The sequence below is a fragment of the Mycolicibacterium aromaticivorans JS19b1 = JCM 16368 genome, assembly GCF_000559085.1.
Taxonomy (GTDB): Bacteria; Actinomycetota; Actinomycetes; order Mycobacteriales; family Mycobacteriaceae; genus Mycobacterium; species Mycobacterium aromaticivorans.
The window spans coordinates 344498-400930 of record NZ_JALN02000002.1 but is presented as its reverse complement, the minus strand read 5'-3'; the positions used below and the strand labels follow the sequence as shown (position 1 = coordinate 400930).

Genomic DNA, 56433 nt, shown 5'->3' with positions numbered 1-56433 from the left:
CGGAACGCCCCACTCGATCTGCTCATTAACCCGGTCGTACGCCTCGGCGATGTACTGCTCCACCCAATCCTGATCGGCCAAATAGTTGCTGCCCACTACGAACTCGCGCATCCACTCGACCATCTCCTCACCCTGCACCCGGTGATCAGGGGCGTATTGGCTATGCACATAAGTCATCGGTCCTGCCCGCGAAACCACCGCCTTCTCCACCAGAATCACCGACGACCCCAACTCCGCCGCCCGCAATGCCGCCCGCACTCCACCAATCCCCCCACCAACCACTAAGACATCGCACTCCTGAACCGACAGATCCAGGTCACCGCCCGGCACCCCAATCACGCGTTCACCATCATCCTGGTTAATCCCGTTTCGGTTGTTTCGGTGGTCATGTGATCGGACCCTTTCTGGACAGGCAGTGCTTTCAAGGACGACGACGGCGAGAGAGCGTGGCTACAGGACTACCGACAGGTTGTCGATAGGCAGCGTCGAATGGTCGAGCAAGACCTCACGCCGAGCGAGCCGCAGCGACCCGTCGCTCCGGCGCAGCACGTCGACGCGTTCAGCCGACAGCAACTCCCACCGTCCGCTAGCTCCGCGGCTGCGGAAGAACAACAGGTTCGACCGCACGGTCAACTCATCAGCCCCAGGTCCGGCAGTGGTGCGGATATTGGACACGAAGTGGCGGGTCCGGGATCGAGGTGACTCCGCCCATGAGAACTCCGTCTCGCTGCGCAGGACCCGCATCTCCAAGCCCGTGTAATCGTCGTTCCAGTGCGCGATCGCGCTCACCCAACCCGCGGAGTCCTCCCGGGTTGTGCGCACCGGAACCACATACCGGATGTCGGGGTCAAGCAGGCCCAACCAGTCCCGGAACTGTCCTCCATCGAGCAACTCCGCTTCCCGAAACATGAAGTCCTCGACGGACTCACGGGTATCCCGGTCCACCGCGACCGCGTTCATCAAATCGAACTCCTCCGGCAAACCGTCAATACTGACCAGCCTGTTCTGCTGAACAGATAAGTCCTCCGCTGTAGAGAATGTTAGCCAGATCTCACCTCGCCGTCAAGGCGGTCTACCGTGGAACGCGAACAACGCGGCACGCTCGGCTCCAGGCCTAAAGGTGTCCGTCGTCACGCCGCGGTCGATAGGCCGGGTCTCCTAGTCCTCAAACTTGATATAGAGGCCGATACGTCAATTGGTCGCCCATGTAGGCCGTGAAGCGTCCCGGGTTTGCCTCCAGGATTTCCAGGGCGTTTCACCGTTCGCGACGAACCATCTTCTTGCGGTACCCAACCCGCGCAAAGAGTCTGACACCAACCGGCGCTGATCAACGACCGCAGCGGTACCGACTGGCACCGATCAAATCGAGTAGGAGGGCCGGGTTTCCCGCCCGGCCTTTCAGGCCACTGGATGTGCGGGCCTCGCTTACGGCGGGTCATTGGGTCGTTGGAATCTGGTCCAGGCTTGGTGAAAGAGGACGAGGCCCAGGTCTTCCCAGTATTGAGTGGATTGAGTGGGAAGAGCCCGATACAGGATACGAAAGCGGGAGGTCCGCCAGTAGCCGTGGCTACTCATGCCCCATTGCCAGGCCAGGTCAGCGCGGATCCCGAGGGCACCCAGGTGAGCGACCCGGGAGCGGGCGAGTTTCCATTCCTTCCATCGGATCTGGCGCATCCGTCGGCGAAACCATTCATCCAGATCGGGAAACGTACGCGGGTTCGCCGCCAAGCGGAAATACCCCGTCCAGCCCCGGATGTATAGGTTCAACCGCATGATGCGGTACTGCACGGACAACACCCTAGCGCCGCGAGGTCAATGCCCGCACAGGGGCTTTGACCCGTTGCCTCGCCGCGGGCGCGACCCGGATCTTGACCCCGGAGGCGGTGAAGAAGAACCCAAATCCCAGCACCACAGCTGTCGTTGTCGGATTGATCGAGGACTTGCTCTGGTTCGCTGCTCTAGCGGCATGGTGCTCTGTTCGAGCACCTACTCGGCTGCGGCTCTGATTTCACGAAGACCCGAATATCGTTGGCATACCGGACAAACCGATGCTCATGGCTCCGGAACTCCTGATCGAAATCTTGGAGCATAATGTTCGAAGCTCCGACGACAACGGGGACCCCGGGGGTGCCCTCACTTACCGGCTGCCGGACACCGTCAACCATGATCCCCGCCCCCACATAGCAGCGGATCAGCTTCGACAACCGTTTGTCTTTCACCTTCCGCGCAAGGCGGGCCATGAGCACGTCATGGTTGACCCGATCAAACGCGTCTCGTCTCACTGCCCGCCTCGAGGACCTTCCGCCGTCGGTGTGGGTTACGCGGTCGCGTCATCCCCTGCGGGACCGGTTGTTGCGGGGGTTGGGCGCGATGCGTCGACATGAGGTCATCGAGTTGCTGCTGGAAATGTGCGACGGCAGTAAATCGCTGATCCCGGCTGCCTGGACCGATGCCGAGCCGGTTTCTGGCGAGGGGATAGCGGTGCTGCGACGTTGGGGTCGGTGGCAGATCTGCTGCATGTGTGCGAGCTGATCGCCGACCTGCGGGGACAGGCTGCAGGGATGTCACGGTGCAAGGGGACTCCCGTGCAGCCTGTCCAGCTCAGTTTGATACCAGCTCCGCTCCCCGCCAACGACAGCCGATCAGCCGCCGGAGCCGATGGTCGAGCAATTGCCGGCCGACGCAGTCATGACCGCGATCATGTTGCTGGCCAATGTGATCGTCAAAGCGGCCACGACGAGCGGGATCGAGGTGGCCGCCGATGGGTGAGCCTAAGGTCACCACTGCGCATCGGGGGCGTGCCGCGGTGGTCTATATCCGGCAGTCCACCGTGGCCCAGATCAGCCGCAACCGGGAATCCACCGGTCGTCAGTATGACCTGGCGGCGCGCGCGGCCGAACTGGGCTGGCCGCGCAGCGCGGGGCGGGTGATCGATGACGACCTTCGGTGGCTGGCGTCAACGCCGCCGGTCGTTCCGGGTTCGCCGAGCTCGCCGCTGAGGTCGGGCTGCTCCAGCGCGCTACTGGAATCGGGGGAGACTGTGGGTTCCGATGGAATGGTCGTTCTCAGAACTCCTCGTATGACGTTGTATCCTTCGACATCCCTTCGTCGCAATGTCGTCGGTCAGCATGCGGTCCGGGGCGAAGCGACCCCGCGATCCTTCGCCGTCCGCTAACGTCCGTGGTCAGTACAGCTAACAGGGCAGGCCCCGCGTTTTGCCTCGCGCCAACTGCGAAATAGAGATCATCCAGCTCGCGCACACTTCGACGCGATCGTCGTCGCAGCTACCTCATTCAGCCTCAAGAGATCGTCGCAGCTGGCCACGGTTCGGCTACGCGGCCATCGCGATTCGGGGCGGAAGGACCGGACGCGGATCACCACCGAACTGTGCGCCTCCGTGCGGGTGCGACCGCAGGCTAGCTGATAGGCCATGAGTAGTCGCTGGGCGGATCCTCAGGGGAGGTCCGATTCGGAGGAGGCTGCTCATGTCGGTGTTGGAGGTTGCGCTTGATCCGTCCACGGTGATCGTCGCCGTGGACCCTGGTAAGGCGTTCAATCGGGTGTGGATCAGCAATGGGTCGGGGCTGCTCATGGATCCGATGACGTTGCCGGTTTCGCGGGAAGGCATCACCAGCTGCAGGTGGCGCTGAACAAACATGGTCCATGTTTGCCGGTGATCGCGATCGAGGCGACGGGCAGTCTGCATCGACCCTGGGTCACCGAGCTGGAACGTCGCCATCCTGGTTCGGTACGACTCTTCGCTCCGTCGGAGACGAAATCAGCTCGTATCAACTGGGTTCGGGCCGGTTCAAGACCGACGACCGCGACTGCGCGGCCTTGACCTACATGGCACGCCAGGGCGGTGGTCGACGCTACGGCCAGCAGGCCGCGGTGGAAGCGCTGCGTGCCGCGGTTCGGCATCGTCGTGGATTGGTGGCCGACCGCAAGGTCGCACAGCAGCGACTGCACGACCAGCTCAACGCCCTATGCCCTGGGCTGTCAGCGCCCTCGGGTCATGGCCGATCGCTGGCGCTGGAGACGCCGACCGGTCTTGTGGTGCTGGCCTGTGCTGCCGCGTTTGCCGGACGGCCACCCCAATTGCGGTCACTGATGTGCCGGGCGCCCGGGCGTTTGACGACCAACACCGCCCACTATTGGCTGCAGCGGTGGCACGGCTGTCTACCTCCTCCTGCCGATGCCGATCAACGTGCTCATCGCTTGCATCGCGACCTCGACCGGTATCGCCGTCTCCGGGGGGACATCGATGCCATCGACCTCGAAGTCGCGGCATTGCTCACCGACACCGACGGCCAAGTCTTGACCACGCTTCCCGGTGTCGCCTCGATCCGCGCGGCGGCCTTCGCCGCGCACAGTCTCCCGATCGAGCGGTTCCCCGACGCTGAACATCTCTACTCGGCAACGGGATTGGCGCCAGCGCTCTACCAGTCAGCCACGTTGCACCGACGTGGCCGAATCTCTCGACAAGGACTGGCCGAGCACCGCGATGCGTTGATGGGAATCGCTTGGGGCCTGTCTCAACGCTCACCGGCGTTCATCGAACGCAACGCTGAATTGCGGGCGCGCGGCATGGCCCCGATTCAGGCCCGCGTCGCGCTCGCGCGTCACGCGTGCCGCCTGGCCTACCGACTGCTCCGAACCCAACAACCCTTCGATGAACAGCGCCATCGTCAAGGAAGGCTCAGCGGCGAACGGTGACGGCTTTCATAGCTATGCCGCACGACGGCGCAACCTAGCTTGCCGCCCGCTCGCCCTGGGCCGCCATCACGGCGCACACGAAAGCCTGCCGCTCACGGCGACTAATCAGCCTGCCGGAACACGACGGCCCACCGACCAACACAAACGCACTGTTCATCGCGTGAAAAGCCGAGTATCCCGCCCGGCCGATCAACTTCGCCCAACGTCAACCTTGACTCCCAGCGCGAAAGCTAGAGCGGTGCGACTCGAATGAACGGGCACGACGCGATCAAAGCGAGCTTTCCGCGCGCCGCGATCAGCGCGGTGGGCCTCGCCCATCCTAAGTCTCCCGGACAACAGGCACTCGTAACCAAGAAATCTCGCTGCTGTGTCGTCGTACCAACCTACTTATTGCATACCGTCCACGTCGAACGGAGTCGCGACCGCCCTCGCCAAATGTTCGGACCGTCGTCGACAACCGCGTAGGGATGCGTATACATGCGATGTTGAATCCCGTTGTGACATCGCGCGTTTGCCAAATTGATCAGGTATGGTAGAACGACGAAGGCGACTGCAATAGCGTTGAACGCCTTCGCGTCTCAGTAATAGCCGTACCCACGACCGAGGCCGCATGACTTATCGACGAAAACCGCGTCGTCGCTTAGAGGGCACCGAACGACGATAAAAAGTAAGGAGTCGGGCCCATGGGCCTATCCAATGCCGAATTAGACGATTTCGCCAGGAGCATGGCGCGAGCAGAAGGTCGCGACAGCCAGGAGGTCACCGAGGAGAACCTGGTTGTCAGCTCCACCGAGGCGCACTGGGTCCAGACTGGAAGCCCATCCCAAATCGGGTTGCTTCTGCGAATCCCTGCTCGAGCCTTCGAGTTCTTCCTGCAGAAGATTCCCGCTGGCGAAGCCAGTGATCTCCATAGACATGTGCATGAATCAGTTCACTTCGTGCTACACGGCTCGGGCCGGTCGGAAATCGGCGATCAAGGGGTCCAATGGAACACAGGCGACTTCGTATACACGCCGCCCTGGGTCTGGCATCGACACTACGCCGACGACGGGCTCGACGTCGAGATGATCGTCATCGAGAACTCGAGGCTATTGGCTGCGTTAGACGCCACACAGCGCGAGACTTTGGGCAACATCACCTTCGCCCAGGCTTTCGGGTCGCGCGGTACTCGCTCCGCGGACCGCTGAAGCCACTGGACCGCGCGAGCAGGCGATCATCAAGTCACCGGGTTGGTCCCCCGCGTTCCTGCCGGCGGCGGACGTTCCCAGCGCCCGAGCCGGCCGCCGGTACGACATGAGACCCGCGCGAGGGTTCCAGCGTCACTATTGACCGTTCGACGTGGACCATGACACCCGATCGCCATGTCCAATGATCCTGTGGGGGCGTCGAATTAGCGGTTACGGAAGCCGTTGCGCAGGTCGTCCGACCGGCACAGCATTGGTGTACCCGGCGCGACGCAGCGCTTCGGCTTCCGCCCGTCAGGGGTATGGATGAACATGCTTAGCAGCTCACGCACCGCGTCGGGGTGGATGATGGTAAGTCGGTCGGCCGAAACGGCCAGCCAGCCGATATCGTCCGTGGTCATCGGGTGTATTCCTGTGCTCCAATGACTTTGACGGGTCTCTCGACGAATCACGCGATGACCACCAATCACTCGGCTATGACGCGTAATATGCCGGGCCTCACGATCGGGGCTGACACCCTGGCGCACACAGCCCTCACTTGGTATTGCTAGCCACTGCGAGAGCCGACCTGAACGGATACGGATGTCATCCGCTGGGGCGTGCCCGCATCACGTCCGACCGGTTCCGACTCGGGTCGACGTCCACGGCACATGCGAATTGACCCCCCGCTCCTTTACGGTTTAGCCCGGCCTAGGCAAGCGCTTGATGGAGCGTCTATCAGCACCCCGACGATCGTGGTTCGCGAGCACGGAGGCGCCGCGCGGTTCGCTCTAGGTGCCGGCGCATAATCGCTTCGGCCGTCTCAACGTCACGACTGCTCACCGCGCTCACGAATCTGCGGTGCTCCTTCGTGCCGATGACGCCAACCGCTGGATCATAGTCTTGAGCTTGCTGTAGCGACCTGACCACTTGACCTTGAAAGGAACGTGCAAGCATCTCGATGGCGTCGTTGTGAGTTGCTTTGGCCACACGCACGTGGAATTCACCCGACAGGGCGACGGGGTAATGCCCATCGGCCACCGCAGCATCTGCGCGTTCGCAGATCTCCAATAGATCCGAGATGTCGTCTTCGTCGGCGCGTTCACAAACGAGCGGCACGTAACCCATTTCGAAGATCCGTCGAGCCTCGGTGACCTCGTCGGCACGAAGAACCGACAGCGTGAGCAAATCGACAATACCCTCTCCGATATGCGAGCTGGTGGGAGCCGTGACGAAGGCGCCACCGCGCGAACCGACTCTGATCGTGATGAGGCCGTTGCCCTCCAGTACGCGCATTGCTTCACGCAACCCGACACGACTGACGCCGAAACGCTCCCCGAGCTCGCGTTCCGACGGCAGCCGGTCGCCCGGCTTTAGCCTGCCGCCGCGGATCAAACCGCGGATCTGCTCCACGATCACCCCCGACACGCGACTCGTGTTCACTCGCGTGAACATGTCCCCAATCGCCAGCTCGGGGTCTGTTCTACCGGTCGCCACTCAATAATAGTAATACCGTTATATCGTACAATGTTGTATGCATCTAGCTCGCTCAGCTGCGGGCCCCGCAACGGTCATGAGAGCACCACCTGCAGCCGCTTCTGGAGTTCGGCAAAGCTGAGGCCGAATGTCTGTAAAACCCGCAACTTGCCGCCACCGGTCCTATCGATGTCAAACACGGCGTGATCGGTGTAAACTCGGCTGACACAGCGCAGTCCGGTCAGTGGGTAGGTGCATTGTGGGACGAGTTTGGCGGTCCCGTCCTTGGTAAATAGCGTCATCATCACGAATACGCACTTGGCTCCGATAGCGAGATCCATGGCACCGCCGACGGCAGGGATAGCGTCAGGGGCCCCGGTATGCCAGTTGGCGAGATCCCCCCGCTGGCTGACTTGAAATGCTCCGAGTACGCAGATGTCGAGGTGACCTCCCCGCATCATGGCGAAGGAGTCGGCGTGATGGAAGTAAGACGCCCCTGGGGTTTCGGTAACCGGGATCTTGCCCGCGTTGGTGAGATCGGGGTCGATCATGTCTCCACTGGCCGCCGAACCCATGCCGAGCATCCCGTTCTCGGTATGAAGCACAACCTCTGCGGCGGGGTCTAGATGGTCGGCTACCGTCGTGGGCTGACCGATTCCGAGGTTGACATACGACCCGGCTGGGATGTCGCGCGCGACCATCTCGGCGATCTCACAACGGTTCAGCGGTCCGCGGTCGAGGTGCTCGACGCGCAGATGCGTCGATGTGTGGGGTGTGGTCCCGGTCACGAAGTGCACTCCGTGGTCGTGTGGACGGTTGCGGACAGGTCGAGGATGCGGTCGACGAAGATGCCTGGTGTTACGACTGCCTCGGGGTCGATCCGTCCAGTGTCGACGACGTGGGCAGCCTCGACGATGGTCAGAGATGCCGCGGTCGCCATCACCGGGCCGAAGTTTCGTGCGGTTTTGCGGTACAACAGGTTTCCGGCCCGGTCGGCGACGTGTGCTTTTATGAGTGCGACGTCGCCGCGGATCGGGTACTCCAATACGTAATCGCGGCCTTCGATGGTGCGGATTTCCTTGCCGTCGGCGAGCGGAGTGCCGACCCCGGTCGGACAGAAGAATGCGCCGATTCCGGCCCCCGCTGCCCTGATCCGTTCGGCCAGGTTGCCCTGCGGCACCACTTCGAGGTCGACCTTGCCTGCCCGGTAGAGCTCGTCGAACACATACGAGTCGGCCTGTCGTGGAAAGGAGCAGATGACCTTGGCGACCCGGCCCGCCGCCAGCACCGCGGCCAGTCCGGTATCGCCGTTGCCGGCGTTGTTGCTGACGATGGTGAGCTCGGCTGCGCCCTGTTCGATCAACGCGTCGATAAGGGTGGTAGGCATGCCCGCCATGCCGAAACCGCCGACGAGAATCGTTGCACCGTCGCCGATTCCAACGACGGCGTCCTCGGTACGGTCGCAGATAACGGTGCGACTCATTGCTCACCTTGGTGCTCGTTGAACTCAGGCAGGACCTCAGCGGCGATACGGAACGCGGAGTTGGCATCGGGGACCCCGCAGTAGATGGCGGTCTGCATCAGCAGCTCCTTAATCTCATCGTTGATCAAACCGTTGCGGCGGGCCGCCCGCAGATGCATGGCAAGTTCCTCGTGGTGGCCGCGGGCGACCAACGCCGTCAGCGTGATCATCGAGCGGCTGCGGAGGTCGAGACCGGGGCGAGTCCAGATGCTGCCCCAGGCGTACTGGGTGATCATCTGCTGGAAGTCGGCGGTCAGATCGGTGGTACCGGCCACAGCTCCGTCGACGTACGCGTCGCCGAGCACTTCGCGCCGTACTGCCATTCCAGCGCGGTGCACGTCCTCGACGGTCCTACTCGGGGGCTGCGGTACACCGACGAGCTCTGCGATGAGGCCCGCCACCCGGTCTGGAGCCTCGACGGGGGCCAAGTGCCCGACGCCGTCGAGCACCACGAGGTCCCCGTCCTGTACGCCGGAGGCGATGCACCGCAACGATTCCGGCGGCGTGGCGCCGTCGGCGCTGCCTGCAACGGCCAGGACCGGAATGGCGATCTCGGACAGCCGGTCGGTGACGTCGAACACTGCCAACGCTTCGCAGACCAGTGCATAGGACTCGGGATCTGTGTGGCTCAGGGCGTCCAGCAGTGCCGCGCCGACGCCCGGTTGACGGGCGATGAAACCGGGCCCGAACCAGCGTTGTGCCGTGCCGGCCAGCATCGTGTCGATGCCTCCGGCGCGGACGGTGGCGGCACGTTCGAGCCAGTCGTCCGGTGTGCCGATCGCCGCGCCAGTGCACAGCAGGGTCGCCGAACCGACCCTTTGCGGCGCGTTCAGCAGCAGCTGCAGGCCCACGCAACCACCCACCGAATTACCGGCGTAGTGGAATGTGTCGGCACCCAGACTGTCGGCGAGCAACAGCACTGCGGCAGACAAGTCGGCGATGGTGAACGGTTGGGCCTGAACGCCGCGGCCGTGGCCGGGCAGGTCCCACCCGACGACGCGCAGGTGGTCATTCAACCGTTGGGCCACCCCTGTCCACAGGGTGGCCGTCGACGTGCCTAGAGAGGGGCCGAGCAGGAGCAGGGACCCGCCGTCGGGCCCGCCGAGGTCGATGACTTGCAGACGCGGCACGCTCATGGTGTGTCCTCGAAAAGGCGGCGGGCCCGGTCCAGCGTGGCGTCGATCAGCCTGTCAGTGGCTCCGGTGTAGTCACGAAGTGCTGCGCGACCGGTCAACTCGGTCATCACGCGCTGCTCGGAGGCGAGCCCTTGGGCGGCAGCCAGGTTGGCGGCGGCGCGATCGGCGTGCACCAGCAGACCCGTGACGAGTTCCGAGGTGTGGACGGCAGCCACCACGGTGCGGCGGCCCAATGTTTGCAGGGTGGCCCACTCGGCGTGCCAGGCGCCGTCGGAGCGCTCGTCGACGCTTGCGCCCGCCGCAGCATGAAGTATGCCCGCCAACGGCCCCGCGGTGAATGTGGCGCGGCGAATCAGCACGGAGCGGATCGGATTGTTCTTGTGCGGCATGCTCGACGAGCCGCCGCCGCGTCCCTCCGCGAGCTCGCCGATCTCCGACCGACTGCCCGTCGCGACGTCGGTGGCGATGTGGCCCCAGGCGTCGCAGCAGCTCGCCAGCGCATCACCGATCCTGGTCACCGCCGAGCGGGTGCTATGCCACGGCGGAGCGGGGGCCAGTCGCAGTGCCGCGGCGAGGCCATCGCTGAGGGCCACGGCGCCGTCCACCGAACCGGCCAACTCGGTGGCAGCAGCGAGGCTCCCCACCGCACCGCCAACCTGAATCGGTAGCGATGCGAGCAGCCCCCTCAGGGGCTCGACGGCGTCGAGCACACCGGTCAACCAGTGGGCGAACTTGGCGCCGAGCGTACTCGGGAGGGCGGCCTGGGTCAGTGTTCTCGCCAGAGCGGTTGTGCTGCGGTGAGTTTCGGCGAGACCGCACAGCGCCCTTACCTGAATGGCGAACTCGTCGCCGATCGCGCCTAGGACGTCCCTGGCGCACAGCATCAAAGCAGTGTCGATGACGTCCTGACTGGTCAACCCACGATGCAGCCAGCGCGCGGTCGGCTCAGCGGAGCGTTCCCGCAACACCGAGACCAGGCCGGAAACAGGATTGCCATCGGCGTCGGCGCACCGGGCGATCGCCTCGAGGTCGTTCTCTGCGAGGAGGTCCACCAGCTGCGCTCTGGCCTCCCGGGGTGCGATGCCTGCGTCGATGAGACCGTCCAGCCACGCGCCTTCCACCGCAAGCATGGCCTCCAGGAACGCCGCGTCGCTCATCAGGTCGCCAGCGAGATTGTCGCCGGGCCACAGCAGGTTCGTCATCGCTGGTGGCCTGGGTAACGCAAGAAGACCGTCTCGGGCTTGTCCTTCGAGTCCTGCAATTGGATGTCGAAGCGAAGGCCAGTTTGGTCGCGAGTGGCGACGAGCGTGTCACGACGCTCGGGAGGCAGTCCGCTCAGCAAAGTATCGCGTGCCAGTTGCTCGCCGGGTACGTAGGCGCGCGTGAACAACCGGTTCAGCAGCCCCCTGGCGAACACAGTGATCAGAATGAACGGCGCTGCATGGGGTTCGGTGGCACCGGGAATGACGGTGGAGAAGCTGTATCGGCCACTGTCATCGGTGCTGGCGCGGCCCCACCCGGAAAAGGTCCAGCCGTCCCTGCGCAAGGACCCGGCGGCGTTCGAGATCGTCCCGTCGGCGTCAGCCTGCCAGATCTCAACCAGGGCGTCAGGCACTCCTCGGCCGTTAGCGTCGGCGACGAGGCCGTGCAATTGAACAGCGTTCGGCGAACCGGGCGGCACCAGCTCGTTGCACTTTGCGAACGGCAACGCGTAACCGAAGAACGGTCCGACAGTCTGGCCCGGAGTGGCGGGCAGCAGCGTAGCAGTCACTGGCAGGCTCCCCTGTCAGGGCTCTCGATCGGGGTGCGCGCTGCCCCAGTCAGGACGATGTCCCACCGATACCCCGTAGCCCATTCGTGGGTGCTGACGTCGTGGTCGTAGCTGGCCACCAGTCGGTCGCGCGCCCTTTGGTCCGTGATCGCCTGGTAGATCGGGTCGAGGGCCAGCAGGGGATCCCCCGGGAAGTACATCTGAGTAACCATTCGTTGCGTGAATTCTGTGCCGAACAGAGAGAAGTGGATGTGAGCAGGCCGCCATGCGTTGCTGTGGTTCTTCCACGGGTAAGGACCCGGCTTGATCGTGGTGAAGCGGTAGTTGCCGTCATCATCAGTGAGGCAGCGGCCGGTGCCGGTGAAGTTGGGGTCGATCGGGGAACGATGCTGATCTCGCTTGTGGATGTAGCGCCCGCCCGCGTTGGCCTGCCAGATCTCGACGAGTTGGCGCCGCACCGGGCGCCCTTCGCCGTCGACAATCCGGCCGGTCACCACCAGTCGTTCGCCGATGGGTTCACCGTCGTGCTGGACAGTGAGGTCGGCTTCGAGTGAATCCACATCGGAGGCGCTGAAGCAGGGCGCGAAAAGTTCAGCCCCTTCCGGGTCAGCGTGGTGGAGGTCCTTAGTCGGATGACGCAACAGGCTGCTGCGGTAGGGCGGATAGTTCAGCCGCGGCTGCGTCTCCTTGACCCCTGAGCGCTGATACGCGCACTCGATCGCACCGATCTCGGCGCTGATCGTCTGCTGGCTCGCGGCGTCATCGGGATTGCCGTCGGTCGCCGCTGCCATGACGGCAAAGGTAATCCCCCATCGCGGTCACGTGGAAGCGTAAACTTCCATCCAGTGGAAATAGGTGAGAAATTGGCGGGTCATCCCTCCCAGCCCGGAACCTGCGTCACATCGCGTTTGCTGGACATTCTGGGCGCATTCGACGAGCGGCACCGCAGCCTGACGCTGTCCGAACTTGCAAAGAGCGCCGGGCTGCCGGTGTCCACGGCGCACCGGCTGGTCGCAAAGTTGGTGGCCGGCTCGGCGCTGCAACGGTGCGCTGACGGTCGCTACGTGGTCGGCAGGCTGATCTGGAACGCGGGACTGCTAGCGCCCGTGGAGGGTGGACTACGCCAAGTTGCGGAACCGTTTCTACATGACGTGTACGCCGCGACTCTGGTCACGGTGCATCTTGCGGTGCGCGATGGCGACGAGGTTCTCTACCTGGAGCGAATGATGGGCCGCGCGTCTGTCCCGATCGTCAGCACCGTCGGCAGCAGGCTGCCGATGCACTGCACCGGTGTTGGAAAGGTACTGCTGGCGCACGCCCCGCCTGAAGTACGCGAACGGGTTTTTGCCGGGCTGACGCGGGTCACGGCGCACACGGTCGTCCAGCCGTCGGTTTTGGCCGCGCAGTTGGCCCGTGTTCGCCGCGACGCGGTGGCCACTACCATGGAGGAAATGTCGCTGGGCGCCTCTTCGCTGGCGGTACCGGTGGTCAGGCAATCCGATGACGCGGTGGTCGCCGCGATCGGCGCCGTCATACCGGACTTGAAACGCAGTGGCCCGCGACTACTCGGCGCCTTGCAGGTCGCAGCACGCGGCATCGGCCGACTGCTGTAAGCCGCAGAGCCGCTGGCGCTGTCGACCTTGCTTTGTAGGGCAGTCTTGATCGAACGGTCGAGGCGAGGCGGCAACGGCTGGGTGAGGGACGAACGCCACGCAGTCGCGCAACAAAGGCGCGTCTACCTCCTCGAAAGTGGAGGCGGTTCGTGAGCATGTCGCGGGGGCAATTTCTGCCGTAAATTGCCTCGTTGCCGAAGCATTCGACGACGCGCCGTAGTTCAGCTGCGAGCAGGTCGATCACCTCGTCCCAGCGGACCTCGACAAAATCCTCCGCGCCCCGCGATGAACTCGGTCCCGGGCCGTCCTGTACCCAACCGCGCCCGCACCGAGGGGTGGGATACGCGGCTGCGGTGGCGCAACGCACCGGGCAGATTATGGAGCTGCGAGTCGGACTGGTGTCACCGCTGAACGGGATGACACCCGGATGGCGCCTTTTTTCACCTTTGCGGTGAATGCACCCCAGTCGCCGACGTCAAGTTCTGTGTCATTTCCGGGTGTCTCGCTATGTTCAGCCGTTACGGAGCGAGTGAGCCGAGGGTTGGTGTCAGAGCCGAGACGGCGCCTCAGGTGACGGACGTGACTGCCGCTGCCTCGGGTTCGTTTGCCGACGTGGATGGCGCAGCGCCGGCCCCGTTCGCTTCAGCAGGCGGCAGCCCGGCGGCTTCCCGGGATCGGTGGTAGCGCTCCGCAAGTCCTGCCCAGCGTTCACCGTAGCGGTGCGCGGAGTCAATGATGGTCTTCGGTATGTGAACGAAGGGCGGCCGGGCCGCCCCAGCACGCCCATAGCCCGCAGTGTCGATCGCGATCTTCCACCAGGCCGACTGCATGGCTTGGAACTCCTCCATAGTCAAGCCCAGCGTCCGAAATGGGGCTTGCATCTGATCGGCGATGGTGGCAGCCTCTGTCCAGTCGCCACGCTGGCACGCATCGCGCAGCGAGAGCGCCGGCCAAGGGCCCATGCATACGTCGATGCTCCACGCACCGGCAGCGCCGAACATCATCGCCGGGTACATCAACTGATCCAGAACGAGGACCGACATTTTGTCCTCGACCGCTTTGATGGCGCCGATGACGTTGAAGATGTCCATCGAGGTCTGTTTGAGCGCGATAATATTGCGAACCTGGGCCAGCTCCCTGAATGCACCGGGCGGCAGTGTGATGCGGAACGCGTGAGGGTTCTGGTAGATCATGATTGCGAGCTCGGGGACAGCCTCGGCGAGGTCTTTGTAGTACTGGACCGCGTTCTCTGTGGTTTGCGGCAAGTACATCGGTGGTCCGCTCATGATGCCGTCCGCCCCGAGGTCGGCGATGACGCGGGCGCGTCGGATCGAGTCGCGCGTGTTGAGCGTGCTGGCACCAACGAACACTGGCACTCGGGCGTTCACCGTCTCCACGACCGTGGTGATGAGTGTGCGGTATTCGTCGTCGGACAGGGTGTGCGACTCGCCGGCGCTGCCGGTGGTGACGATGCCGTCCACCCCGTCACGCACCAATCGGTCGACGAGAGATGTCAGCGCATCGGTATCGATCGTGTCCACCGCGTGGACGTCGGCCGCGTCCGGTGTCGAACAGGCCGGCACGAACGCCCACAACCCCTTCATGTCGCTGGGAACAAGTTCATTGGCTCGTCGTGTCATGCTCAGTGTCCAATCTGTTCTTGAGGATCTTCGGGATGAATTCGGCGGAGTGTTGGTCGTGCCGGTCGACGCGGGGTAGAGCGCGCGTCGGTCGCCGGTGCGGATGCGCAGCCGGTTGGGGGCTCCCGGTAACTCTGCGCGAAGCCAACGCTCGGAGGTGTGATCACGGCTAGTAGTCGATGTCTAGGCCGCTCTCAAGTTCTGCGAGCCGATCTTGGGCTTTTCCGATCGACATCATCTTCATCATGTTCCCGACAGCTTTCATCTGCCCAGTCATGGCCGCGGTCTGGCCGTTGAGCGCACCCCGGGAAAGTTCGACGTTCGTCTCATAGCTGAGCTCAGCCTCCACGTCGGGCGTCCGCGGCGGGTCTCCGATGCCGACGATGAGCGATCCATCAGCGAATTGCATGTAGTAATCCTGGCTCGCCGGGCTCCCTGACACGGATACCCGGAGCACTACGTCGTGTCCCTTCGCTGCGGTGCGGAACTTCTCGTCAGCATTGGCCGCATCGGTCACCGCAGTGGCCCATTCGTCGGTCATGAACTGGATCGCCATGTCCCCTCCATATCAATCGTTGTTTGCCGGTGTCAGATCCGTCGTGGTGTTCATGCTGTCGCGGCCTCAAGTGCCCCTGGTGGGGTTTGGGCGACCATTTGATGGCCCCAGACACTGGGCCGGTCGTACTGAGCGACTGTCCAGGTTTCGTCGTCGACGGTGGCCCCATCCCAGCCGTACTCGATGTCGAACCCGCTGGGCGTGCGCACGTAAAACGAGACCATCCGGTCATTGACGTGGCGCCCGAGAGTCATGCTGAGCGGGATGTTGCGCGACATGCACAGGTCGTAGGCGATGCCCACATCGTCGAAATCTTCCACCTCGACCATCAGGTGGTGCAGTCCCCGCACGCCGGGCATCGGGGTCAGCGCGATGCTGTGATGGCGAGGGTTGCAATGGTAAAACCACAGATCGATGAACGTGTAAATCTCATCGCTCTTCTTAAACCCCAACACACCCCGCAAGAACCGGTCGGCCTGCGCAAGGTCCGGCGTAGCCAGCACCACATGACCCAGCCCCTGCGGCCCGGTAACGAACCCCGACAACGGCCGGCCCGGCCGAAACGAACCCGGCACCACCTTCTGCCCGTAGAACAACTCATGACGCAACCCCGACGGGTCAGCAAGAGCCAGCAACCCCAACACCCCCCGTGCCGCGCAAGCCTCCTCAGTTCCCACCTCGAACCCAATACCCTGCTTCTGCAGCACCTCCCCGGCAGCGGCAAGCGCATCCTCGCTGCCTACATCCCACCCCGCATACAGCATCCGATTACGCTCGCCGTGATGCACCGCAAGCCGGTGATCCGCGTCGTCGATCCGCAACAGCACCGACCCACCAGCCGCCTCGACCGCCTCCATCCCGAGAACCTCAGGACCAAACTCGAGCCACTCCTTCGCATCAGGAGACGCCACACCCACATAACCCAACGCCCTCACCAACATCTGCGTCCTTCCAATTCAGCTGATCGACACGGGCGCTGCAGACGAATAGCGTTGTTGCAGCGCTGCCCAGTTCTTGCCGGCTTCGCGCGCTCCAGTCAGATAGGACTCCGGCACGTCGGTGTAGGGCGGTCGAGTGGGCCCGGTGCGCATAAACCCCGCCGCCTGGAATTGTGCGTTGTCGATCTGGATGCTGTATTTGAGGAATTCAGCGAAGTTTCCACCCGGGTAAAGGGTCTCGAGAGCCGCCTCGAGTTCGTCGGTGAGTGCTTGGCATTCGTCCCAGCGCTGGGCTCTGATTAAGTCGCGTAAGTGCGTCACCGGCGCAGGGCCGCAGGCTACATTGCCCGACCAGCAGGCGGTGACCTGATCGGGAAACAGCCGGGCAAAGTAGTACCAGTCGGTCTCAAGAGGCAGAAGCCGCACACGACCGCTCACGGCGCGGAGGTCGGAGAGGAAGGCAGAGCCACTGAGTAGACCGAGGTGCTTGGCAGCGACGACTTGGGGTATCTGGCTGAGCGCTTGGTAGGCAGCCGTCCCGATTTTTCCCTTGAAGGCACCCGGGTTGTCATAGACCACCAGTGCCAGGTGCGGCACTGCCTCGGCCACGTCGCGATAGAAGCGCACGATGCCAGTGTCATCGAGGGGAAGCCACATCGGGCGCCCGACGAACAAACCGTCGGCGCCGAGTTCGCCGAGCCGGCGACCCCGGGCGATCGTATCTCGGGTGTTGAGCGTGGTGGCTCCGGCGAAAACTGGGATGCGCCCCGCGACAGTGTCGACCACGGTGGCGACAAAGCTTTGTAGCTCGTCCCACGTCAGAGATGCACATTCGCCAAAGGTGCCTGTCGTCATGAGCACATCGACCCCGCCGCGGACCATTGAGTCGGCAAGCGCCGCGGCCTCGTCGAGGTCTACAGAAAATACGGTGTCGGGGCGGTCGGCCGTCGCGGTGGAGGGTGTGGGAATGATCCCGACGACCCCGGTGATGTCGTCGGCGGTCAGCTTCGTGTCAGGCACGTGCACAGCCTTTCTAAGGGTTTGTCAGCGGTGTCGGAGGTTGGCGGGGACCGGCGGAAACGGGTACGCGCCCAAAGACAGTTCGGGCTCTTCGAAATACAGATCCAGGGCTTTTAGTGTGGGGATATCGTTGACCGAAAAAAGCACTGCATCGTGCGCCGACCGGTTGACGAAGTGATGGGTGCTCCAGTTGGGCACCACGAAGCTGTCGTGCGGCCCCCAGTCGAGTTCCACCTCGTCGACGACGGCCGTCCCTTCGCCGCGCACGACGAAATACACGGCACTCGACGTGTGGCGATGGGCGTCGGTCCGCTGGCCTGGCCGCAGCAACTGGACCCAGCAATCCAACGTTGGCATCGTCGATCCGCCGGTGACGGGATTCGCGTACCGCAGAACCACGCCGTCGTAGGGGCTGCCCGCAACGCCCGCCATCCGCTCGAGCTGCCGCTCGACGTCACGCCAAGGGTAGCGGAACGGAAAATTCGCCGTCTTGACCTGCTCCCACGCCGGGCGCAGCAGGCCGGCTCGGTCGGCGAGATGCTCCCCGGGGTGCTCGCGCTGAGGCTGCCGCTTCTCGCCATAGGGCTCGTAGAACGGCACATTCAGCCCGAGCACCAACCCAATATCCAGCACGTCGAGCCACACCGCGTTCTCCGCGGTGGCGTTCTCGTGGTCATGCCACGTCCAGCGAGGGGTCAGCACCAAGTCATAGTTGTCCATTTGACATGGCTCACCGTCGACGACCGTAATCAGGCCGGGGCCGCCTTGAATAGCAAACCGCAGCGCCGCCATGGTGTGGCGGTGCGCATAGGCGATCTCGCCGGGCTTGAGCATCTGCATACCCATGTTCATGGTATGCGTGGTCCCCCGGGTAGCCGGGTTGATGAAGGATAGATTACGTCGCGCCGTGAAGCTTTCGGGCATCACGTCACACGATTTCTGAAGCTTCGCGTGAACGTCCTGCCATCGCCACAGAAAGGGCACTCCCGCGGGCTTGGGTCCGCCGACGACGCTTTCGAGCATCTCGTCGTAGATCCATTGCCCACGGAGGTTCGCCGCCTCCAGCTCGACGTCGAATTCGCGAAGCCTTGAAGTCTCGGCGGTCGACATGAAGCCACCTTCTCTGCTATCCAGAACGATACTCTGTAAATTAGAGAGTATCGGGACTTACCCAATTGCGTCAATAGCACACCCCGGTTGGGAGGCGACTCTCACACTCTCAATGCTGTGCGCAACGATTCCTGTGCGGCGCAAACCACTTCGGGCCGCTCACGTTGACCGCGTTGCGGCATTATCGGGCGGGTTCGTCAGCCGCTCGAGTCTGCCCCGCACGCTCCCGAGATCATTTCCAGCCTGCAGTGCACGCCTGCATTCGATCAGCGCTCGAGGCCAGTTCACGACTGCCGCGCCGCTCAGCCCTTGGGCGCCGTCGGAGTAGAGTGCTGTGAATCGATTGTCCGACAACCGATCTCCGATGATGAGTGGCGCTCCCAAATGGTTAGTTTGGCCGCAGAGTTGAATCTTCCAGTCGTGCTGGTCACTCCAGACGTAACCAACGGGCTCGTAGCAGCGCAGATCATCGGGGTGCAAGATATTGTGCGCCACGCAAGAGGCCTGGTCGACCGCATTTGTCCAGTGTTCGACGCGCGTCGCCGTGCCCCGGCCGCGATGAAACCAACGCGACACGTCACCAACTGCGTAGACGTTTTCTGACGTAACGGCACGACAGTACTCGTCACAGACAAGGCCGTCATCGACGACCAGTCCCGACGACATCAGCCAGCCGTCATTTGGAACGGCACCGATGCCTACCACCACTGTGTCGGCTTCTACGATGCTGCCGTCGGTAAGGCTGAGCTCCAAGTTGCCGCGCTCCCCTGCGATACGCTCCACACCGACGCCGAACCGCGTGCGCACCCCGTGGCGTCGATGTAGATCGACAAACCACCCCCCGATCTCCTCATCGAGCACCCGGCTCATCGGTACCTGCACAGGATCGATGATCGCGACCTGCTGCCCGAGCGTTCGTGCGGTTGACGCGACCTCGGCCCCGATGAATCCGCCCCCGACTACCACCAGGCGGCCACCGCTGACGAGGTCGGCGCGTAGCCGCAGACAGTCCTCCAGGGTGCGGAGTACATGAATGCCCGGTCGCTGCCCCCAGGGAGACGGTCGCGCACTCGCGCCGGTGGCCACCACCAGGTGGTCGTAGTGCAAGGGCTCATCCTCGGCGAACTCCACCTGCGACGCTGCGACGTCAACTGCGGTCGCGCGGTGGCCGAGGTGGAGTTCGATGCGGTCCGCGGCGGCAGCGTCCCCGGTGAGTAATGTCACGCCCGCGATGTCCGTTGTACCCGCGAGCAACGCCTTGGAAAGGGGCGGCTTGTCGTAGGGCAGCGCTGTTTCCTCACCCACGAGAACGACTTCGCCATCGTAGCCTTGCGAGCGCAGAGCCTGCGCCGTGCGGACTCCGGCGACCGAACTGCCGACGATGACGACGCGGGACGTCATTCGTCGACGACCTCCAGTGCGGCTACGGGACAGCTGCGCGCCGCCTCCTCGACGCGGGTCCTCTCCGCGGAAGGGACCTCCGTCTTGCGTACCACCACGAGTCCTCGGTCGTCGATGTCGAAGTAGTCCTCGGCGGCCAGGACACAATTCGCGTATCCCTGGCACACGTCGCGGTTGGCCTTGATGACTCCGTCCATCTGTTTTCCTTCTCTGTGTTCGTAGGGTTCAGTCGCTGCTCGGGGTGGGGGTGCCGAGGCTGAAGCCGCCGTCCGGATGGATCGTTTCGCCGGTGAGCCCGCGGGAGCGTTCGGAAGCGAGGAAGACGTAACTCCAGGCGTGGTCGTGACCTGATAGGGCCACGCCGAGCGGTGTGCGGGCGGCCAACTCGCGGGCCCGATTGGGTGCAGCATCCAGACGGCGGGCGCCTAAGCCGAGGCTGTCGAGTCCGCGTAGGTCGGTGTTCAACGTGCCCCCTGGGGCGACGCCGTTCACACGGATCCTCGGCGCGAGTTCGTGAGCCAGTGCGGTGACTAGGCCGCGCACCGCGAATTTCGACGCCACATACAGCAGGCCGCCGCGTCCTGGATAGAACGACGATGTGGACTCGGTGAGGATGATCGAGGCACCGCCCTGATCCATCAGCGCCGGCAATGCAGCCTTGACGGAATGGATATGACTCAGGACGTTGAGACGGAACATCTCGTCGAACGCTTGGTCGATCCGCTCGGCTGGGATGTCCTGAATACCGCGGTAGAAATCGAAGATCCCCACGCAGTTCACCAAGGTGTCGAGTCCACCGAACGCGTCGACGGCAACCTCAACGGCTTCGTCACTGGCGGCTCGGGTGGTCCCGTCGCCCTCGATCACCGGGACGTCGGGAAGCTGCTGGCGAAGCGCCGCGCACTTGGCGCTGTCGTACTCGAGAACGGCCACCTGGGCGGCCTCGTTCAAGAACGCGTCGACGGTGGCCCGACCGATACCCGAACCGGCTCCGACGATCAAGGCGCGCTTGCCAACCAGCCAGCCCGTCATACATCGTCACCCAGAATCAGCGGAGCGCCTGCGTGTCCCACCATAGCCGCGAAGGTGGACGGATTCTGCCAGGTCAACGCCTCTATCTCCAAGGCATCCAGCGACACCCAGCCACCCGATTTGGGTGCCTGAATCAACAACCGCACCCCGTTGCGAGTAGTCACTCGACACACGACGACCTCGGCGAATTCATTGGCGATGTTCAGTGCATCTCCGGTGGCCCCAGCCAGCAGCGCCGACAGTTCGCCGCACGCCGGGGGTGGTGGTGACTGCGCGCCTCCAGCGTGTCGGTTCGAGGTCATAGGAATACCGCCAGATTCTGCATTCGCAGCACTGATTCATCGACGCAGATCGTGCGGCGAGCAAGTTTGAGGTCCTTGCCGTCGCGACGTAGAAGATCCTCCCGACCGCAAGAGATGAGCGTGGACTCGTTGACGTCGCCGCGGCTGCGGAACAGCAGTTCAGCGCTGTCGACCACGAGGTGATCGGTATCGTCGGCAAGGAATGTACGAACATTGGTGATGAAGTGGCGCAATCGTGACGGCGGATCTTCAGTCCAGGCATGCTCGGTGGCGAATCGAGCAACCCGCCGGCCGAGGGAGTACTTGTTCTCGTCGAAATGCGCCATTCCTGGTGAGCTATCGAATCCGGTTCCCACGGCGGTGGTGATCCGCACCGGCATGTGATAGTGGATGTCCTCGGTGAGCAAACCCAGCCATGTGTCGTAGTCTTGGGCATCGAGAAGATGCGCCTCGTTGACAAGGAAGCGATGCGCCTCTAGATGACGAGGATCGTCGAACGCCAAGGCCTCCCCGACGCGTTGAGCGCACGCCGCGTGTGCCCCGAGTACCGATCGCGCCGTGAATTGACCGGTGCGCTGATCATGGCCGCTCACAGCACCACCGACGTCGGAGCGGACTCTGAGTCGACTCCCGCGACGGCCCGGCCGTTGGTCTGCACCACTGGCTCAATCCCGCGCGGATTGTCGTTAATAACCGTCGCCGAGTCCACACGCAGCGGCGGCATCTCAAGATAGTCGGCCCAGAGGGTCAACAATTGACGTTGATTGTTCTCGTTGTAACCGAGCTGAGCGTATCCGGGACCGTGAAACTGAGCGCTGGTCAGGGCGTCGACGACGCGGGCGTCGTCTGCGAGTAGCCCCATCCGGCTGTTCAGCCGCAGTCGGCGGGCCATCGAACCCCCGGCGGTGTTGGTCAGCGACACCCAGTTCTCGACATCGTCTTGTTCGAACATTCCCGTCGAGCCGAAGCACATCAGATACGCCTTATACGACTGGGCCTTGAACGCTGCCGGGGCATCAGAATCCACCGCAAACCAGGACAGCACCTCAGTCTCGTTTTCGCTGATGGGCTGCCACACCCGAATCGAAATGAACGGTAAGACGTGCTCCCCGTCCTCGACCTTCGGCCAGTTGTGCACGAAACTGATGTTCGGAAAACATGTCGCGGCCGAAATCATGAACCCGTCGGCGCCCACGAGCTGTTGCTGTTGCTCAGTCCAGGTCGCTTTGGCACGACTGATCATCTCCGCCGGATAGCCGACATAGCTCATCCGCTCCTCGAAATCCCCCTCGGGCAGCTTGTAGGTAGTGCCCCCACCTCTGCCCGCCCAGTACGTAGCGCCGTCTTTGCGCTTGTTGGCTTTCGGCTCTCGGAACAGGCCAATCTCCACCACCGACGTGTGCGTCTGGGGGGTGTGGTACATGTCCCCGGCGAAATTTTCCGCTGCGATCTTCCAGTTAGCTTTCACTCGCCAACGTTGTGGACCCCGCACCTCAAGACCGTTGGGACTCTGCTTGGTGTAAAAATCGAGATAGAACCTGAAATCGCCCAGATATTCGTCGAGTGGTTCCGCGTCAGGATCCATCGATAGGAAGATCAACCCGTTGTAGCTGGCCGCATTCGGCGCCGGCAACAGGGTCTGCCCCTCCTTGTTGAATCCGGCGTCCCCTCCGTAGGCCTCTTGATGAAACGGCAGTCCGATAATGCGGCCGTCGTTGCGGTAGGACCACCCATGGTATGGGCATCTGAAGTTCGATGCGTTGCCCATCTCCGCCCGACAAACCTGCATGCCGCGATGGAGGCACATATTGAACATCACCCGAACCTCGCCCGCAGAATCGCGAGCGACGATAAACGAATCCTGCAACACCTGTCTGACCACGTAGTCCCCCGGCTGCGGAATCTCGGACTCGTGCGCCACGAATAACCAGGCCCGACTGAACAAGCGCTCCTTCTCAAGCGCGAAAATCTGCCTGTCGTTGTACACGTGCGCCGGAACCATGCCAGTGCGTACGGCCGCCAACACGTCACCGTGATCAATCATTTTCAACTCCATGGCTCAGCGTTTTGAACTCGATCCCCCGACCGGGATCTTCACTGGTATGTAGAACCCGACTCTGCTCAGCAGAGATTATGCCGGTTCCTGTGCTGTCGAGTCAACCCACCGCGCTGACTCGCCGGGGCTGCCGCGCCGCCACTTCGTTGCCTCCAATGAAATGTCCACAGCGTAGCGATCCCGGCGCGAGATAAGTATCGCCTGACCACGGGTTTTACGACGAGCGAGGGCAATGCGCTTTAACGACGACCGCGACCCGATACCGCCGCACCACAGCGGGCGGGCACGCGACGGATCCGAGCGGTTGCCGCCGGTGCTGACCGATCGAATCGTCGTTGGCGATGCTGCGCCGCACCAGGCGAACTGGGCCATCGGCGACGACGCCGCCGCACCCAAAATGCCGGTCGGCGGTTCCCGTCGGCTCGCCACCTTGGCAGACAACCCGAGCAGGAGAGCCGATCCGACACGCCTGCTCATCCGGTTGCCCCCGAAGGGTCCTGAACTCTGACGTTTGCGCAGGGAGGCGATGTTTCGGTCTGTGGCGCCCGGGTCGTGGTGATCGTTCGAGCTGCACTCGCCGATCATCGCGGTAAGCTCTCTGTCATGCAGAAACCGCCACTCGCGGGTATCGAGCGCGAAGGCAACGGAAAGCCCCCGCAATATCCGATCGAGTCTGTCGACAAGGCTCTTCGCCTACTCCTTCTTTTAGGAGAACGCTCGGAGATCCGTCTCACGGACGCCAGCGAGTACCTGCACGTCGCCTCGTCGACCGCGCATCGCCTGCTATCGATGCTTCAGTACCGCGGGTTCGTCCGCCAGGATCCGATCAGCAGGGCATACCAGCCCGGGCCGTCCTTGACGAGCGTGGCGTTCGCCGTCCACTCCAGGATGGACATACCGCGCGCCGCCGCGCCGATTCTGCGTCGTCTCGCCGACTCGCTGCAAGAAACGGTGCACGTAGGAATGTTGGACGGCAGACTGGTTCGGTTCATCGCCGCAATCGAGAGCCCCTCGGCCGTTCGGGTGATATCGCGTCTGGGTGGCACGCGGCCTGCGCACTGCACGTCGACAGGAAAAGTTTTACTCGCGGGCCTATCCGCCGACGAGCTCGACGAGTTGTACCCCGACCCACATCTGGAGCCACTCACCGAGCATTCCGTTCGTACCCTCGACGAATTGCGCGCTCAATTGGCCGAGGTCAGGAAGAACGGGTTCGCAACCAGTAGGGAGGAAAGTGAGGTAGGTGTCGCATCTGTAGCCGTGGCCGTACCCGACGGGGGTTCCCGGATGAGGCTGGCACTCAATGCGTCAGCGCCGAGTTATCGATTCCGGCCCTCCGATGTCCGCAAAGCTTGCAGCGCCCTCACGGACGCCGCCGCCGAGCTAGCAGACAATATCGGCTGATGAGATCTGAACCAACGGAAGACGACATCGAGATGCCCAGCAGCGCCCCGGACCTGCCTGGCTTCATTGCGACGATCGATGCATTCCTACGCTTGGAACAGCGCAGGAATTCCGAAGCGATGTTTGCCGCAATCCTCACCGACGACTTTCAGATCGGTTTTCGTGGTGGTCACCAGTGGAAAGACCGCGATGGTCTGCAGCAGTACCTCAACCAACGGGATGGGATCTTCGACGAACGCCTCGAACTGCGCCACGTACTTTCCTACGTCCCGGTGAATGAGGACGTCGTCGAGCTGACAACCCGTCTCGAGTTCTTTTTTCGCCGCTGGAGAGCACCTTCATTGGTTAGCGAAGAATTCACCGGTTCGGCTTTTCACACTTGGATGATCCGCGTCGTTGACGACGAGATGCGTGTGCAACGGGTGGTCATCGATGGATTTGCCAATCTCAACGCTAACGCACGGGCGGTGTTTGCCATCCCAGACGAAGGGTTCGACGAGTAAGCGTCTGTTCCCGACAAACGCGGTAGTCGACCACGGACGCCCCGGTCCTACGCCATCACTTTGGTTTTCGGTGTGGTGCGCTAATCTAATCGAGCGCTGGCTCTAGATGGCAACTTGCGGTTTCCTTCTGCATGTTTGTGGTCCTGACTGGCTACCACCGGGGTGACGGCCTCATATTGTCCTGGCGCTTGACGCCTCTTGAGAGACTGGCGCACCTCGATGGGGGCAGGGTCTTCGTTGGGGGTGCCCGATGGCGCCTGGCGCATGACGCCTATAGAGAGACGTGGCGCTCCCGGCGGAGACCTCTTGGGCGTGTTGGGATGTCGTTGTCCGAACCCGCCGCAGGATCGACCTCCGCGTAAATGGTCCCGAGCAGCAAGCTCTTCGACAGACTGAGGTCCTGCGGTGAGCTGGGGTTGCGAGATGGCTAATGAGATGGCGGACCACAGAGTCCTGCGATTAGGTCGCCGGGTAACCCCGCACTGGCTCGTGAGGGGCCGCAACCGCAAAGAGCAAGGAGGACGATGACGACCCTGTTCTGTGGCATCGACTGGGGCGAAGCTCGCCACGATGTCGCGATCATCGACGAAACAGGCAAGGTGCTGGCACGCGACAAAATCACCGCCGACGCTGCCGGTTTCACCCAGTTGTTGACGACGGTCCAAACCTAGGCCAAAAGCGACGGGGTGGGTTCTAGTCAACGTCGCAACACCAACCGACTCTCGGAGGTTAGCGGCGTCGCGAATAGGTCAGCCGGACAACGGTCTTGCAGCACTATTCGAGGCCGGTTGTTGAGCTCCTCCTCGACTGCCTTGAGGTGCTGCGGCGAATGGGTGGCCAGGGTGACTCCCTTCGGGAAATAGTCCCGAAGCAGCCCGTTGGTGTTCTCATTGGTGCCGCGTTGCTACGGTGATCGGGAGTCACAGAAGTAGATGGGCGCGCGGAGCTTGTCGGCGGTGGCGAGGTGACGCGCCATCTCGGTGCCCTGGTCCCAGGTGATCGACCGCTTCAGCGCGGGTGGCAGATCTTGCATGCGAGCACCAGGGCGGCATGCAGCGAGTCGGAGTCAGCGCGGGGCAGATGGACCAGTCGCAGCGTTCGGGTCTGACGCTCAACCAACGTGCCGATCGCCGAGAGGCGGTTGTCACCGATGATGAGGTCACCCTCCGTAAGACTGAAGCCGACCCGGGAGGGCCGGGTGTGGCTGAGGTCGCCTTGCGTTTCGGACGCTCACTGGGAATGTTCGCCCGGCCCTCCTTGGGCGCCCTGACTGCTAATTGAGATGTGCGCTTGGTCGCTGGTTACGGATGGGTCAGTGGGGTGTCCTCGGGGTCGATACATCGACAGACTGAAACTCGACCGACGGGAATATCAGGTGGACGAAGCACAAACAGCGTGGGCGGGAATCGACGTAGGAAAGACCCACCACTGGGTCTGTGTGCTCGACGCCGAAGGCAAGAAGTTGTTGTCGATGAAAGTCGCCAACGACCAAACCGCTATCACCGCGACGATCGCGACGGTCGGTGCGCTTGCCGATCACATCGCGTGGGCTATCGACATCATCGGCGCACCGTCAGCGATGCTTTTGGCTATATTGATTCAGTCCGGGCAATCAGTGCGTTATGCCTCTGGAAGGGTCGTGGCGGCGATGAGTGCCGCCTATAGCGGTGAGGGCAAGACGGACGCGAAGGACGCGTACGTGATTGCCGAGACCGCCCGGATAAGGCGGGACCTGACCGTCATCGACCCCGGCACGGACTTGGTCCGCAACCTTGGCCTGTTGATCGGGCATCGTGCCGACCTGATCGCTGACCGGGTCCGGATGATCAACCGACTTCGTGATGTTATGACGAGCGTATTCCCCTCTCTGGAAAGAGAATTCGACTACTCATCCTGCAAGGGCGCCCTCGTCCTGCTCACCGGCTACGCCAGCCCAGAGCGGCTTCACCGTATCGGTGAAACGCGGTTGGCCGGGTGGCTGCAACGGCGACGGGTGCGCAACTACGCCACGGTCGCAGCACGAGCCATCGGCGCGGCACGGGCGCAGTCCATCACGCTTCCCAGCCAGGAGATCGCTGCTGGAATCATTGCCGAGCTCGCCACCAACACCCTGGCCCTCGACCAGCGCCTCACTGAGCTGGATGCCCAAATCGCTGCAACGCTCAACGAGCACCCCCAGGCCGAGATCATCCAATCCATGCCAGGATTCGGTCCCATCCTGGGTGCCGCATTGCTCGTCGCTGCCGGTGACCTGGCGGCGTTTCCCAGTGCAGGCCACCTCGCCGCCGCGGCCGGGCTCGTCCCCGTTCCCAACGACTCCGGCCGGCGAACGGGCAACCTGCACAAGCCTCGCCGCTACAGCCGTCCGTTGCGGCACGTGTTCTACCTGTCAGCCCAAACCAGCATGATGCGCGCCGGACCCAACCGCGACTACTACCTCAAGAAACGCGCCCACGGACGAACCCACACCCAAGCCGTCATCGCCCTGGCTCGCCGCCGTATCGACGTCCTGTGGGCTCTACTCCGCGACGAACGCACCTACACCGCGATGCCGCCGACACTCGCTCAGGCGGCTTGACAACACCATTGAGATTCCCAGTGCCCTGGCTCTGATCGATCGACTGGCGGGAACGGGCGGTCGTGGATGGAGAGCATCGGCTGTTGAAAGCGGCCTCGTCGGCGCTGCTGTCGCTGGTGCGCGCGGCCGTGATCTCAACCAGTGCGCAGCGGTGAGCGGCGGTGCGGCGCCAACCGTGATGGTCGTAGGAAACGCGAATTCGCTTGGTAGACAACCGCATAGATGCTCTCATGGCATAACCACATCGACCGGTCCTCGGGGAAGCGCAGACGCAGGTGCCGACTAATCTGCTGTGGGCTCCACCGCCGACCGAGCAGCTCGGCGACCACGCGGCCCAGCTGAACGTTGACATCGACACGGCGTCGATGGTGACGGCCTCGACGCGCAGCCGCGTGCCGATGAGCATCGAAGGGCCTGTACCCGCGACCGGCCGGCGCGTTGCGCCGCAGTTCCCGGGAGATGGTCGACGGCGCTCGGCCGAGTCGGCCGGCGATCGCACGCATGCTCAGCCCGCAACGACGGAGATCGGCGATCTCGATGCGCTCGTCCTGAGACAAGAATCGCGGGCTGATCTCGCGTACCTCGAGCCGATCCAACGGCGGGACGAACTTGACTTCGACACCGTTGCGGAAGACCTTGTAGCCGCGGGTCCAGTTCGTCGCCGCAGACCGGGACACACCGACTTCACGGGCCGCAGCCCGCACGCTCCACCCCCTGGCGCGCAATTCCATGAACCGCTGACGCTTGGCCGACAGCGGACGACGCCCCGGCCCCTTCTTCACCCGACGCGACGATGCCAACACAACCTCCAGAATGTAGAGAAGTGTTGCGACCGCCCCTAGAAACCACCCCGTCGCGACTGGCCGGGTTTTCAACCGTCGTCAACACCAGTTTCTTGGCATGTTGACTGAGGCCGGAGACACCGAAGACAACCAGATTCCTGTCGCCATCGAAACCGACCGCGGCCTGCTGATAGCCGCCCTGCGCAGCACCGGCAGGGCGATCTATCCGCTCAATCCGTTGGCCGCGTCGCGATACCGGGCACGCCACCAGGTGTCGGGCGCGAAGGTTGACGCCACCGATGCGGTGCTGTTGGCCAATATTCTGCGTACCGACATGGCCGCCCACCGGGCCCTGCCCGCCGATACCGAACTGGCCCAAGCCATCCGGGTGTTGGCCCGCGCTCAACAGGACGCGGTATGGGCACGTCAGAGGCTGGGCAACCAGATCCGGTCTCTGCTCACAGACTTCTATCCGGCCGCTCTGGACGGCTTCGCCGGCCTGGCCAGAGGTGGTCTGGCCCGCCCCGAAGCACGCACCATCCTCGCCGCCGCACCCACACCGGCCAAGGCTGCCCGGCTCAGCCGCGGCAGGCTGCGGACGCTGCTGATCAAAGCCGGGCGCCAGCGCGGCATCGACGACGAAACCGACCGTCTGCTCGTGGTGTTTCGTGGCGAGTATCTGCGCCAGCTGCCAGCAGTGGAAAACGCAACGGGCATTCAGTTGGCGGCGCTGCTAGTTCAATTCGACGCCGCCTGCCGCGCGGCCGAGGAACTGGAAACTGCGGCCCGCGAGAATTTTGAACAACACCCGGACGCCACAGTGATCAGCAGCTTCCCTGGCATGGGGACGCTGCTCGGCGCCCGGGTGCTCGCCGAAATCGGGGACGACCGAACACGGTTCACCGATGCCCGCGGCCTCAAAGCCTTCGCCGGATCCGCACCGGTCACCCGACCCAGCGGCAAAAAGACCGCAATCACCTACCAACGCATTAAGAACAACCGCCTGCCCGCCGTCGGATCGATCTGGGCGCTCTCGGCGCTGAAAGCCTCGCCCGGAGCAAAACGGCACTACCAAGCCCGCCAAGAACGCGGAGACTGGAACCGTCAAGCCCAGCGACACCTGTTCAACAAATTCCTCGGACAACTCCACCACTGCCTGCACACCGGAGCCAGCTACGACGAAACACACGCATTCCCAACCCCTCTCGGGCTAGCAGCTTGACTTCTTAGCGCCATGAGATGTCTCTCTGTGTCAAGACTCTGGTGTCGGGGTCGGTTGTGGGATGGCGCTGGTAGGACCGAGACGGGACTTGTCTGAAGCGTCAGTGTGCAGGATTTGAGCTCGCCGCGTTGGATGTTGGAGTTTGATTCCATCGGTGGGTAGCCGCTTGGCCAGTGGGGCGCCCAGGCTGGCTGCGCCTTCAATGGCCCAGCCAGGGTCTTGTCGGAGCCAGTCGGTCGACGGCGAGGTAGGCGAACTGAATCTGCGTTACAGGTATGAGCCGCAACAGCATTCACCGGGTGTTGATGTGACGCCCATCCCGGGGGACAGCCACCGTTCGCGCCGAACCATCGTGTTGCGGTACCCAACCTGCGTATATCAGTCCGACACCACCCGTCGTTGATCAACGACCGCCGCGGCACCGAAAGCCGGCCCCGGTAACCAAAACCGGGGCGGCTTTCACCTGCCTATTGACAAACGATGCCTACATATCAGCTGTAGGAAGCCGCCGTCTGGCCACCGGACCCGCCGCGATCACTCGGGTCGACCGTAGACCGCGACCACGACGGTGCGGTCGGCGTCGTGGTTCGTCGACCACACCCCGATCGCGGTGAACGAGCAATCGGCGGCGGCCGTCAAGTCGGCTGAATCGAAATACCACTGCTTGAGTAATTCGAGGCCACTGAATGCGAGAGTTGAATCTATCCAAACGGTTTCGGCCACACTTCCTCTAAAGCCCGCGGATTGGGCCCTTTGCCGAGGAGTGGAACCGTCCGTGCCCACGTCGCCGTCGAGGGACCGGTTGTTGGCCACGTCGACGGCATGCCACCGAGCGGCACGCTGCAGCAGTGGGTCCAGGCTGGGTGGTCCGCCGGTGCAGCCGAATCGCTGATGAAGCATCGCCGCATGCGTGATAACCCCGTCGGCGAGCCGCTTGTTGTCCGTATAGGCGTCAGGGCCAAGGGTCGCGATGAGAGAGCCGACGGTCACGATGAGCAGCAAGAAGGCCAATGGCAAACAGAGGGTACCGAGCGGCCAACCCTGTTGTGGCAAATCGCCAACGCGATGTGCGGCAGTCGTTCGTTGCGTGCGGGACGTCACGTTGCCGGGCACGGTGGTCTCATCGATTGCGCTGGCTCAGGGCGATGCGAGCGAGAAATGGATACTCTTGAGCACGGTGAATTCCTCCATTCCTTCGATGCCGCGTGTTCGTCCGAGTCCGGAGTTCTTCACGCCGCCGCTGGGTAACTCGGGTGTGTTCTTACTGTAGCCGTTGATCCAGACGGTGCCAGCCGCAATCTTGCGGCCGACACGCATGGCCGTGTCCAGCGATGTCGTCCATACAGCGGTGGCCAAACCGTATGCCGTTGCATTGGCGAGCGCAACGGCTTCTGATTCTTCGTCATAAGATTCTACCGACAACACGGGGCCGAAGATGTCGTCCTGTATGACGGCTGACGTGGGCGCTAGGCCCGTCACGATAGCCGGCGTCACAAAGTGACCAGGCAAGCCCCCAGGCTGGATACGCGTGCCGCCACAGACGATTTTGCCCTCATCACGTGCGATCTCGAGATAGCTGCCAACCTTGGCGAGCTGGTTTGCAGAGATCAGCGGCCCGACCTGCGTACCATGCTCGCGGGGATCGCCGACGATGAGCTTGCCCGCTTCGGCCTCCAGATATTTGACTGCTCGTTCGAAACACGACGAGTGCACCAAGATCCGTGTACAAGCCATGCACATTTGTCCGGCCGTGATCACCGAAGCGGCTAACGAGGCGGACAGTGCCGCCGGAATGTCGGCATCAGGTAGAACGATCGAAGTTCCCTTGCCACCCAGCTCGAGAAGCGTGCGCTTGAGCCCGTCGGCGGCGAGCCGGGCGATCGTGCGGCCTACCGCGGTTGAGCCGGTGAATGCGACGGTGCGAACTTGCGGATGTTGGACTAAGTTTTCGCCGACTTCGCGATCACCCACCACCACTGATACTGCCTCTTGAGGGATGCCTGAAGTGTGGCCGATTTCGATCAACCGCAAAGTGACGGGGCTCGTCTGCGGAGCTGGTTTTACAACGGCGGTGGCGCCGGCAGCTAGCGCAGGGGCGAGATCACGGATCAGTAGCGCTGCCGGCCAGTTGTACGGAACGATTAGCGCCGCGACACCTGCGGGCTCGCGGACCACGTGCGCTTCGCTACCGTCGGACAATGTTCCGGCCCGACCTCCGACATAGCGTGCCATTCCGGAGTAGTACTCGAGCGTCGAGGCACAGGAGGCAACTTCTCGCTGCGCTTCCCTGGCGGTCTTGCCGGTCTGCGCCACCAGCGCATCGGCGAGTTCGGCGGCGTGGTTTTTGACCTCGTCGGACCACGACCGCAGCGCTCGCGAGCGGGTCAACGAATCGGAGGCCCAGGACGTCTCCAAGAAAGCCGCGGCGGTTCTAGCCGCTGAGTCGATGTCGGCAGGCGTGCTGAAGCGCACCTCGGCGAGGAGGTCTAGGGTGGTTGGATCGATCACCTGGTGACCGGTCATGTGAAGATTCCTCCGCCGTCGACGATCACGACCTGACCGGAGATGAATCCGCTCGCGTCGCTGCACAAGAATCGCACGACGGCCGCGACGTCGCGTGGATACAGAGTCCGCTTGATCGCCCGGCGGCCGATCGCTTGCTCGACGTACGCGCGGTCGTTCAGTGCGTTGGTCGCTTCGTCATCGACCAGACCCAGCGCTACCGCGTTGACCGTGATTCCGTGCGTTCCGAGCTCACGCGCCGCGGCGCGGGTCAATCCCTCGACGGCGGCCTTGGAGGCGATGTAGTGGGGAAACCCGGGATTTCCACTGCGCGCAGTCGTCGACGAAATATTGACGATGTGGCCACCACGCTCTTTCATCACAGGGAACACTGCCTTGATAGCTTGCCAAGTGCCGCGTACGTTGACGCGCAGGACGTCGTCCCATTCCGTGGTCGTCAGCTCGTCTAATGACTTCTTTGATCCAAGCGCCTTATACGACGCGGCGCAATTGACCAAGGCATCGATGGCGCCGAAACGTTTCACGGTGTCCTCGACGAGTGTCAACAGGTCCGTGTCTTTCGTGATATCGACGCGATGATAGGCGGCGTCCGGCACCGCATGCTGCGGCTCGGCGAGGTCGGCGATAACCGCGTTGGCGCCGGCGCTCACCAGGTCGGCCGCGATCTCGGCACCGATACCGCTGCTTCCGCCGGTGATCACGATGGTTCGCCCTGCCACACTGTGAGGATCGGTATGCGAGTCCTCATCGCGTGACGGGCCGATGTCGGTGGTCTTCACCGGAGCGTGATCGATCTTGATGTACCCCACATAGCTACTGCTCTGCAGCGACCAACTGATCCATCAACCGGCGCGCCTGCAGGGCGCCGGCGTCGACCTTGAAATTGAGTTCGATCGGATGGTCCGGTTCGTAGTTGGAGATGATCTCTTCAATGGCCTCGGATGCTTCGACGTCCTGCTTAAACACCATCTCCATGCCGTGCTGCATGAGCGCGTTGATCTCGGGGTCGTCTATCTTATAATTGCGTGCGTGGCACCAGAAGTAGTGGGTGGTGTTACCGCGGGCCGGTGTCACACAGTGGATCGCTTTCTGCTCGCACTTGCGTGACTCGTCTAGATCCCCCGCTGGTTTGGCCGACACGTGGGTGATGTGGAATGCGGGAGGGAAGAATTCGGCGACCTGGCCTCGGTCGATCACTCCGCTCAGGCCCATGGTCTTGGTGAAAAAAGGCGGACAGTCAATGCTGTACATGGGACGGCTGACACGGACGACGCCATCGTCAAAGTCGGTGGTGATGGGTGTCTTGGCGATCTTCGCGGTGCCAATCGATCCGGCATGGAGAAATTCCAGATGGGAGAGATCCAAGAGGTTTTCGTTGAGCAACTGAGCACGTGCCTTCATCGGCAAAGTCCCCCGTACTGTGGCCCAGCCAGGGTCGGTCAACCAATGATGGCCGGGAATTCTTGCCGGGTCTGCAAGTTCAGGCTTGCCCATCCAGATCCACACCAGTCCCCATTTCTCGAAGAGCGGAAACCGATGCACGCGGCATGCGCGGGGGACATTCGGCTGCGACGGGATCCGTTCCGCCTGTCCATCTGTCCGGTAGACGGTGCCGTGATAGCCGCATTCGATTGTGTCGTCGTCACCCAGTCGGCCCTTGGACAGGGGCATTTGCCGGTGAATACACCGATCCGCGAGGGCTACCGGGGCGTTCTCGGACGTTCGGTACAGACAGACCGGCTCATCGAGCAGCCACCGCGATAGTAGCTGGCGACCCACGTCCTCACTGTGGGCGGCCACGTACCATTGATTGCGGGGATATTTTTTGGGATACATCGGACTCCTTCGCGGGTGCGCACCGGATCAGTGCGGACGACCGATCGGTTCAGATTCGTGCAGGCGCAAGGCCGCGACGGGACAGCTTCGTACTGACTCGTCGAGGCGTCCGCGCTCGGAGTCCCCAACCTGACCGCGCAGCACCATTACGCGGCCGTCCTCGTCGAGGTCGAAGACGTCTGGAGCTGCCACGATGCAGTTGGCATAGCCCTGGCAGAGCTCGCGATCCACTTCGATATTGATCACTTGACCATCGCCTATCCATTTCCGGTGACGCGACATCGGTGCGCCGCATCAACGTATCCTGTGGCAGAAAATGTTCTGTCGGCGTTCATCTGTGTGCTGGCGATCGTGGGCACGCTCGCCGGATTACCCGCCGGTCGAGCACTGATCCACTGGCCGCATCGGGATAATGGTATTACAGTTAAGGTCCGATAGCTAGGCAGGAGAGTTCCGCGGATGCTCAGATCTGAAGTCAACACGTTGCTGACGCAGACCGGACCCCGTACTCCGATGGGCGAGCTGTTTCGGCAGTATTGGATTCCAGCGCTGCTTGCTGAGGAGCTGCCTGAAGACGACTGTCCGCCCGTGCGGGTCAAGCTCCTGTCGGAACGTCTAATCGCCTTCCGTGACAGCCAAGGTCGCTACGGACTGATTGACGAGTTCTGCGCGCACCGGGGGGTGTCGCTGTGGTTCGGCCGCAATGAGCAGTCCGGTCTGCGGTGCGCCTATCATGGCTGGAAGTACGACGTCACCGGCGCTTGCCTCGAAATCCCGTCGGAGCCGGCCGGCGGTACCTTTCACCGCAGGGTCAAGCTCACCTCCTATCCCATGGTCAAGGTCGGGGATGTGTTGTGGACGCATATGGGCGATTCGACCCGCCGGCCCGCCTTGCCGGAATTCGAATTCGCGCTGGTCGCACCAGATCAGACATTTATCTCGAAGCGCTGGCAGGAATGTAACTGGCTGCAGGCGCTCGAGGGTGGTATCGATTCCAGCCACGTTTCGTGGCTGCACTCAGGTGGCCTCATGTCTGATCCGCTGTTCAAGGGGTCCAAAGGCAACGACTACAACCTAAATGACCGCAAACCGTTTTTTGAAGTCGCCGACGCGGACGGAGGTCTGTTCATCGGCGCGCGGCGCAACGCTGAGAACGGGGAGTTCTACTGGCGCATCACCCCCTGGATCATGCCGAGTTTCACAATGGTTCCCCCACGCGGAGGCCATCCGATGCACGGTCATTTCTGGATTCCGATCGACGACCACAATTGCTGGACCTACTCCTTCGATTATCATCCGGTCCGGGCGCTTACCGCCTCTGAGCTTCAAGCCATGCGCGAGGGTCACGGCGTACACAGCGCCAACATTCCTGGAATGTACCGTCCACTAGCCAACAGGGACAACGACTACTTGATGGACCGCACTGCGCAACGGAGGGGTGAAACGTTCTCCGGCGTGAAGGGTATAGCCATGCAAGATGCGTCTCTTCAGGAAAGCATGGGTCCCATAGTGGATCGCACGAAGGAACAGCTCGTTACCACGGATGCAGGCATCATCAAGACACGCCACAAGTTGCGCAACGCCGCCATCGCGCTTCGCGATCACGGTACGGTGCCACCGGGTATCGAGCCAGCCCATCAGCGAGTACGGTCGGCAGCCGTCGTTGTGCCGTGCGAGAGTTCGTTCTTCGATTCCTGTCACGAGGCGTTGCGGGCCGCGCCCGGGATGCCGCCGGCCTCGGTGTAGTGATGGGGCCGATACTGCTCACCAGTTGCGCCGGGGCGGCGAGGGCCGAGGAGACCCGGTTTCGTATCGATGCAACGGTTCCCGTTCGTGACGGCATCAGAGTGATTGCTCTCGACGCGGCAGCCGCAGACGTCATCCACCGACTCACGCTGCGGCATCACAGTGCAATCCGATTGCTATCAGTCCCCGAGTTCGACCGCGATGTCGAGGAGGACCTGCCGCTGCAAGCGATGGACGGGACGTGCTCGAACCTTGCCGCCGCGCTCGCCGAGGCTGACCTGGTGATGGTGGCGACCACCGCGGTCAATCCCCGCACCGCCGAGACGATCGCGCGCGCCTGCTCTTCTCGGGGCGTCATGACTGTCGGTGTCATCCTCCAGCGCGGATGCCCGGATGGTCCGGCGTTAAGAGCCCTGCGGCCGCATGCGCAGGTGTTGATCATCACCAATGACCACAGTGACATCGCCGAAGTGTTGTCTGCGCTACGCGCATGAGGGGTGAGGAGTTCAAGGCCGGCCGGGTCACCGTGCCCAAGTTGCAAGCAATGAAGCGTGAGGGCCGCAAAATAATCGGCATTGTGGTCTGGGATTACCAGATGGCACGCATCGTCGACCGGGTTGGGGTGGACCTCGTATCCGTGGGCGACACCGTCGGCACGAATCTATGGGGTGACCCTAACCCGTTGGCTGTAACGATGGACCAGATGGTCACCGTTTGTCGGGCCGTCCGCCGCGGCGTCGACCGGGCCTTGGTGAGTTGCGACTTTCCGTTCGGCCCGCTCCAGCAAGGGCCAGGCGCCGCTGTGCAAGCCGCTATTCGGCTGGTCAAGGAGGCCGGTGTCGACATGGTCAAGCTCGATGGGGCATCGGACCATCTAGAGGCCGTCTCGGCGGTGACCCGAGCAGGCATTCCGGTGTTTGCGCAATTCGGCATCACCCCGCAAACGGCGCTGCGCGACGGTATCCCGTACCGCGTCACGCCGAGCCCAGATACCCAGATTCCCGCTGAACTCGTCGAAGAACTCATCGCAGCGGCACGTAACTTGGAAGCCGCCGGCGCGGCGATGTTGAATTTCACAAACGCTGGCCCTGTGGTGGGTGCTGCGGTCGCCGCCGCAGTGAGCATTCCCGTGGTGGGCGGCATGGGCGGCGGTCCCTGGCTGGACGGTCGCATGCGCCTCGCGACCGCTGCGATCGGCTACAACGCAGAACAGATAGACAACCCGAGCAATACCTATGCCAACGTCGCGCAGATCTGTTACGACGCTGTCGCCGCATACGCTGACGACGTGCGGGCCGGGCGACAAATCAAGGGCGGGCTGCGGACCTGACGTCACTGGACACCACGGAGGTCACATGCCGAGCACAGTCATCGACGGCATTGTCACGCAGTACGAGACCATCGGTTCAGGGCCGCCGCTGCTGATGTTCGCCCCGGGCGGCTTCAACGCGACCATCGACAATTGGCGTGGGCTGGGGATCTACCGACGCACGGCGATGCTTGATCACCTCAAGTCGCACTACACCTGCATTGTTTTCGATCGCCGCGAATCCGGGCGCTCTGGCGGCCGATTGGAGCGTGTCGGCTGGACGCACTATGCCAAGCAAGGCGTGGGACTGCTCGACCATCTAGGGGTCGAATCCGCCGCCGTGATCGGCGGCTGCGTGGGCTGCTCCGTCGCGCTCACTTTCGCGGTTTCACATCGCGAACGGGTCACGCGCCTGGTGCTGTACTCGCCTGCCGGTGGTGTCAAATACCGTTTGACACAGCGTGATCGGCTTGCCCGTCACGCGGCATTCGCCGCTGACAACGGTCTGTCGGCGGTGGTCGGCGTAGCGAAGGGCACCGAGAACGCTTTCGGCCAGGACCCTCGAGTAGGCCCGTGGGCAAGTGTGATCCGCCACGACGATGCCTTCGCAGAAGCGTTCGCACGCCACGACCGCGACCGCTATCGGTGGCTTATCACAGGCATGGCCCGGGTGATGTTTGACCGCGACACCGCCCCCGGCCCCGACCCCGAAGACCTCTTAGGGCTGGAAATCCCCGCATTGGTCGTCCCGGGCCAGGACAACTCACACGCGACGTCTGCTGCACGGTATTTACAGGAATGCCTGCCGCGGGCCGAGTACTGGGATATCCCGGTCGCGGAACAGACTCAGACGACCGTCCAGCGGCGGCTTGTTGACTTCCTCGCGCAAATTTAACTTAGGCGAAAAGGGTCTCGATCAGCGGCGGCTCGGCCAGGATGTGCTGGTTCACGGCGTGTCGAATGAGCTCATCGATCATCGCGCGATTGGGGCCGATCCCGTACGGTAGCGGGTCAGCGCCGGTGATCTCGATGACCCGGCGATAGCGGAGGTCGTTCGCGTCGGGCCGCGCGATGGTACCGTCCCGTAGTTTCGCGACGTATCTGTTCTTCGCCTCGGCGAAGACATCAAACAGGATAGGCGCGACATTGTCGTAGTTCTGCAAGACGTCGTCCCTGACTACGATGAGGTGGTTGATCGGATAGTGGCCGCGCTTCCGTAGTGCCTCGAAACCTGCGTCGCCGGCTTCGGGAATTAAGTGCACGACGTCAGGGTGGTCGACCTCGACTCCGATGACACCGGCCAGATCTCCTTTCGCGACCATGTCGGACAAGTTGCGTCCGGGTGAGACCCTAACGACGTTGCTGGGTAACCGATATTCGGCGACGTGTTCGTCGTCGGAGATGACCCATGTGACGGCGTCGAGATTTACGCCGTATTCAGACTCCAGGATTCCTCGCGCCCATACGCCCGTGGTCACGGTGTATCCCCGGTTGACGCCGACGAGCCGACCCTCGAGATCTTTTGGGTGTCGAATCCCCGCGTTAACGTTCACCTTGATTGATCGATGGTGGAAGTCGCGCATCAAGAACACCGGCAGCGCGGTGAACGGCTTACCGTGCGCCTTCGCCAAAAGATAGGTCGTGAAAGAAATTTCGCATACGTCATAGGCAAGCTCGCGGACCATGCGACGAAACGCCCGCGTGAGGACAGGCTCATGTTGCAAGTCCAGCGCGAATCCAACTGGAGCCACCGCGCGGGCCACGATCGCCTCCACGTTGCCCTGCGGGCGCACCACGGTCCTCATCTGGATCGTTGCCATGTGGTGCCATTCCTTTGCCGGCCTGAATTTGGGAGTCGGCTGACAATAAAACTATAATACCATTAGTCGGTCTGTCGTGGTGTTGGCTTGGTAAGGGGCAAGGATGGTCGAGCAGGTCTTGGCGGCGGTTCGAACCGCCGCCAACACAACTGAATTGCGCGAATTCCCGATGCCCGACATCCCCGATGACGGCGCGTTGATGAAAGTCGATGTTGCCGGGATCTGCGGCACCGACGTGAAGATGTACGCCAAGCCGGTGATATCGGGGCCGGTGATCATGGGTCACGAGAACGTCGGCGTGATCGCCAAGGCGGGCCGCGAGTTCACCAAGCTGCGCGGGGTACGCGAGGGTGATCGCGTCTTCCTGGAGCACTACGTGCCCTGCTATCAATGCGAGTGGTGTCACCGCGGCCAGTACCGCCACTGCGAGGCCACGGACTGGCGAACCAACCGCGACGCCCGGCGCTACGGCTACACCTCCGCCGAGAATCCCTTCCACCTATGGGGAGGATTCGCACAGTATGTCTATCTGCCCTGGAATGCGGTGCTGCATAAGGTGCCCGACGAGGTATCTAACGAGCTTGCGGGAATCGTGACGCCGCTCTCTAACGGCATCGAGTGGACGCTGTTCGACGCACGAGTCGGATACGGGTCCACCGTACTCATCCAAGGTCCTGGGCAACAAGGGCTGTCGCAGACAGTCACCGCAAAACAGGCCGGCGCCTCGTTGATCATCGTCACCGGAACCGCCGGCGATGCCGCACGACTCGAACTTGCGAAGACCCTCGGCGCCGACTGCGTGATCAACGTGTCGAACGAGGACCCGGTGGAACGGATCAGCGAAATCACCGGCGGCGAGGGGGTCGACGTGGTGTTGGACTGTACGGCCGGAGCGGGCGTCGCACCGGTGCTAGTTGGCATCGACGTGCTCAAGCGTCGCGGCGGCGCGATGGTCCTTCAAGGAGAACTGGCGACATTTCCTGATTTCCCGCTCAAGAAGCTGACCGAGAAGGCGATTACCATCAAGAGCGCCCGCGGCCATAGCTTCCAAGCCTGCGAACTCGCGTTGGAGCAGCTAGCTTCGCACCGGTTCCCGCTGGAACGGCTGACCACGCACACATTCGGCCTCGATCACGTCGACCGTGCAATCAACTGCGTTGGCGGTAAGGCTGATCCGGACGTCATACATGTGTCGTTGATGCCATGGAAGTGAACCGGGCTGGAATTGTCGTTCGCATGATCAACCGGCCCCCAGCCGAGGTCGTCGATGCTCTTGGCGAGCATGGTGTTGCCACCATTCACGAGGCGCAACAGGGGACGGGATTGCTGTCGTCAGAGTTGTGGCCGATTTACCGGGGCGCTCACATTTCAGGCACCGCCGTCACGGTCAGCGTACCCCCCGCCGACAACTGGATGATTCATGTTGCGGTGGAACTATGTCAATCCGGCGACGTGCTGGTGGTGGCTCCGACCTCGCCGTCCGACGCGGGCTACTTCGGCGATCTGTTGGCCGCGTCAGCGCAGGCCCGCGGCATCCGTGGTCTGATCATCGAGGCGGGTTGCCGAGATGTCGCCGACTTGACTGCGATGGCTTTTCCGGTGTGGTCGAAGCACATCTGCGCCAAAGGCACGGTCAAGCAACAGTTGGGGAACATCAATCTTCCGATGGTGTGCGCCGGACAGCTGGTCCACCCTGGCGATGTGATCATCGCCGATGACGACGGCGTCGTCGTAGTCCCCCGCACGGCGGTCATCGAAGTGCTGAACGCAACGCAACAACGCACTGCCCGCGAGGCTGCCTTGCGAGATAGGTATCGGCGCGGAGAACTCAGCATTGACGTGCACGAGATGCGCGGGAGACTCGCCGATGCCGGCCTCACCTACGTCGACAGTCTGGACACGCTGTCATGATCATCGACTGCCACGGCCACTACACCACGACGCCGCACGCCCACCAACAGTTTCGTGACGCACAGCTGGGCGGATGTAACCCTAGGTCGGCTCGGATCAGCGACGATGAGATCCGCGACAGCCTCGAGGCCAATCAACTCGAGCTGATGCGCCAACGCGGAGTGGACATGGTGCTGTTCTCCCCCAAAGCCTCAGGCATGGAGCATCATGTTGACGATCCCGGACTAGCGTCCACGTGGGCGAGGGCCTGCAACGACTTGGTGCACCGAGCCGTCGAACTGTTCCCCAACAATTTCGCCGCGGTCTGTCAGCTCCCGCAGACACCGGACGGCAACCTGAAGGCTTGCATCGAAGAGCTCCGGCGGTGCGTGTCAGAACTTGGCTTCGTTGGCTGCAACCTCAACCCCGACCCGTCGGGCGGGCTGTGGTCCGGCAAACCGATGACAGATGAGTCGTGGTATCCGCTCTACGAGACCCTTGCTGAGCTCAACGTGCCGGCCATGATCCATGTTTCGACCTCGTGCAATCCCAATGTCTCCACGCTCGGCGCACACTATTTGCACGGCGATACTACTGTCTTCATGCAGTTGATAGAAGGGGACCTCTTCAGTCACTTTCCCGCCCTTCGACTCGTAATCCCGCATGGCGGCGGCGCCGTGCCTTACCACTGGGGTCGCTACCACGGTCTGGCGGAAAGGTTCAACCGAGGTGACATAACAAGTCACGTCATGACCAACGTGTTTTTCGACAGCTGCGTTTACCATCGACCGGGTGTCGATCTGTTGTTGCGCGTGATTGGCGCCGACAACGTCATTTTTGGTTCGGAGATGATGGGTGCGGTGCGGGGATGCAATCCCCAGACAGGTGCTGCGTGGGACGACACCAAACGTTACATCGACGAACTCCACCTACTTCCTGAGCACGCACGCAGAGTGTTCGAAATCAACGCCCGACGCGTTTACCCACGCCTCGACGACCGTTTGACCGCTGCGGGACACGTGCTTTGACCATCATCAGCGCGGGCACGGGTAGCGATGGGGTCACCCGCTGCTTCACCCCCCGCGCAGTGGTCGTCACCGTCAACACCGATCATTTCGCCGCCCATGGTGATCTATCGGGCTTCGGTGACCTGCTGAAACGGTTCGCCGCCACGAGCCAGACGTTTCCCAACTCGCCGGATGGGCCGCTGTGACGGCAACCACGAAGGGCTCTTATGTCACAGAGGAATTGTCAATACCTGTGGATCGGCGTGTTTCAGGCGACCTCCGTTCCGGCTTGCTGATCGCCGTCTGAGGGCGGTGTCGGTGGGGTGATTTCGGTGGGGCGTTCGAGCAGTTTGCCCTTGTGGAAGACCGCGCCGGCGCGGACCAGGGCGACCAGGTGTGGTGCGTTGACGGCACGCCAGCGGGCCGCGGCGGCGTCGATGAGCTTGTAGGCCATGGCCAGACCAGCCGCACGTGATCCCGGCCCCTTGGTGACCTTGGTTCTCAAACGTACTGTGGCAAAGGTGCTTTCGATCGGATTTGTCGTGCGTAGGTGGATCCAGTGCTCGGCGGGATAGTGGTAGAACTCCAGTAGGGTGTCCAGATCGTCGGTGATCTTGGCGACCGCCTTGGGGTACTTGGCCCCGAAGTCGACCGTGAAGGCCTTGACCGCGAACTGGGCCTTGTCGATATCCTCGGCGTTGTAGATCTCCTTGAGCGCCGACAACGCCGACGCGTGCGCTGATTTCGGCAGGGCGGCAAGCACATTGGCTTGCTTATGAAACCAGCACCGCTGTTCTTTGGTGGCCGGGAACACCTCGCGTACCGCTTTCCAGAAGCCGAGTGCGCCATCGCCGACGGCGAGCACGGGTGCGGTCATGCCGCGTCGTTTACAGTCGCGCAGCAGATCAGCCCACGACTCGGTCGATTCCCGGTAGCCGTCGGTGATCGCCACGAGCTCTTTGCGGCCGTCCGCGCGCACGCCGAGCATCACCAGCAGACACAGCTTTTCCTGGTCCAGGCGGACCTTGAGGTGGATGCCGTCGACCCACAGGTAGACGTAGTCGGTGCCCGACAGGTCCCGGGCGGCAAACGCGCGGGCCTCGTCCTGCCACTGGCTGGTCAGCCGGGTGATCGTGGTGGCCGAGAGCCCGGCACCCGAGCCCAGGAACTGCTCCAGAGCGGGGGTGAAGTCGCTGGTGGACAGCCCGTGCAGGTACAGCAGCGGCAGCACTTCGCTCATCTGCGGTGACTTGCGTGCCCAGGCCGGCAGGATCGCCGAGGAGAACCGTTTCCGTTCACCGGTGTCGGGGTCGACGCGTTTGTCGTTGACTCGCGGTGCTTTCACCTCAACTGCCCCGGCTGCCGTCAGCACCTCGCGGGCCTGGTGATAGCCGTTGCGGACCACCAGCCGATGCCCCTTCTCATCGAGCTGATCGGCGAACTGGGCCACGTAGGCGGCGACCTCAGCCTTCAACGCGGCGGCCAGCATCTGACGGGCGCCGTCGCGGACGATCTCGTCCAACAACGACCGACCAGCACCGCCAGTGCTTTCGTTGGCCTCGATGGCATCGTGAACTACGGTGAGCATGGGCGTACCTTCCCGAACCAGCGCGCCAACGCCGGCTCATGATCGGACCTTCGGATATTCAGATCATCCTCGGGAAGGTGCGCCCACTTTCACGCCCCCTCACCGAGGCTCATCCACAGGTTCTGATCATTGCTCTATGTCACATCGGCAGTGCCCGAGGCGAATTCGATACGACGAGCGGCCGTGTCGACGCGGGGTCCCCACACGTCCAGCCGTCGTCACGACGTGATCCTGGACGCGACGTTGACGGCGGCCGCCGCAGGTGGCTATGAAGCCGTCCAGATGCGGGTTGTAGCCGAGCAGGTGGGTATTGCTGTGGGCACGTTGTACCGATGTTTCCCGTCGAAGACCCATCTGCTCGTGTCGGCGCTGACCCGTGAGTTCCAACGCCTCGACGCTTCCCGCGATTGGTCGACCGTCGCCTCCACACCCCAGCAGCGGCTGGGAATGCTCACCGCGCACCTGCACTCCGACTGGCAGCGCGACCCCCAGCTGACCGAAGCGATGACTCGCGCGTTCGTCGTCGCCGACACCACTGCCGCCAGCGCGGTCAACCAGGCGGCCAACGTGATCGAACGACTCCTGGCCAGAACCCTCGGTGGCGGCGATCCCACCGACTATGACCGTCAGATTGCCGGCCTGGTCGCCGATGTTTGGCTGGCCAACCTCGTTGGATTCATCCGCAAACGGGTAACGGCCGCGCAGGCCCGGGACCACATCGACCGAGCCGTGCAACTGCTGCTGTCCGGCAACGCTACCGCAAATTGACCCGAACAGCCGTCGCTGCCATCTGCCTGCCCAGCTTAGTGGGAACCTTGTCATCGTCCGACTCCATGTTGCCGACGGCCAGCAGTACCCAGTCCATCCCTTCGCCGGTGATCGCCGCCGAGTACAGCATTGCCGCCAAGGGGCCTTCGGTGTTGGAGTCCCCTATACCGGGGCCGGAGACGGAGTCAGCGCCCGAGATCATCGCTGTGAATGTCCTCGGTGTCGCGAATGTGGGCAAGCACACCGCCAGTGCGGTGAATTTGAACGGGGGCGTCGCGCTGCCACGTACGGTAGGTCTGCTCGGGCAACCCCAGCGTCGGGAACACTCCCAGCGCCAGACCGGCGGACAGACAGACAGGGGGACAGCAAATTACCGCTGGCATAATCTCTCTGTTATCGGCTAAATACAGGTCTGGTACAGACCTATATTTGGGTCTACACTGTTCATCATGAGGATACTCCCGATATCGCAGCTGAAAAGCAAGATCAACGAGTATGTCGACGCCGTATGTGAGACGCGGGATCAGATCACCATCACCAAGAATGGTTTACCGGCCGCGGTACTGATCGGCGTCGATGAATGGGAGTCGATCCAAGAGACGCTGTACTGGCTGTCGCAGCCCGGCATCGCCGAATCCGTCGCAGAGTCTGAATCCGACGTTACCCTCGGCCGCACCTACGGTGAGGACGAGATTCGCGCCGCCTACCAGATTCCGCGGCGATCGCGCTGAAGTGAATCCCGCAGACGGCTACACGACACGATTCACAGCCACCGCGCGCCGCGACCTCGACAAGCTCCCACCGCGGATCCTCGCCGCAGTCATCGAGTTCGCCTTCGGAGACCTGGCCCGCGGACCCCGGCGCGTTGGCAAACCGCTTGGGGGTGAACTGGCCGGCCAATACAGCGCACGACGGGGCCCCTACCGACTCCTCTACCACATCGACGACCCTGTGGCGACCATCTGGGTGCACCGCATCGACCACCGCGCCGATGTCTATCGACGTACCTGACCGCCGCGTTGCGTCACTGTGACGCAATGGGATGTTCATGCTCACCTGAGCGCCCGAACATCTTGATGGTTGGAAGTCCGGGTGAGCAGGCGGCCGCGCGTGCACCAATACCCGTTGCCGCCGTTTACCAGGCGCCATACCGGGAAATCCTAAGCAGTCCGGAGGGCTCGATGCTGACTTCTTGACCTGGTGCCGCCGCACGGCTGGCTTGTGAATCTGGTGTCGGCGGGGCGCTCGGACGCGGGTGAGGCGATGGTGAATATCGAGTGTCTATTCCTGTCGGCGCCGCAGGGTCGCACAGAACCTGCGGTCGATGCCTGGTGTCTGGCCAACTTGGATACGTACCACCGCCCGGTTGGTTTCTATGGAGGCATGCCGGCACCGGGCAGCCCCGCCGACTACCAGCTCTGCCGCCGCCCGCCAGGGAGTGCGTGAGACTAGTGGATGCGGTCATCGGCGTCGACGCTCACAAGCGCAGTCACACTCTGGTAGCGGTAAATCCGCTGGGCCGCAAGCTCGCTCAACTAACCGTCGCGACGACCACCGAGGGTCACAGCGAAGCACTTCGGTGGGCGCGAGCTCGATTCGGCCGCGACCTGGTGTGGGGAGTGGAAGACTGCAGGACGTTGACCGCGCGTCTCGAACGAGACCTGCTAGCCGCAGGACAACAGGTGATCCGGGTCCCCCCTCATTTGATGAGCCGCTCGCGCGCCTCCTCACGCGAGCTAGGCAAGTCCGACCCCATCGACGCTCTCGCGGCGGCGCGGGCGGTGCTACGCGAACCCGACCTTCCGGTGGCCTGCCACGACGCGCACTCGATGGAACTTCGGCTGCTCGTCGACCGCCGCGAGGACCTCGTGCAGCACCGCGTCGCCCTCATCAGCCGCATGCTCGAGCGCATCCACCAGCTCGACCCGGCCTGGGCAGAGCCTCGCAACTGGGAATACAGAAAGCCCCGCGAGGAACTGCGGACTTGGCTGGCCACCCAGCACGGGCTGCTCGCCGAACTCGCCCGCGACGAATTCGATGAAATCGTCGCGCTCATCGACACCGCGCAGGCACTGGAGCGCCGCATCGATGGGCGGGTTCACGAGGCGGCGCCCGCGCTGCTGGGCATCCATGGCTGCGGGAATCTGACGGCCGCCAAGATCGTGGCCGAGGTCGCCGGGATCGACCGATTCAAGAGCGAGGCCGCCTTCGCCCGACACGTTGGGGTGGCGCCCATCCCGCACTGGTCAGGGGAGACCACCCGCCCGCTGCGGCCCATCCGGCACGGCAACCGCCAACTCAACGTTGCGCTGCACCGCATCGCCATGGTCCAGATCACCCACCCCGGCCCGGGACGGGATTATTTCCAGCGGCGGATCGACGAGGGCGACAGCCGCCAACGCGCGCTGCGCTCACTCAAGCGCCGCCTCGCGCGGGTGGTCTATGCACGGATGAAGGCCGACAGCCGCAACGGCGGCCGCAACGGGCGCTTCCCAACCCTGCCGCGGGTGATGATGCTGCCGCTGGCCAACCTCACCTCCGCCACACAGCCGCCCACCGCGGGTGCCTGCGTCGGAAGGCCGCGGGCACTCGACGCCTACCAGGCAGCGCTGGCATGCCGGATGCGCAATTACGGCGAGAAACCGACCTCCATCGCCGCCCAACTCGGCGTCTCCGTCTCCACCATCAAACGAGCCCTGAACCAGGGTAATCGCTGATCAACGTGTGACAGGTACTCCGGGCCCGCGTCCGAAGCGCGCTATTGCTTGCACACTTTCATACACTCAATTGTGGTGTATTTTTTGAGGTATGAGTAAGCGAGTGAGTCTGATTCTCAAGGACGCCGACGAGGCAGCCATCGAGCCCTACCTCAACGAGGGCTCTGTGGCCTTCGAGGTGCTGCGCCAATGGGCAAGCCGACACGGCGAGGCCGACATCAAATCCGAGGCCGCCGCACTACGCGTGCTCCTTCAAGCGGGAGCCGAAGCGCTCCAGGAACACGTCCTCGATGCCGGATACGCGAGTTTGGCCGGCGAGTTCAACAGTGAACCGGCCCACGCCGAGCGGCGCTCGGCACGCGATCGCTATGCGCGACGCACCGAGCGCCACCTATGAGCCGTGCCTTGCGCAGCCAGGCGTACCGAGTCGATCTGGGACACGGCTCGAAACCCTGGGTGATCCTCAGCAACAACTCCCGCAACAGGAACCTGGAGACTGTGCTGGCGGCCAGAATAACGACCACCAGTAAGAACGCACATGTGCCGACAGTCGTGCCGCTCACCGCCGCCGACCCCCTCGTCGGGTTCGTCCTGGTCGACGACATCGTGCAGCTCTATCACGACGAACTGACCGAGTCCCTCGGGACCCTATCCCCGCCCACCATGCAGGAGATCAGCAAAGCTCTGCGCATTGCACTGCCCTGAGAAGTGAAGGGCAAGTAGGGATGTCGTTGACACGCAAACCCCTCGCCCGGCGGCCTCAGGCAGGGGGTCAGTGCCCGGCAAGCCGGAACATGCGTGGGTCGCGACGTTCGCGCCGATGTTGTGGTCCCGTCGCAGCTAGGCGAGATCGTCGCTCTAGTTGCCACTGATGCAGACCCACCCAATTCGATCGTGACCCTTCCACTAGTTGAAGCGCCCGTGGTGAATCCGATGCCGCCAAGCGATGATCCGTAGACCCGTTACCCCATTTCAGTGGGTACAAACTGGGGATTAGCGGTAGGCGCAAAGATCACTCTCCGCCATATGCTTTAACTATAGCTGTTGCATCAGACGCGTCCGATAGCTACGCTCGGCGCCATGATGCTTCAGTTATTACTAAAGCGCCAATGGATGTCGGGCCGTTGGTCGGGTTCTGCAGGGTCAAGGCGGTGCCGTTGCACTTCCGAACACGCGAGGGCGGACCGACGATGACCTCGCACCACAGCGCCGCCGACGAGTCGGCGGCACGCGTCGGCCCTGGTGAGACCGTGGAGGTGCGTCTATTCCACACCGCCGAGCCCACGCCCTGCCGAATCGTTGACTCTCGGCGTTCCCGCAACGGCGAGGAGCTCTGGTTCTCGCAGTTTAAAGACCGGATTCTTGCGGTGAGGGCTTGTCAGGATTGCCCCTTCATCGGCCGCTGCGGGTTCAACGCTGTCGCTGCTCGTGAGGAGTACGGCGTGTGGGGCGGGCTGTCGTTGCCCGGAGACAAGAGCAGCCCCGAGCTTCTTGAGGCGGCCTACCGCTACCTGCTGACTCAGTTCGAGCGCCGACGCAGCGTTGAGCTGCCCAATCTGCCCGCCCCGGCGTTGCCGTCGCCTTCGGTGCGGCGCCGTCGACACAACGCCGACCGAAAACCCAGCGCAGCTTAGATTGGTGCTGGTCGGCGGTGCGGGTCCGAAAGCGCCGGGAAGGGCTGTGGTGTGGTAACACTGGCAAAGGTGCTCGCGGAGAGGAGATCGACGGTGGCGCCCTCTGATGAATCCGACCAGACTCGACCGTGGCCGACCTCGGGGTCCTCGACACCTCCCGGTGGGCCAGCTCGACCAGAGCCGGGAGCCGCGCCGCAGGATAATCAGCGGGTTGATTCTCCACGACCGGCGGCGCCATCGCCGGCCGACGAACGAACCACGGTTGTCTCCCCTATGCCGCGGGGCTCGACCGGCGCCCGCCGGCCCCCGCCACCTCCGCCGCGAACAGCGCCGCCTCAGTATCCCTATGGCGCGGGCCCCGCTGCTCGCGCCGCAGGACCCGTCCGACCTGAGCCGTGGGCGCCCTATCCACCGCCGGGCCGGCCCGACGCAGCCCATGTTCCGGTGCCACCGCCGCAGTCGAGTGGATTCGCCGACTTCGGTGTCTCCTCACCGCGGCGGCGCAGCAAAGCTCCAGTGATCATCGCTGCTCTGGGCGCACTGGCCGTTGTCGTAGCAGTTGTGTTGGTCACGGGCTTCTGGGTTCCCGGCTTCTTCACGCGCACTGAACTGGATATTACGCAGGCGCAGAACAACATTCAGACGTTGTTGAGCGATGATGTCAGCGGCTACGGCCCGGGCCACGTGCGAGATGCGGTGTGCAATCAGGGACGTAATCCGGTCGTCAAGAAGGGCGCGACCTTCGTGTGCAACGTCAGCATCGACGGGGTGAAACGAGAGATCACCGCAACATTCCAAGACGACAATGGCGCCTACCAGATTTCCCTGCCCCAATAGCGAGAAGAGCCCGATGCACGTCGACACTCGCCTCGCCGACCAGCGCCCCCAACATTGCTGGGGCCAAGTTCCTGCAGATTCGTCGCAGGGGGCGACATCGTGCTGAGTCCGGGTTCGTTGTTCGCCGGTTATCGGGTGGAGGGTTTGCTGGGTGTTGGTGGGATGGGTGAGGTGTACCGGGTGGCCCACCCTCGGCTACCTCGGCGTGAGGCGTTGAAGGTGTTGCCGGCGGATGTCTCAGCCGACCAGGAGTACCGGCAGCGCTTCATTCGTGAAGCCGATCTCGCGGCCTCACTATGGCATCCCCATATCGTCGGGGTGCACGACCGCGGCGAATTCGACGCCCAGCTGTGGATCTCGATGGACTACGTCGAAGGCACCGACCTCGGCGCCCAACTACGCCAACGCTATCCCGCCGGCATGCCCGCTACCGACGTCGCCACAATAATCACCGCCGTCGCCGAAGCCCTCGACTACGCCCACACCCGCGGCCTCATGCACCGCGACGTCAAACCCGCCAACATCATGATCACCACCCCCACCGACGGATCCTCACCACGAGTGTTGTTGACCGACTTCGGCATCGCCCGCAACCTCAACGACATCAGCGGTCTGACCATGACCAACATGACCGTGGGAACCGTCGCCTACTCCGCCCCCGAACAACTCCGCGGCGACGACATCGACGGCCGCGCCGACCAATACGCCTTGGCGGCCACCGCCTATCACCTGCTGACCGGCACCAAACTCTTCGAGCACTCCAACCCCGTCGCCGTCATCAGCGCCCACCTGAGCAGCCCTCCCCCACTGCCCGGACAAACCCGCCCCGACCTGGCCGCCTTGGACCCCACTTTCGCCCGCGCACTCTCCAAAAACCCCGAACAACGCTTCCCCCTCTGCGCCGACTTCGCCGCCGCACTGTCCACCCACATCACCAACACCACCACCGACCACACCACCGCAGCCCCAACCCACCACACCCCCACCACCCAACACTGGCCCACCCCCCCACCCACGTCTGATGTCGGTGATCAGCATTGGCAGCCTGCATCGGCTCTGGTGGGATACTCGCCCGCCGCGCGGCCTCATCCACCGGTCGCCCGCCAGCAGGTCCCGGCTACGCACGGGCAGCGGCCTCTATGGCGTCGCTTTCGAGGCCGCACGATCGCCCTGTCTGCAGCCGGCCTGGCGGTCGTGACCACCGCGACACTCATCGGCGTCATGACAGCATCCGGAGGGGACGGCGATACGGCAGCTCCAGCTTCAACGGCCGAATCGGCTCGCTCGGCTGCCGAGCATTATCTCAAGGCTCTCGCCGCCGGTGATGCGAAGACGGCCCTGTCGTTGAGCGCGTCCCCGCCTCCCGACACCGGAATGCTCACCGACGAGGTCTTACGGGCGCAACTTGCGGTCACCCCGATCACCGATGTCAGCGTCACCGCGGCGCCGCCGGGACCCGGTGATGATCCGCAGCAGGTTCAGTTCGTGGTGCTCAAGGCCCGCTTCGGTGATCAACCGAGCCAAACCCGTATCGCGATGCGCCGCAACGGCGATGAATGGAAGTTGCAGACCACCGCGGTCACGCTGTCGCTGTCCTCGGACTCGTCGAACACCGCGCTGTTGGGCGCGGTTTCGGTGTGGAACGTGCCCGTGAAGTCAGCCACAAAGGTTGCGCTGTTTCCCGGACCTGTCGAGGTGTCCTCGTCTAACCCCAACATCGCCATCTCCGCAGCAACCAAACCGCTTCTCCTTGATGCGCTGACCTCCACTGCGGACCCGACGTTGCGACTAGAGGCCACGCTGACCGATCTGGGGCGAAAAGCTGTTTATGACGCAGTCGACGCGTGGGGACGCTACTGCTATCACGGCCAGACACCGCCGCCTGATTGCCGAAAAATCATCAGCAGCAGCGCCAATGTGGTGCCCGACAGCACCGCGGTCGCGGGAAATGGCGATTTCGGCGACGTGACGACGAAGTTTGATCCGCAAGGCCTGAAAGTCGCCGTGAGTGGCATCGTCCGTTGGCCAGCGCATGCCACGGTCACCTATGGCGCTGCTGACTACGCTTTCACTGTCCCGATCGGCGGCACCGTCGATCTGAGCAACAATCCCGCCATCTTCACGCCTAACCCGTCCTAGTCCAGCCCTAGTCCCGGTCTACTCAACCCGAGTGTCCTACGATTTGCTCATGCCATTGGGTCCGGGTTCGGTGGTCGCCGGTTATCGGGTGGAGGGTTTGCTGGGTGTTGGTGGGATGGGTGAGGTGTACCGGGTGGCCCACCCTCGGATGGGCCGGCGTGAGGCGTTGAAGGTGTTGCCGGCGGATGTCTCAGCCGACCAGGAGTACCGGCAGCGCTTCATTCGTGAAGCCGATCTCGCGGCCTCACTGTGGCATCCCCATATCGTCGGGGTGCACGACCGCGGCGAATTCGACGCCCAGCTGTGGATCTCGATGGACTACGTCGAAGGCACCGACCTCGGGCGTGTCTCATTGACTGTGTAAGGGGTTGGGCCTGAATGGTGGTCAGGCATACTGACCGCCGGACAGGAGTGAGCATTGTCCCGACCTGATTCACGCGATGAGGCCGCCAAGCGGCTCTCTGAGGTGTTGCCGCCCTCTGCGGTCGACGCGTTATTGGCCGATGCGGAGGCCTCGGGTACCCCGATCGATGGCCCGCAGGGCCTGTTGGCCCAGATGACCAAGGCTGTGCTCGAACGGGCTCTGGACGTCGAGATCGCTGATCACCTCGGCTACGAACACGGTGATCCCGCCGGGAACGGGTCCGGCAATTCCCGCAACGGGCACGGCCGCAAGACCGTGTTGACCACCGCCGGCCCAGTCGAATTGGAGGTTCCCCGCGACCGCAACGGCAGCTTCACCCCGGCGATCGTGCCCAAACGCCAACGGCGCCTGGGCCAGGTCGAGGACATGATCTTGTCGCTGTACGCCCGAGGCATGTCGACCCGCGACATCACCGAACACCTCGAGGAGGTCTACGGCGCCAGCGTGTCGGCCGCCACGATCTCGCGGGTCACCGATGTCGTGGTCGAGGAGATCGCGGCCTGGCAGTCCCGCCCTGTCGATCCGGTGTATCCGATCCTCTACATCGACGCCATCCGGCTCAAGATCCGTGACGGTGGCGTGGTGGCCAACAAGGCCGCTCACATCGTGATCGGGGTCGACGTCGACGGGATCAAGCAGGTCCTCGGGATCTGGATCCAGCAGACCGAGGGAGCCAAGTTCTGGCACGGGGTACTCACCGAACTGCGCAATCGAGGTTGTCGGGATGCATTGTTCGTGTGCTGCGACGGGCTGACCGGTCTGCCCGAGTCGATCACCGCGGTCTGGCCGGCCGCCGTCGTCCAGACCTGCGTGGTGCATCTGCTGCGGGCCTCGATGCGCTACGCCTCCTACACCGACCGCCGGGCGATGGCCAAAGCACTGCGCCCGATCTACACCGCGGCCACCGAAGAGGCCGCCAAGCTGGCCCTGGAAGACTTCCGGGCCGAATGGAAGACGAAATCGCCAGGAGCAGTCGCTGTTTGGGATCGGGCGTGGGCCGAGTTCACACCGTTTCTGGCGTTCCCGGTCGAGATCCGCAAGATCATCTACACCACCAACGCCATCGAGTCGCTGAACTACCAGCTCCGCAAGGTCACCAAGGCCCGCGGGTCGTTCCCCTCTGATGCCGCCGCGATCAAGCTGCTCTATTTGGCCATCCGCAACATCAACCAGAAACGAGGAAACCAAGGACAAGGAACCCACCGCTGGACCGAAGCACTCAACACCTTCGCCATCCAATTCCCCGACCGACTCCCACTATGAGCACCAACCCACAATGAAACGGCCCGAACTCCCTACACAGTTATCTTGACAAGCCCCCGACCTCGGCGCCCAATTACGCCAACGCTATCCCGCCGGCATGCCCGCTACCGACGTCGCCACAATAATCACCGCCGTCGCCGAAGCCCTCGACTACGCCCACACCCGCGGCCTCATGCACCGCGACGTCAAACCCGCCAACATCATGATCACCACCCCCACCGACGGATCCTCACCACGAGTGTTGTTGACCGACTTCGGCATCGCCCGCAACCTCAACGACATCAGCGGTCTGACCATGACCAACATGACCGTGGGAACCGTGGCCTACTCCGCCCCCGAACAACTCCGCGGCGACGACATCGACGGCCGCGCCGACCAATACGCCTTGGCGGCCACCGCCTATCACCTGCTGACCGGCACCAAACTCTTCGAGCACTCCAACCCCGTCGCCGTCATCAGCGCCCACCTGAGCAGCCCTCCCCCACTGCCCGGACAAACCCGCCCCGACCTGGCCGCCTTGGACCCCATCTTCGCCCGCGCGCTCTCCAAAAACCCCGAACAACGCTTCCCCCTCTGCGCCGACTTCGCCGCCGCACTGTCCACCCACATCACCAACACCACCACCGACCACACCACCGCAGCCCCAACCCACCACGCCCCCACCACCCAACACTGGCCCACCCCCCCACCGACGTCCTTAACGTCGACTCAGCCGGCGGTCGCCGCCGCCGATTTCGCGGATAGCTGGCCCGCCAAGGCGCCTGCTCGCCGCCGGCGGACAGCGGTGGTGCTCTCCGTTGTTGCCGCGGTCGCGGTAGTCGCGGCGGCCGTCATCGGCCTCACTGTGATGACCGCGCACAACAAGACCCAACGCATCGCCGCGGAGCACGAGGCGGCCCGCGCTGCCGGTGAGCGCTACCTACAGGCCCTCGCGGCCGGTGATGCGAAGACGGCCCTGTCGTTGAGCGCCTCGGCCCCTGCCGACACCCACTTGTTGACAGAGGCGGTCTTGCAGGCCGGGCTGACGTCGCTACCTGTCACCGATATCTCAGTCACCGCCTTTGACCCCCTCGGCAGTGAGGTGGCCACGACCGAGAAGCTGCGACTGACGGCGACATTCGGATCACAGGTCTCGCATGCCGACGTCACGGCGAGAAAGGTAGAGGGCCAGTGGAAGCTCGACAACACAACGGTCCAGGTTCCATTGAAAGCCCCCGCTGACGGGCCGTACGAGGGACTGAAAGCTGTGGCGATCGGCGGGCAGCCCACTGGCGGTGCTGCAACGCTGACACTGTTTCCTGGGTTGCCGGCAGTGGGTTCGGCCAACCGGTTCGTCGATGTCACCGCCGAGGTTAAGCCGGTACTGCTGGAAGGCTTGGCTGGAGCACCTGCTGAGCCGATTGTGCCGGCGATCAGCCTCAACGACATCGGCCGGCAGGCAGTCCTCGACACCGTGCAGGCTCGTTCGCAGTACTGCTTCCAGGGCGGCCCGTACCCTCCTGAATGCTGCCCAACCGGATCGTGCAAGAAGCCCGATAAGCCCGGCCGTAGCTCGGCGGGAATCGACATGAACACCGTGAAATTGACGAAGCTACGGTCCGTCGACGGCGCCACGTACAGCCTCGATCCGGCCACCATGATCGTCACCATCACCGATGGTGAAATGCAGTGGTCGGCCGATGCTCAGAGGGCCGACGGTACCGGCATTTGGCACGACTACTGGATCACTGTCGGTCTGACCGGGAAGATGGTCAATATCGGTGTGGACCCACCTGTGTGGGTGGATCCACCGCGCTGAATGCCTGATCTTGCGGTCGAGGTGCATGCGCCGTCTCGACACTGCATCACCGGTCAGGCGGTGGGCGCGACGGGTGCAAGCTGGTCAAGGAGCGCTTCGAGAGCTGCGGTGGGTCGCGCCTCCAGTCGCTCGCCGGCCTCAGCCGACAACAGCTCGGTGGTGTCGATCCCTGCGGCGTTGGCCGCCTCATCTGCACTCAACCCGAGCGCACGACGCGCGGCGTAAAGTCGTTGTCCGACTGTGGCGTTGGGGGCATGGGCGGCGTGCAGCATGAGGTCGTTGTAGCGGGCCCGTACGGCGCCTAGCGCTACGGCTAGGGCTGCCGAGCCCCTGGCGTTGCGCGCTGCAGTGGCGGTGGCGATCTCAAGTTTGTGTAACTCGGCCAGAATTGCCGTGGCACGGGATGTGAAATTCGGTTCAGTGCGCTCAGGCAGATCCGTGATGCGGGCCGAAAGGGCAACCAGCGCAAGGTCGATGACATCCGCCAGCGCCGAAGCCGGCACGGCATCAGTGCTCGCAGCTGCAGCCTCTTCCCGCAGCTGGTTGAGGGTTCCGGGCTGCCAGCCCAGCGCACCTTCCAACTTGCCCAGGGTCGCGTTGCGCGGCCACCGTCGACCCTTTTCGAGGGCGATCAGCGTGGCACCAGCCACGATTCCGTCCCGGGCGAGGCCTCGCTGAGTGAGGTCCAGTTCAGCGCGGCGCGCAGCGACGGCCGCACCGACGTGGGCCAAGGCTGGATCGATGTCGCCGGAAGGATCCTCGTCGAGGTCCTCGTCGTCGTCCAGCGCAGGGGCGGCGTGGGCCGGGGCTGCCGCGCCGGAAGGGCTAGCGATCACCGGGGCCAGGTGGGTGTGCCCGTCCCGGGCGAGTTCGAACACCACAGGCAATCCCTCAGTGGGGTGGCCTAGACGCAGAGCTAGGCCGTCGGCAATCGGCACCGAGCTGCGCTTGCGCTCGTTGACATAGATTCCGTTGGTGCTGGTGTCCACCGCCAACCACCCACCAGTGTGGGGCTCCAGGCGAACATGCCGCCGGGAGATCCGCTCATCAGGAATGTGAATCGCGGCTTCGCTGTCACGCCCGATCACGACCGGCCCGTCGCTGGGGCGAACCACCCGGGCCCGATCACCGACTCGCACGATCAGCGCCGGCGTGTAGTCCACGAAATACCTCCTGTCGTCCAATCCTGATGC

The 56433-nt window shown here is 63.3% G+C and carries 59 protein-coding genes and 7 pseudogenes (1 of these 66 running past the window's edge); 32 read left to right on the top strand and 34 right to left on the bottom strand.

All coding sequences use genetic code 11. The annotated features are described in order from the left end of the window. The 3 genes from Y900_RS28205 to Y900_RS33835 all read right to left on the bottom strand — a co-directional run. A protein-coding gene (locus tag Y900_RS28205; protein ID WP_272945586.1) for an FAD-binding protein crosses the window boundary here: on the bottom strand, positions 1–282 show its 5' portion. Its footprint begins 1449 nt before the window's first position; only the first 282 of its 1731 coding nucleotides appear in the window; its start codon is at positions 280–282; its stop codon lies off the left edge, out of view. Between the two features lie 168 nt (positions 283–450). Beyond that, the gene (locus tag Y900_RS28200) at positions 451–960 is read right to left on the bottom strand and encodes an aromatic-ring-hydroxylating dioxygenase subunit beta (protein WP_036349097.1); all 510 of its coding nucleotides are present in this window, start codon (positions 958–960) and stop codon (positions 451–453) included. 465 nt (positions 961–1425) lie between these two features. Beyond that, on the bottom strand, positions 1426–1773 hold the full coding sequence (locus Y900_RS33835) for a group II intron maturase-specific domain-containing protein (protein ID WP_420329853.1): 348 nt from the start codon (positions 1771–1773) through the stop codon (positions 1426–1428). Positions 1774–2761: 988 nt separating this feature from the next. On the opposite strand from Y900_RS33835, the gene Y900_RS28190 reads away from it, so the two are divergent. From Y900_RS28190 to Y900_RS28180, 4 genes are all read left to right on the top strand, one after another. After that, positions 2762–3175, top strand: a complete 414-nt coding sequence (locus Y900_RS28190; protein WP_036348719.1) for a hypothetical protein — start codon at positions 2762–2764, stop codon at positions 3173–3175. Positions 3176–3485: 310 nt separating this feature from the next. Continuing rightward, positions 3486–3650: a hypothetical protein gene (locus Y900_RS32580; protein ID WP_157838298.1), complete on the top strand. Its 165-nt coding sequence runs from the start codon at positions 3486–3488 to the stop codon at positions 3648–3650. Positions 3651–3846: 196 nt separating this feature from the next. Beyond that, positions 3847–4716, top strand: a complete 870-nt coding sequence (locus tag Y900_RS28185; protein WP_157838297.1) for a transposase — start codon at positions 3847–3849, stop codon at positions 4714–4716. Between the two features lie 683 nt (positions 4717–5399). Further along, positions 5400–5903: a cupin domain-containing protein gene (locus Y900_RS28180; RefSeq protein WP_036348712.1), complete on the top strand. Its 504-nt coding sequence runs from the start codon at positions 5400–5402 to the stop codon at positions 5901–5903. A 203-nt stretch (positions 5904–6106) separates the two neighbouring features. On the opposite strand, the gene Y900_RS28175 is transcribed toward Y900_RS28180, so the two are convergent. The 8 genes from Y900_RS28175 to pcaH all read right to left on the bottom strand — a co-directional run bounded on the left by Y900_RS28175 (position 6107) and on the right by pcaH (position 12575). Further along, complete coding sequence (locus Y900_RS28175) at positions 6107–6301, bottom strand: hypothetical protein (protein WP_036348709.1); 195 nt, start codon at positions 6299–6301, stop codon at positions 6107–6109. A gap of 316 nt (positions 6302–6617) precedes the next feature. Next, entirely contained in the window at positions 6618–7376 is a 759-nt protein-coding gene (locus tag Y900_RS28170) for a FadR/GntR family transcriptional regulator (RefSeq protein WP_237752764.1), read from the bottom strand. A 74-nt stretch (positions 7377–7450) separates the two neighbouring features. Next, positions 7451–8080 (bottom strand): 3-oxoacid CoA-transferase subunit B, encoded by a 630-nt coding sequence (locus Y900_RS28165; protein WP_109751291.1) that lies wholly within the window; start codon positions 8078–8080, stop codon positions 7451–7453. A 59-nt stretch (positions 8081–8139) separates the two neighbouring features. Beyond that, positions 8140–8838: a 3-oxoacid CoA-transferase subunit A gene (locus Y900_RS28160; RefSeq protein ID WP_036348706.1), complete on the bottom strand. Its 699-nt coding sequence runs from the start codon at positions 8836–8838 to the stop codon at positions 8140–8142. Further along, positions 8835–10013 carry a bifunctional 3-oxoadipate enol-lactonase/4-carboxymuconolactone decarboxylase PcaDC gene (pcaDC, locus tag Y900_RS28155; RefSeq protein ID WP_036348702.1) on the bottom strand — a complete coding sequence of 393 codons (1179 nt, stop codon included), beginning with the start codon at positions 10011–10013 and terminating at the stop codon, positions 8835–8837. The genes Y900_RS28160 and pcaDC overlap by 4 nt, the downstream gene beginning before the upstream one ends. Beyond that, complete coding sequence (locus Y900_RS28150; protein ID WP_036348698.1) at positions 10010–11215, bottom strand: lyase family protein; 1206 nt, start codon at positions 11213–11215, stop codon at positions 10010–10012. The genes pcaDC and Y900_RS28150 overlap by 4 nt, the downstream gene beginning before the upstream one ends. Then, the gene (gene pcaG / locus Y900_RS28145) at positions 11212–11784 is read right to left on the bottom strand and encodes a protocatechuate 3,4-dioxygenase subunit alpha (protein WP_036348696.1); all 573 of its coding nucleotides are present in this window, start codon (positions 11782–11784) and stop codon (positions 11212–11214) included. Before pcaG ends, Y900_RS28150 begins: the two co-directional genes overlap by 4 nt. Next, complete coding sequence (gene pcaH / locus Y900_RS28140) at positions 11781–12575, bottom strand: protocatechuate 3,4-dioxygenase subunit beta (RefSeq protein ID WP_036348693.1); 795 nt, start codon at positions 12573–12575, stop codon at positions 11781–11783. Before pcaH ends, pcaG begins: the two co-directional genes overlap by 4 nt. Before the next feature lie 72 nt (positions 12576–12647). Between pcaH and Y900_RS28135 the strand changes: the two genes are divergently transcribed. Continuing rightward, entirely contained in the window at positions 12648–13397 is a 750-nt protein-coding gene (locus Y900_RS28135; RefSeq protein ID WP_036349084.1) for an IclR family transcriptional regulator, read from the top strand. Between the two features lie 175 nt (positions 13398–13572). Here the strand turns inward: Y900_RS28135 and Y900_RS33280 are convergent. The 12 genes and pseudogenes from Y900_RS33280 to Y900_RS28080 all read right to left on the bottom strand — a co-directional run. Further along, positions 13573–13841 (bottom strand): annotated as a pseudogene (locus Y900_RS33280) (molybdopterin oxidoreductase); the annotation flags it as partial. 122 nt (positions 13842–13963) lie between these two features. After that, positions 13964–15037, bottom strand: a complete 1074-nt coding sequence (locus tag Y900_RS28130) for a dihydrodipicolinate synthase family protein (protein ID WP_051660535.1) — start codon at positions 15035–15037, stop codon at positions 13964–13966. 169 nt (positions 15038–15206) lie between these two features. Then, on the bottom strand, positions 15207–15593 hold the full coding sequence (locus Y900_RS28125) for an SCP2 sterol-binding domain-containing protein (RefSeq protein WP_036348688.1): 387 nt from the start codon (positions 15591–15593) through the stop codon (positions 15207–15209). A gap of 50 nt (positions 15594–15643) precedes the next feature. Then, a complete protein-coding gene (locus tag Y900_RS28120) occupies positions 15644–16534 on the bottom strand; it encodes a VOC family protein (protein WP_036348685.1) in 891 nt (296 codons plus the stop codon). Between the two features lie 15 nt (positions 16535–16549). Next, the gene (locus Y900_RS28115; RefSeq protein WP_036349078.1) at positions 16550–17551 is read right to left on the bottom strand and encodes a dihydrodipicolinate synthase family protein; all 1002 of its coding nucleotides are present in this window, start codon (positions 17549–17551) and stop codon (positions 16550–16552) included. 24 nt (positions 17552–17575) lie between these two features. Next, a complete protein-coding gene (locus tag Y900_RS28110) occupies positions 17576–18661 on the bottom strand; it encodes a cupin domain-containing protein (protein WP_036348681.1) in 1086 nt (361 codons plus the stop codon). Between the two features lie 159 nt (positions 18662–18820). After that, a complete protein-coding gene (locus Y900_RS28105; protein ID WP_036348679.1) occupies positions 18821–20062 on the bottom strand; it encodes an NAD(P)/FAD-dependent oxidoreductase in 1242 nt (413 codons plus the stop codon). Next, the gene (locus tag Y900_RS28100; protein ID WP_036348676.1) at positions 20059–20259 is read right to left on the bottom strand and encodes a ferredoxin; all 201 of its coding nucleotides are present in this window, start codon (positions 20257–20259) and stop codon (positions 20059–20061) included. The genes Y900_RS28105 and Y900_RS28100 overlap by 4 nt, the downstream gene beginning before the upstream one ends. A 28-nt stretch (positions 20260–20287) precedes the next feature. Continuing rightward, complete coding sequence (gene hcaB / locus Y900_RS28095) at positions 20288–21094, bottom strand: 3-(cis-5,6-dihydroxycyclohexa-1,3-dien-1-yl)propanoate dehydrogenase (RefSeq protein WP_036348673.1); 807 nt, start codon at positions 21092–21094, stop codon at positions 20288–20290. Beyond that, a complete protein-coding gene (locus Y900_RS28090) occupies positions 21091–21396 on the bottom strand; it encodes a hypothetical protein (protein ID WP_036348671.1) in 306 nt (101 codons plus the stop codon). Before Y900_RS28090 ends, hcaB begins: the two co-directional genes overlap by 4 nt. After that, a complete protein-coding gene (locus tag Y900_RS28085; RefSeq protein WP_036348669.1) occupies positions 21393–21989 on the bottom strand; it encodes a 3-phenylpropionate/cinnamic acid dioxygenase subunit beta in 597 nt (198 codons plus the stop codon). Before Y900_RS28085 ends, Y900_RS28090 begins: the two co-directional genes overlap by 4 nt. Then, entirely contained in the window at positions 21986–23440 is a 1455-nt protein-coding gene (locus Y900_RS28080) for an aromatic ring-hydroxylating dioxygenase subunit alpha (protein WP_036349075.1), read from the bottom strand. The genes Y900_RS28085 and Y900_RS28080 overlap by 4 nt, the downstream gene beginning before the upstream one ends. A 244-nt stretch (positions 23441–23684) precedes the next feature. Between Y900_RS28080 and Y900_RS28075 the strand changes: the two genes are divergently transcribed. The 4 genes and pseudogenes from Y900_RS28075 to Y900_RS31335 all read left to right on the top strand — a co-directional run. Further along, positions 23685–23960 (top strand): hypothetical protein, encoded by a 276-nt coding sequence (locus tag Y900_RS28075; RefSeq protein WP_036348667.1) that lies wholly within the window; start codon positions 23685–23687, stop codon positions 23958–23960. A 95-nt stretch (positions 23961–24055) separates the two neighbouring features. Beyond that, entirely contained in the window at positions 24056–24856 is an 801-nt protein-coding gene (locus Y900_RS28070; RefSeq protein ID WP_036348665.1) for an IclR family transcriptional regulator, read from the top strand. After that, complete coding sequence (locus Y900_RS28065; protein WP_036348664.1) at positions 24856–25359, top strand: hypothetical protein; 504 nt, start codon at positions 24856–24858, stop codon at positions 25357–25359. Before Y900_RS28070 ends, Y900_RS28065 begins: the two co-directional genes overlap by 1 nt. Before the next feature lie 533 nt (positions 25360–25892). Continuing rightward, positions 25893–26015, top strand: a pseudogene (locus Y900_RS31335) (IS110 family transposase); the annotation flags it as partial. Between the two features lie 248 nt (positions 26016–26263). Here Y900_RS31335 and Y900_RS33830 read toward each other — a convergent pair. Next, positions 26264–26392 (bottom strand): hypothetical protein, encoded by a 129-nt coding sequence (locus tag Y900_RS33830; RefSeq protein WP_420329847.1) that lies wholly within the window; start codon positions 26390–26392, stop codon positions 26264–26266. Positions 26393–26734: 342 nt separating this feature from the next. Between Y900_RS33830 and Y900_RS28055 the strand changes: the two genes are divergently transcribed. Next, on the top strand, positions 26735–27937 hold the full coding sequence (locus Y900_RS28055) for an IS110 family RNA-guided transposase (protein WP_036348662.1): 1203 nt from the start codon (positions 26735–26737) through the stop codon (positions 27935–27937). Positions 27938–28071: 134 nt separating this feature from the next. Here the strand turns inward: Y900_RS28055 and Y900_RS28050 are convergent, their stop codons facing one another. Further along, positions 28072–28719 carry a helix-turn-helix domain-containing protein gene (locus Y900_RS28050; protein WP_420329846.1) on the bottom strand — a complete coding sequence of 216 codons (648 nt, stop codon included), beginning with the start codon at positions 28717–28719 and terminating at the stop codon, positions 28072–28074. Positions 28720–28771: 52 nt separating this feature from the next. Between Y900_RS28050 and Y900_RS28045 the strand changes: the two are divergent. Then, positions 28772–29941: pseudogene (locus Y900_RS28045) on the top strand (IS110 family transposase); the annotation flags it as partial. A 534-nt stretch (positions 29942–30475) separates the two neighbouring features. Here the strand turns inward: Y900_RS28045 and Y900_RS28040 are convergent. From Y900_RS28040 to Y900_RS28020, 5 genes are all read right to left on the bottom strand, one after another. Further along, positions 30476–30943, bottom strand: coding sequence for a CAP domain-containing protein (locus Y900_RS28040; RefSeq protein WP_237752762.1), 468 nt, complete (start codon positions 30941–30943; stop codon positions 30476–30478). 135 nt (positions 30944–31078) lie between these two features. Further along, positions 31079–32464, bottom strand: coding sequence for an aldehyde dehydrogenase family protein (locus Y900_RS28035; protein ID WP_051660534.1), 1386 nt, complete (start codon positions 32462–32464; stop codon positions 31079–31081). Next, positions 32461–33243, bottom strand: coding sequence for an SDR family NAD(P)-dependent oxidoreductase (locus Y900_RS28030; RefSeq protein ID WP_051660562.1), 783 nt, complete (start codon positions 33241–33243; stop codon positions 32461–32463). The genes Y900_RS28035 and Y900_RS28030 overlap by 4 nt, the downstream gene beginning before the upstream one ends. A gap of 34 nt (positions 33244–33277) precedes the next feature. Further along, positions 33278–34300, bottom strand: a complete 1023-nt coding sequence (locus tag Y900_RS28025) for a Rieske 2Fe-2S domain-containing protein (RefSeq protein WP_036348658.1) — start codon at positions 34298–34300, stop codon at positions 33278–33280. A gap of 27 nt (positions 34301–34327) precedes the next feature. Continuing rightward, a complete protein-coding gene (locus tag Y900_RS28020) occupies positions 34328–34546 on the bottom strand; it encodes a ferredoxin (protein WP_036348656.1) in 219 nt (72 codons plus the stop codon). 267 nt (positions 34547–34813) lie between these two features. Here Y900_RS28020 and Y900_RS28015 point away from each other — a divergent pair, with 267 nt between their 5' ends. From Y900_RS28015 to Y900_RS28000, 4 genes are read left to right on the top strand one after another with little or no spacing between them, the layout of a single operon-like run. Next, positions 34814–36046, top strand: coding sequence for a Rieske 2Fe-2S domain-containing protein (locus Y900_RS28015; protein ID WP_237752761.1), 1233 nt, complete (start codon positions 34814–34816; stop codon positions 36044–36046). 2 nt (positions 36047–36048) lie between these two features. Then, positions 36049–36540, top strand: a complete 492-nt coding sequence (locus Y900_RS28010) for a 3-methyl-2-oxobutanoate hydroxymethyltransferase (protein ID WP_131536347.1) — start codon at positions 36049–36051, stop codon at positions 36538–36540. Next, positions 36537–37376: a 3-methyl-2-oxobutanoate hydroxymethyltransferase gene (locus tag Y900_RS28005; protein WP_036348650.1), complete on the top strand. Its 840-nt coding sequence runs from the start codon at positions 36537–36539 to the stop codon at positions 37374–37376. Before Y900_RS28010 ends, Y900_RS28005 begins: the two co-directional genes overlap by 4 nt. A 25-nt stretch (positions 37377–37401) precedes the next feature. Continuing rightward, positions 37402–38250, top strand: a complete 849-nt coding sequence (locus tag Y900_RS28000) for an alpha/beta fold hydrolase (protein WP_036348647.1) — start codon at positions 37402–37404, stop codon at positions 38248–38250. Position 38251: 1 nt separating this feature from the next. Here the strand turns inward: Y900_RS28000 and Y900_RS27995 are convergent, their stop codons facing one another. Continuing rightward, complete coding sequence (locus Y900_RS27995) at positions 38252–39175, bottom strand: substrate-binding domain-containing protein (RefSeq protein ID WP_036348646.1); 924 nt, start codon at positions 39173–39175, stop codon at positions 38252–38254. A gap of 103 nt (positions 39176–39278) precedes the next feature. On the opposite strand from Y900_RS27995, the gene Y900_RS27990 reads away from it, so the two are divergent. Genes Y900_RS27990 through Y900_RS27975 form a run of 4 tightly spaced genes read left to right on the top strand, consistent with a single transcriptional unit; the run spans position 39279 to position 42278 of the window. Then, entirely contained in the window at positions 39279–40388 is a 1110-nt protein-coding gene (locus tag Y900_RS27990) for a zinc-dependent alcohol dehydrogenase (protein WP_036348643.1), read from the top strand. After that, on the top strand, positions 40379–41086 hold the full coding sequence (locus Y900_RS27985) for a 4-carboxy-4-hydroxy-2-oxoadipate aldolase/oxaloacetate decarboxylase (RefSeq protein WP_036348639.1): 708 nt from the start codon (positions 40379–40381) through the stop codon (positions 41084–41086). The genes Y900_RS27990 and Y900_RS27985 overlap by 10 nt, the downstream gene beginning before the upstream one ends. Then, positions 41083–42093 (top strand): amidohydrolase family protein, encoded by a 1011-nt coding sequence (locus Y900_RS27980; RefSeq protein ID WP_036348636.1) that lies wholly within the window; start codon positions 41083–41085, stop codon positions 42091–42093. The genes Y900_RS27985 and Y900_RS27980 overlap by 4 nt, the downstream gene beginning before the upstream one ends. Further along, positions 42090–42278, top strand: a complete 189-nt coding sequence (locus tag Y900_RS27975; RefSeq protein ID WP_051660530.1) for a hypothetical protein — start codon at positions 42090–42092, stop codon at positions 42276–42278. The genes Y900_RS27980 and Y900_RS27975 overlap by 4 nt, the downstream gene beginning before the upstream one ends. Positions 42279–42340: 62 nt before the next feature. Here Y900_RS27975 and Y900_RS27970 read toward each other — a convergent pair whose 3' ends face one another. Then, positions 42341–43660: an IS256 family transposase gene (locus tag Y900_RS27970; protein WP_013472279.1), complete on the bottom strand. Its 1320-nt coding sequence runs from the start codon at positions 43658–43660 to the stop codon at positions 42341–42343. 183 nt (positions 43661–43843) lie between these two features. Here Y900_RS27970 and Y900_RS27965 point away from each other — a divergent pair, with 183 nt between their 5' ends. After that, positions 43844–44428 (top strand): TetR/AcrR family transcriptional regulator, encoded by a 585-nt coding sequence (locus Y900_RS27965; protein ID WP_237752759.1) that lies wholly within the window; start codon positions 43844–43846, stop codon positions 44426–44428. Here the strand turns inward: Y900_RS27965 and Y900_RS32245 are convergent. Next, the gene (locus Y900_RS32245; RefSeq protein ID WP_131536345.1) at positions 44415–44630 is read right to left on the bottom strand and encodes a hypothetical protein; all 216 of its coding nucleotides are present in this window, start codon (positions 44628–44630) and stop codon (positions 44415–44417) included. The two genes, Y900_RS27965 and Y900_RS32245, sit on opposite strands and share 14 nt — an antisense overlap. A gap of 247 nt (positions 44631–44877) precedes the next feature. Between Y900_RS32245 and Y900_RS27960 the strand changes: the two genes are divergently transcribed. From Y900_RS27960 to Y900_RS33620, 12 genes and pseudogenes are all read left to right on the top strand, one after another. After that, positions 44878–45159: a type II toxin-antitoxin system Phd/YefM family antitoxin gene (locus Y900_RS27960; protein WP_036348181.1), complete on the top strand. Its 282-nt coding sequence runs from the start codon at positions 44878–44880 to the stop codon at positions 45157–45159. 1 nt (position 45160) lies between these two features. Next, positions 45161–45439, top strand: coding sequence for a type II toxin-antitoxin system RelE family toxin (locus tag Y900_RS27955; RefSeq protein ID WP_036348630.1), 279 nt, complete (start codon positions 45161–45163; stop codon positions 45437–45439). A 440-nt stretch (positions 45440–45879) separates the two neighbouring features. After that, a pseudogene (locus Y900_RS27950) lies at positions 45880–46899 on the top strand (IS110 family RNA-guided transposase); the annotation flags it as partial. Next, positions 46879–47145 (top strand): helix-turn-helix domain-containing protein, encoded by a 267-nt coding sequence (locus tag Y900_RS33915; protein ID WP_475035652.1) that lies wholly within the window; start codon positions 46879–46881, stop codon positions 47143–47145. The pseudogene Y900_RS27950 and the gene Y900_RS33915, both read left to right, overlap by 21 nt. Before the next feature lie 91 nt (positions 47146–47236). Then, positions 47237–47542 (top strand): hypothetical protein, encoded by a 306-nt coding sequence (locus tag Y900_RS27945; protein WP_237752758.1) that lies wholly within the window; start codon positions 47237–47239, stop codon positions 47540–47542. Then, positions 47539–47850 (top strand): type II toxin-antitoxin system PemK/MazF family toxin, encoded by a 312-nt coding sequence (locus tag Y900_RS27940; RefSeq protein WP_036348622.1) that lies wholly within the window; start codon positions 47539–47541, stop codon positions 47848–47850. The genes Y900_RS27945 and Y900_RS27940 overlap by 4 nt, the downstream gene beginning before the upstream one ends. A 404-nt stretch (positions 47851–48254) precedes the next feature. Then, entirely contained in the window at positions 48255–48779 is a 525-nt protein-coding gene (locus Y900_RS27935; protein ID WP_237752757.1) for a WhiB family transcriptional regulator, read from the top strand. A 516-nt stretch (positions 48780–49295) separates the two neighbouring features. Further along, on the top strand, positions 49296–49616 hold the full coding sequence (locus tag Y900_RS27930) for a DUF4333 domain-containing protein (protein WP_051660529.1): 321 nt from the start codon (positions 49296–49298) through the stop codon (positions 49614–49616). A gap of 96 nt (positions 49617–49712) precedes the next feature. Next, positions 49713–50600: pseudogene (locus Y900_RS33825) on the top strand (serine/threonine-protein kinase); the annotation flags it as partial. Between the two features lie 1204 nt (positions 50601–51804). Beyond that, positions 51805–52098, top strand: a pseudogene (locus tag Y900_RS27920) (protein kinase domain-containing protein); the annotation flags it as partial. Positions 52099–52173: 75 nt separating this feature from the next. Continuing rightward, positions 52174–53442 (top strand): IS256 family transposase, encoded by a 1269-nt coding sequence (locus tag Y900_RS27915; RefSeq protein WP_036348619.1) that lies wholly within the window; start codon positions 52174–52176, stop codon positions 53440–53442. Positions 53443–53527: 85 nt separating this feature from the next. Further along, positions 53528–55240: pseudogene (locus Y900_RS33620) on the top strand (protein kinase domain-containing protein); the annotation flags it as partial. A gap of 53 nt (positions 55241–55293) precedes the next feature. On the opposite strand, the gene Y900_RS27905 reads toward Y900_RS33620, so the two are convergent. Next, a complete protein-coding gene (locus Y900_RS27905; protein ID WP_051660525.1) occupies positions 55294–56403 on the bottom strand; it encodes an FHA domain-containing protein in 1110 nt (369 codons plus the stop codon). Positions 56404–56433: the final 30 nt, after the last annotated feature.

Coding starts and splice junctions, on each gene's coding strand:
- Y900_RS28025 (WP_036348658.1), bottom strand. CDS start 34,300: ATGTATCCCAAAAAATATCCCCGCAATCAATGGTACGTGGCCGCCCAC.
- Y900_RS27995 (WP_036348646.1), bottom strand. CDS start 39,175: ATGGCAACGATCCAGATGAGGACCGTGGTGCGCCCGCAGGGCAACGTG.
- Y900_RS28075 (WP_036348667.1), top strand. CDS start 23,685: ATGCGCTTTAACGACGACCGCGACCCGATACCGCCGCACCACAGCGGG.
- Y900_RS28105 (WP_036348679.1), bottom strand. CDS start 20,062: ATGACGTCCCGCGTCGTCATCGTCGGCAGTTCGGTCGCCGGAGTCCGC.
- Y900_RS27960 (WP_036348181.1), top strand. CDS start 44,878: ATGAGGATACTCCCGATATCGCAGCTGAAAAGCAAGATCAACGAGTAT.
- Y900_RS28150 (WP_036348698.1), bottom strand. CDS start 11,215: ATGACGAACCTGCTGTGGCCCGGCGACAATCTCGCTGGCGACCTGATG.
- Y900_RS28090 (WP_036348671.1), bottom strand. CDS start 21,396: ATGACCTCGAACCGACACGCTGGAGGCGCGCAGTCACCACCACCCCCG.
- Y900_RS28185 (WP_157838297.1), top strand. CDS start 3,847: ATGGCACGCCAGGGCGGTGGTCGACGCTACGGCCAGCAGGCCGCGGTG.
- Y900_RS28160 (WP_036348706.1), bottom strand. CDS start 8,838: ATGAGTCGCACCGTTATCTGCGACCGTACCGAGGACGCCGTCGTTGGA.
- Y900_RS32580 (WP_157838298.1), top strand. CDS start 3,486: ATGTCGGTGTTGGAGGTTGCGCTTGATCCGTCCACGGTGATCGTCGCC.
- Y900_RS27985 (WP_036348639.1), top strand. CDS start 40,379: ATGGAAGTGAACCGGGCTGGAATTGTCGTTCGCATGATCAACCGGCCC.
- Y900_RS28180 (WP_036348712.1), top strand. CDS start 5,400: ATGGGCCTATCCAATGCCGAATTAGACGATTTCGCCAGGAGCATGGCG.
- Y900_RS28175 (WP_036348709.1), bottom strand. CDS start 6,301: ATGACCACGGACGATATCGGCTGGCTGGCCGTTTCGGCCGACCGACTT.
- Y900_RS28010 (WP_131536347.1), top strand. CDS start 36,049: ATGGGGCCGATACTGCTCACCAGTTGCGCCGGGGCGGCGAGGGCCGAG.
- Y900_RS27935 (WP_237752757.1), top strand. CDS start 48,255: ATGGATGTCGGGCCGTTGGTCGGGTTCTGCAGGGTCAAGGCGGTGCCG.
- Y900_RS27945 (WP_237752758.1), top strand. CDS start 47,237: ATGAGTAAGCGAGTGAGTCTGATTCTCAAGGACGCCGACGAGGCAGCC.
- Y900_RS33835 (WP_420329853.1), bottom strand. CDS start 1,773: ATGCGGTTGAACCTATACATCCGGGGCTGGACGGGGTATTTCCGCTTG.
- Y900_RS33830 (WP_420329847.1), bottom strand. CDS start 26,392: ATGCAAGATCTGCCACCCGCGCTGAAGCGGTCGATCACCTGGGACCAG.
- Y900_RS27970 (WP_013472279.1), bottom strand. CDS start 43,660: ATGCTCACCGTAGTTCACGATGCCATCGAGGCCAACGAAAGCACTGGC.
- Y900_RS28035 (WP_051660534.1), bottom strand. CDS start 32,464: ATGACCGGTCACCAGGTGATCGATCCAACCACCCTAGACCTCCTCGCC.
- Y900_RS28080 (WP_036349075.1), bottom strand. CDS start 23,440: ATGATTGATCACGGTGACGTGTTGGCGGCCGTACGCACTGGCATGGTT.
- hcaB (WP_036348673.1), bottom strand. CDS start 21,094: ATGACGGGCTGGCTGGTTGGCAAGCGCGCCTTGATCGTCGGAGCCGGT.
- pcaDC (WP_036348702.1), bottom strand. CDS start 10,013: ATGAGCGTGCCGCGTCTGCAAGTCATCGACCTCGGCGGGCCCGACGGC.
- Y900_RS28005 (WP_036348650.1), top strand. CDS start 36,537: ATGAGGGGTGAGGAGTTCAAGGCCGGCCGGGTCACCGTGCCCAAGTTG.
- Y900_RS27980 (WP_036348636.1), top strand. CDS start 41,083: ATGATCATCGACTGCCACGGCCACTACACCACGACGCCGCACGCCCAC.
- Y900_RS27990 (WP_036348643.1), top strand. CDS start 39,279: ATGGTCGAGCAGGTCTTGGCGGCGGTTCGAACCGCCGCCAACACAACT.
- Y900_RS28200 (WP_036349097.1), bottom strand. CDS start 960: ATGAACGCGGTCGCGGTGGACCGGGATACCCGTGAGTCCGTCGAGGAC.
- Y900_RS28110 (WP_036348681.1), bottom strand. CDS start 18,661: ATGTCGACCGCCGAGACTTCAAGGCTTCGCGAATTCGACGTCGAGCTG.
- Y900_RS28190 (WP_036348719.1), top strand. CDS start 2,762: ATGGGTGAGCCTAAGGTCACCACTGCGCATCGGGGGCGTGCCGCGGTG.
- Y900_RS32245 (WP_131536345.1), bottom strand. CDS start 44,630: ATGATCTCGGGCGCTGACTCCGTCTCCGGCCCCGGTATAGGGGACTCC.
- Y900_RS28070 (WP_036348665.1), top strand. CDS start 24,056: ATGCAGAAACCGCCACTCGCGGGTATCGAGCGCGAAGGCAACGGAAAG.
- Y900_RS33915 (WP_475035652.1), top strand. CDS start 46,879: ATGAAGGCCGACAGCCGCAACGGCGGCCGCAACGGGCGCTTCCCAACC.
- pcaH (WP_036348693.1), bottom strand. CDS start 12,575: ATGGCAGCGGCGACCGACGGCAATCCCGATGACGCCGCGAGCCAGCAG.
- Y900_RS27940 (WP_036348622.1), top strand. CDS start 47,539: ATGAGCCGTGCCTTGCGCAGCCAGGCGTACCGAGTCGATCTGGGACAC.
- Y900_RS28130 (WP_051660535.1), bottom strand. CDS start 15,037: ATGACACGACGAGCCAATGAACTTGTTCCCAGCGACATGAAGGGGTTG.
- Y900_RS28015 (WP_237752761.1), top strand. CDS start 34,814: ATGGGCGAGCTGTTTCGGCAGTATTGGATTCCAGCGCTGCTTGCTGAG.
- Y900_RS28125 (WP_036348688.1), bottom strand. CDS start 15,593: ATGGCGATCCAGTTCATGACCGACGAATGGGCCACTGCGGTGACCGAT.
- Y900_RS28120 (WP_036348685.1), bottom strand. CDS start 16,534: ATGTTGGTGAGGGCGTTGGGTTATGTGGGTGTGGCGTCTCCTGATGCG.
- Y900_RS28100 (WP_036348676.1), bottom strand. CDS start 20,259: ATGGACGGAGTCATCAAGGCCAACCGCGACGTGTGCCAGGGATACGCG.
- Y900_RS28065 (WP_036348664.1), top strand. CDS start 24,856: ATGAGATCTGAACCAACGGAAGACGACATCGAGATGCCCAGCAGCGCC.
- Y900_RS28000 (WP_036348647.1), top strand. CDS start 37,402: ATGCCGAGCACAGTCATCGACGGCATTGTCACGCAGTACGAGACCATC.